The sequence below is a fragment of the Thermodesulfobacteriota bacterium genome (genome assembly GCA_034189135.1).
Classification (GTDB): domain Bacteria; phylum Desulfobacterota; class Desulfobacteria; order Desulfobacterales; family JAUWMJ01; genus JAUWMJ01.
The window spans coordinates 57,672-111,344 of record JAXHVO010000129.1 but is presented as its reverse complement, the minus strand read 5'-3'; the positions used below and the strand labels follow the sequence as shown (position 1 = coordinate 111,344).

Below are 53,673 nucleotides of genomic sequence, written 5' to 3'. Positions count from 1 at the left end.
AAATGGATTTGGTCGCAGAACAGTAATTTTAACACAATAATACCCCTTAAGGGGTTATCAGTATCGATGCCCTTATAGGGCTTTATGCAAGCCTCCGGCTGGGCCGGAGGTCATGACTTTAGCGCTAACTCGCCTTGTTCAATATCCGACGATTGAATTTGAAATGATCTGCCCGAAGGGCTTAGGTTTATTTCTTTTCGCCTTTCTCAGCGAAAAGGAATAAGATGAAACACTCTGTGATCTCTGTGTCTCGAATGAGCGGAGCGAATGGGCGGTTAAAAAGAACTATTAATTTCGTGATGATAAAAGTTAATGTATAACATGAATAAGGAACCAATAACATACTTATATGAAATAGGAATTATATCCAAAGTGGATATTCATTTTGCAAATTTCATTACCGGCCTTTGCAAAGCAAAAGATGCTGAAGTTTTGATTGGAGCGGCATTGGTGAGCAGCGCCACCGCAAAAGGTAATATATGTCTTGACCTTGGATCGGTGACTGCAGGACAGAGGGAAACATATCATAACGTCGAATGGCCTTCGGTGTTTCCCAAACTTGAGGTATGGCTGGAAAAATTGAGAAACAGCCCGGTGGTGGGAACGCCTGGAGAATTTTGTCCACTGATACTGGACAAAAATAACAGGCTGTATCTTTATCGCTACTGGGAGTATGAAAAAACACTGGCGGAATTAATCCGCAGACGCGTTAAAGAAGATATAACGGATATTGATACATCATTACTAAAGGAAAGTTTACAAAGGCTTTTCCCGGAAAAATCGGAAAAGGATATCAACTGGCAGAAGGTGTCTGCCATGACCGCGGTGATGAAAAGATTTTGTGTCATTACCGGAGGACCGGGTACAGGTAAGACCTATACGGTGGCAAAGATATTATCCATTTGGCTAGAGCAGGCCAGAGGAAAAAAACTGCGTATATTTCTTTGCGCACCCACCGGTAAGGCGGCGGCAAAGCTGGGAGAATCGATTAAAAAGGCAAAGCAGGAAATAAATTGCCGGGAGACCATTAAACAGGCAATACCGGTTCAAACCTATACCATTCACAGAATGCTACGGCCCCTACCGGGGTCACCTTATTTTGGCTATCATGCGGAAAATCCGCTTCCTGCAGATGTGGTGATTGTAGATGAAGCCTCCATGGTAGACCTTGCGCTCATGTCCAAGCTGATTTCGTCAATTCCGATGACAGCCACCTTGATTCTTATGGGAGACAGGGATCAACTGGCTTCGGTTGAAGCCGGATCGGTACTGGGCGATATATGCCACCGAAATAACATGGAAATATTTTCCCAAGAGTATGCCAAAACCATAGAGGTAATCGCCGATGAAAAGATTAATACCTCAATCCAGCTGCATGAAAAGGGGCAGGGTTTAGCAGACGGTATCGTTGTTCTAAAGAAAAGCCTGAGATTTAACCAAACCGGTAAAATTCAACAATTAAGTCATGCAGTGAACCATGGGGACAGGAAATCGTTTTTTGTTATGCTGAAAAATAATGAGGGCAGGGGGATTCAATGGGAAGAGCTTAAAGCCTCAACTGATAAACACAGCATAATCGCCGGCAAAATCGTTGAGGGTTATGCTGGGTATCTGATGGCGCACGATCCATATACAGCGCTGGAACGGTTTAACCGATTTAAATTATTGTGCGCCATGAAAGTGGGACGTTACGGCGCATTCAGCTTAAACAGACTGGCCGAAGAGGTACTCATCCAGAAAAAACTAATCACCATGGATATGGCAAATGATTACCCATGGTACCAAGGAAGGCCGGTACTGATTACCAAAAACGACTACAGCCTCGGCCTTTTTAACGGTGATATGGGAATCGCCATGAAGGATCCAACAGAAGGCAGCAGTAAACTATATGTTTTCTTTGCCGAAGCATCGGGGGAGGTAAAAAGATATTCACCATACAGAATCAAGGAGCATGAAACGGCTTATGCAATGACCGTCCACAAAAGCCAGGGGTCTGAATTTGATCATGTGTGCCTTGTTTTTCCCGACAAAGACTATCCGGTTTTAACCAGAGAACTGGTTTATACTGGAATCACCCGCGCAAGAAAAAGCGTGTTATTGTGGGGAAGTGAGTCTGTTTTTACCACTGCGATTTCCCGAAAAATACAAAGAACATCAGGGCTTAGGGATGCACTTTGGGGATGAGCGGGCGCATTAAATTTTTCCTGAAAATAAGCAATCCAGATAAAATCGGTTGATGGAATCATACCCTTTGAAGTGGTAGGTTTCGTTTTCATTCTTCATTTTAATATCATTTCTAATGCCGGATGCCATTGTTTTTCCCAATTCCACGCCAAACTGGTCAAAGGGGTTGATTCCCCATATAAATGCTTCAAACACGGTTTTTGCTTCGTAAAAGGCAAGAAGACGGCCGACATTTTCCGGGGAGAGATCATTGAGCAGAATGGTTGACGAAGGCCGGTTACCGGAAAAACATCTGGCCCTGTCGGTTGAATCTTTTCCCACAGCAAGGGCCATGGGTTGTGAAATAAGATTCGCCCACAGTTCCTGATGGTTGGTCACCCCCCTTGATTTGCTTTGGTACTTCATATATTGGGGGGTGACCACTCCGATGAAATCGATCGGAAAAGGTCGCCCCTGGTGTGCAAGCTGAAAGAATGAATGCTGTGCATTTGTACCGGGTTCACCAAAAATAATCTGGCCGGTATGGATATCAAGGGGTATACCATCCATCTGAACCGATTTGCCGTTGCTTTCCATGTTGAGCTGTTGGATATGGGGTGCAAGCTTACACAAAGGGGTGGCGTATGGAATAATCCCTTGGGCCGGGTATGCCAGAAAATTATTGTTCCATACTGAAATAAGGGCGGCAATCAGTGGAAGATTCTCTCTGTCCGGAGCATGGTTTGTATGAAGGTCCATCTCATGCGCACCTTTTAAGAAACGCTCAAAAACATCATATCCAAGATAGAGGCTGAGGGGAACTCCGCCCACTGCAGAAGTGACGCTGTACCTTCCGCCTATAAAATCAAACATGTGGAAAGAGTCAACAACCGGAGCTGCCGGGTCATCACCTGGACTTCCCTTGCTGGTCACCGTAATAAAATGTTTGGAGGGATCCAGCCCGTTTTCTTGCATGAATAGGCGAGCCTGGTTGGCATTGGCCATGGTTTCTGCTGTGGTATAGCTTTTGGAAATGACTATCCATAGCGTGGTTTCCGGGTTTATGCGGGATACGATTTGAGCGAAATTGTGGATATCCACGTTTGCCAGATAGTGTATGTTCATGTTTTCAACTGCGTATGACTCCAGGGCGCTGGAAACAAATTCGGTTCCCAGATAGGATCCCCCGATACCTATCACCACCAGATGTTCAAACGACTTACCGGTCGAACTTTTTATTTTTTCGCTAAGTACTTTTGATGAAAATGTTTTAATTTCATCTCTTACCTTTTTTATATCAGGCATCACATCCATTCCATCCACCATCACCGGTTCATTGCTAAAACTTCTGGATGCCGTGTGAAGTGCGGCCCTGCTTTCTGTGATGTTTACCTTTTGCCCGGTTACCATGGAATGAAACGTTTTGCTTATTTTTCTGGTACTTGACAGTTCAAACAAAAGGTCCATGGCGGTTTCATCCACCCGTTGGCGGGAAAAATCAAAAAAAATTCCGCCACCGGTGACAGAAAAGTTTTTTAACCGGTCTTTTTTTTGCAACAGAATTTTTAAATGATTTTTCGCATCATTTATATCGGTCGCATGCTGCTCCAATTTTTTCCACACGGGGGTTTCACTGATTTTTTCAGCGGACATTTTATATTCCTTAATTTGGGTTCAATTTTGCCAGAGACTGATATACGTCGGTAATGATCATTTCAGATATTTTGGCCATGGCTTTGCTCATTGCAGTTGCAATGGCCCGCGGGTTTTTTCGATTGCATTTTTCTTTTGCACTGTAATTTTTTTGAAAAACAATACGTTTGCTGATATCCGTTTCATTTTCTTTAATTAAAGTAATACTGACAGAAAGCACCGCCTTCCATGAGTACTTTTCGTCTTTTTCAAAAAATTCGTCCACACTGCCGGAAATCATATGTGAGGAAGAAAACCTGGAACCGGGCTCAAATATTGCTTTAAAAAGGGCCGACCTTTTTAAATCCCTTGATAGAAAAAAGGTAACCATATCTCCCGGATTGGCGCGCCATTTATGATAGTTATAGACATTTAGCTTAAAGGGCCTGGTTTCATAAATCATATTGTTCGAATTGTAGATAGGCGAAACCGAAAAGCGTTCCGTGCGCAGCACAAGGGGAAGTGGCGTTAAATCAGCAAATGGGCTCAATTCGTATTCAAGAGTATAGTAGTCTATGGTAACCGGGGGATGTTGTTGGCCGATACATCCCACCAGTATCAGTAAAATGATAAAAATCAGAAAAGTTGATATCATGTTTTTTTTCATGGAAACATCTCCAGATTAATGTTCTTGCTGTTCTGCTTCAACCTTCCTTGGCGGAAGGGGATCTCCGAAGATAAGCCGTGAAGGCTGATCGGCAATGACTTCCAAAGACTTGCTTAAACTTTCACTCGCTTTTTCGATATTTTGCAAGGTGACAATAAGATGAAGCATAAGCTTGTTGATGCTACTATCGGTATTCTTTATCAGTCCGGCGGCTTCCGCTACCATTAAGTTTGCATTTTTCATCGATTGATTGAATTCGGCAATGGCCTGAGAAAGTTCTTTTTCATTGGCTGAAATTAGATGATCGGTATTCGCCGAAAGGGCATTGAAAGATGCGGCCGCTTTATCAACGGAAATAAGCGCCCGGTCGAAGGTATCCAGGGAGGTTTTAATGGAAGAGGATAGTTCCTCCATCTTGAGATTGGCGGCTGCCAGTTTTATTTCATCAAGAGTCGATTTAATGCCGCTGGATATTCCCGGAATATCAAGAGAATTAATCTGCTTTAACACATCGGATATTCCTCCGATAAGCTGTTTTATTTCTGAAGGCTTGGTAGCGATCACGGGATATTGGAAACCAAGCTCAGGTTGCAAAGATATACTCCGATCTTCCATTTTTTTTTGATCGAGTTCCACAAACATGATTCCGGTAATACCGACAGACTTAAGTTGCGCGATCAGTTCCTCTGCAGGTCTAAATTCGGTTTCCATTTTTAAAACAACTTGAATCAATGTCGAATCCGCTGCAACAGATATGCTTTTAACCCTGCCGACGGATACGCCTCTGTATTTTACCGGTGAATCCTTGTCGAGCCCCTGCACGGATTCATCAAAAAAAGCAATGTAATACTGTCCTTTTTCAAAATAATGGGACATGCCCAGCCATACAATGGACACAAACGATATAACAAGTCCAACAATGACGAAAAGACCCACGGCGAATTTGGTTTTTTGAGAAGTCATAGTTTATTTCCTGTTATTCAAGATATAACGGCGTTAAAAAAAAGCTCAATTGGGACGGTTTGATAACCCGCCGCAGATCAAATTCCCCCGCTAAAAAACGGCAGGATAAAAATGCATGTCCCGCTGAACAGAAAGCGGGAGACCTTTTAAGAAACCGTGGTTTTTCTGTTAAAAAATTGCCTCACTATGGGGATTTGACTGTGATCCCTTAGATATGCCGGATCTCCTTCGGCAATGATTCCTTGGGAACTTTTATCAAGCATGATCACCCGTTGGGCAACCCCAAAGATACTGTCCAGTTCATGGGTGACGATCACCATGGTGGTGCCGATACTTTTATTGATATGCAAAATAAGTTCGTCTATTTCGGCTGAAGTAACCGGGTCTAGTCCGGCTGACGGTTCATCAAGGAATAAAATTTTCGGATTAAGTGCCATGGCCCTTGCAAGACCGGCTCTTTTTTTCATTCCACCACTGAGTTCAGCAGGCATATGGTTTTCATAGCCCCTTAAATTTACCATGTCCAGCTTCATGCCGACCAGGGAATGAACAGCATCAGGTGCAAGGCCCGAGTATTCTTCAATCGGGAGCCCGACATTTTCTTCAATTGTCATGGAACCGAAAAGAGCGCTGCCCTGGAAAAGAACGCCTATTTTTGTCAATGCGTGGTGTAAAGAAGCCTCGTCATCCGAGGTGATGTCTGCACCATCGATCCATACATTCCCTGAAAAAGGCTCATTGAGCCCGATCATGTGTCTCAACAGGGTGCTCTTGCCGCATCCGCTGCCGCCTAAAATGACCAGCACTTCTCCGGCAAAAACATCAAAACTGACATCGTGAAGAATCACATCCTCACCGTATCGCGCAGTCAGTTTCCTGACTTTGATAATCGCATTATTTCCCATAAAACACTATCACAGCAAACTGCGAACGACCGCAAAAAACGAATCAAAAAGAATAATTAAAAAAATACTGCTCACCACCGCAGAGGTGGCGGCATTTCCCACTGCATCGGACCCCCCTCTGGTCTGGAATCCTCTCAGGCATCCGATCCAGGCAATAAGAGCCGCAAAAATCATACTCTTGGACAGTCCCCATACGACTTCAAAAAGAGTCAGTGTTTTTAGAGTTTGGGCGATATATGAGGTTGTAGTCAGATCGAGCACGGAGATACCCACTAAAAGTCCACCTGCAATGGCGAAGATATCGGCAAAAAGAGTTAACAGCGGAACAACAATAATCAATGCCACTATTCTGGGTACAGCCAAAAAGAGCGTGGGAGAAAACCCCATGATAAACAGCGCATCGACTTCTTCGGAAATTTTCATGGTTCCGATCTCTGCGGCAAAGGCGGAACCGGATCTACCGGCAACCACAATCGCCGTCATGATCGGTCCCAGTTCTGAAACCATGGCTATAGATACCAGAGAGGCGACATAGATATTTGCACCAAACTGCTCAAGTTGAAGAGACGACATAAAGGCCATGACCGCGCCCAGCAGAAAGCTGATTAGAGCAACAATCGGAATCGCATTCACCCCTGTTTTTTCCATACAGGAAATGGTATCGTTTAAACGCAACGATTTTGGATGAAACAAGACCTGAACAAAAGAAAGAATAACAGATCCCAAAAAGGAAATCATATATCGGACATTAAATAAAGTTTGCAGGGTGATTTCGCCTGAACTGGTAACGAAATTTGATGAATCCTTGCTGGTTAAAGAAGTCTGTTTTTGCTCCGTATCGAAGTTAACAATGGAAAGAATGTTTTTGGTGTTGGGGTGGACATGAACAAGGTTGAACTCACCATTAGCGGCCAAAACGATTTTCTTTAATTCAAAAAGAATCAGCGCACCAAAATCGTCAAAATAAGAAACCTGATCCAGATCGATGGTAACAAAACGCCAGGATTTGGCTTTGACTTCGTCCGGGAGTTTTTTCAGGATGGATGGGGTGGTTTCAACATCGATTCTTCCCAGTAAGCAAATGACTATGTGATCTTTTTCTTTTATGGATATTTGGTACGAGCCGGATGATAATTGCTCTAATTTTGTCATGTATGACCTGGGAAGTTGTGGGATTCAGGTATTAAGCGTACAAAAATCATGCGGTAGCATAATGTCGTTCGCTTAAGCAAATTTTCAATACATTGGTGAATATCGAATACTGAACAAGAAATATCGAACAGTCGAACGAATGAAAAACACAGCAAAATTCAACATTCCCTGTCCGGTGTGCCGGGATTCAATAATCACTTAAGTCAATGGAATTAAGTTGCCAAGAACCAAAAAAATTGGCTGTCAAGCGGGTCATGAGCGTCTGGTACATGATATTGTGTTTAATAAATACTCATGTATTTTGTCAAGCTTATCACAATCGTCAATACAATCCGGGAAATCCTTCCTTTTTTCACATTCCTTACAGGGGCTTTTAACCAGGTAGCCGACTTCAAAATCGAATCTGAATTTAGGGGATGTATTTATTGGCAGATATTTCATAATTACATCAAGGATATCACAGCACATTGAATAAAGCAAGGTATTCAACCAAATCCAAAACCGCCAAGCCAGCACCTGAGCAGCCTTATAACCTAACGATAAAATCAAATATAAAATAAGCACTGTTTACTGCCCGGCTAAGTACAGTCTAAAAACCGCTGGTATTGGTACATTTTGGAAAATGCCTTTACCGCCCTTTCCGGTGTCTGATAGAATAGAGGTTTAAAGGGACTATCTTTTACGGCAAAAACGGTTTGATCATTCTCGTCGGTGAGCAGGCTGACTCCATATACCGGCTTTTTATGAATTTCCATCAGCTTTGCAATGTGTTCAATATATTGGTTTTCAAATTCGGCAAGGGTGGCATTTACTGAGTCAAGAAATTCGGCTGAATAAGACGGGTCTGATTTAAGCACGGAATCGGTAAAATCCTCAATGAAAATTCGCCTGCCCACTATCCCAAGATTAATCACCGCATCACAGCCATCCCATTTTAACAGTTCTTCTATTACGGTTATGGGTATGGAAGTATCATTTTCTCCCACCAGATCCACCGGGTTCGCCCTGCTCCAGTAAGTCGGAAGTATTTTGTCTATTTGCTCTATCAATTCAGGGGAAAGTGAAGGAACTTCAAGATCGAATTGAGAACAAAGATCGGCTGTTACCACTCCCCAGCCCCCGCCCAGGGTCATGATTGCCGCACGATTGCCCTTTGGTAGAGGCAGAGAAGAGAATGCAGCGGCAAGATCTAAAAGATCCATGGGTTGCTCAACTTTAACAATACCGGCCTGACGGCATACCGCATCAAATATTTTTGTATCAGTGGTTAATGCGCCGGTGTGACTCGATGCGGCCTTATTTCCTGCACGGCTCTGGCCCCCTTTTAATAAAACAACCGGTTTCTTTTTTCCCAACCGTCTTGCACTTTGAAAAAATCTGCGACCGTTCTTTACACTTTCCACATAGAGCATGATCGTATTGGTTAAGGGATCGATTTCAAAACCATCCAGAAAATCCTCTATGGTTACCATCCCTTCGTTGCCTGAACCGCAAAAACCGCGGATACCAATGCCCTGTTGATCTGCAAAGGCAAGTAGCTGTACTCCCATATTCCCTGATTGGGACACGACCGCGGTTGAGCCCGGCATGGGCTTCACCGGAGAACCGGTACAATAAAAATCTGCATGGGGATTACATATACCCATTGTATTTGGACCCAGCACCAGTATGCCGGCAGCCTCGGCTTTTTTTACCAGATCTTTTTCCAGCTTCCTTCCCTCTTGGCCGATTTCAGCAAAACCGGATGTGATCAGCAGCATATTTTTAATATTTTTATGTTTGAATTGCGGGATCAGTTCCAGCACCCCGGAGGCAGGAATGGTCACCACCGCCAGGTCGATGTCATCGGGAATTTCTGAAACCGATTTATAAACCCGATGGCCTGCAATCGTTCCTCCTTTTGGGTTTACCAGAAACAATTTTCCCTTAAAACCACCGGTGGCAGTATTTATCAACAATGTATAGCCCCATTTTCCGATTTGAGCAGATGCTCCGACAAATGCAATGGAATCAGGATAAAAGATGGATCGTATTAAGAGCGGATCGACTGCGGGCAGGTATTCTTTTTGCTTTTTATGGTTTTCCATCAGTACCAGGGCGTCAACCGCACAGACGCTGCCGTCGGCAGATATAATCAACGGGTTGATGTCGATTTCAGAAACCTCCGGATGCGCCATGCCGATTCGAGAAAGGCCCAGCAAGGTATCCACCAACCGGTCACGGTCAACGGCATTTTCACCTCTGAAATTTCCCAGCAGAGAATGGGTTTTGATTTCATTGAGCATTTGCTTTGCATCTGTTTCCGTTAGGGGTGCAATTCTAAAGGTCACATCAGACAGGGCTTCGGCAAACACGCCTCCGGTACCGAACATAACCACCGGCCCGAATTGATCATCGTGAAACAGACCGGCCACCAACTCTCGTTTCCCTTTGAGTTGTGGCTGGATCAAAAAGCCTTCCAGGCTGTTTCCTCCTTTTTCAGCAATGGAGATGACAGCATTTTCCACGGACTGAGAGTCAGTCAAATTCAGGTGGACCAGGCCCAGTTCGGTTTTGTGGAGCAGATTGGCACCGAGTCCCTTAACCACCACCGGGAAGCCGATTTTTTGCGCAGCTTTAACTGCTTCATCTTTATTTGATACAACGGTGTCTTTGATGACCGGAATGTGAAATTTTTTAAGAAATTGCTTTGATTCTGATTCAGATAATGCCTTATGGCTTGTTTTTATAGTCTTTTTTATCAGCTTAGCGATGTCCATTCATTCTCCTCTTGAAATATATTTCGCTGCAAACCCGTTTCATTCATTGAATCCACTGTTTGGCTAACTTTAACAAAACACCAATGTAAAGTAAACAGCGATATCTCCCTAAATCCCGAATTTTTAACTCTTTATGGCATAAAATACCATATTGACAATAATGTATCGATACAGTATTTCAATGCCTCTTTGTTGTAAGAGAATATAAATCATGCTGGCTCTTCATTACCACTGCATATCGGGATTCAACTCCTGGTAAAACGGACAATGCATACCAAAGCAAAACAGAGGGAAAAGCCAGTAAAAACCAAAAGGTGTATTTATTGATAGCATCAACGATATCCGGCCATCCGGCTCCAGTAATCGGTATTCCCGGATACTGGCATGAAAGTGAAGATATTCTGGGAAATCAATCCACGGCCGTGCCGGACAGCTATATTCGCGCACTGCTTAAAGTTGACGCCATACCGCTTATCCTACCGGTCATTCAGTCCCGTAAGATTCTGAAACAATTATTTCAAATGATTGACGGTTTGCTGTTGATTGGCGGACCCGACCTTGATCCCGTTCACTATCACCAGTCCGCGCATAAGGGACTGCGCAAGGTGACACCTGCCAGAGACAGCATGGAAATCCAGGTGTCTCACTGGGCGCTGGAAGCCGATCTCCCCATCATGGCCATATGCCGTGGTATCCAGGTGTTGAACGTTGTTGCAGGTGGAACACTCTGGCAGGATATTGCCTCCCAGTTACCCCATGCCGCCAAGCATGACTATTATCCCGATTATCCGAAAGATTTACTGTCTCATACCGTAAAAATGCTGCCGGGCAGCCGACTGGCTGAAATTATCGGTGAAGGCGACGCATCGGTTAACAGCCTTCACCACCAGGCCATTGACAAACTGGGTCAAGGTCTTCACGCCGTGGCGCATGCACCGGATGGGATTATTGAGGCTGTCGAGGGAATCGATGCCAGCTGGATTGTCGGTGTGCAGTGGCATCCGGAGTGGTTGATAGAAAGTGACCATCGTATGGTCACCTTGTTTAAATACTTTGGCGAGGCCTGCTCTAAAAACGACCACGCATATCGCTGACAGGATAATGGCCGTATCCATGGCGACAGAGCGACTGCCGTTAAGTGATTTTTTCACCTAAAATGGAATCGGGTCATTGAAACCGGGTATTAAGCATGATTCATTTGGCACAAGCGCTAAACTCATTTTTGCAGGATGATGCTTTGGTGGAGATGTTTGCATCAGTGCTTGATCGGTTTGTTGAGAATGATGTCACCCATTATAACCACATCAGGGAAATTGCCGGTGACCATCTGACCGAAGTGCTGTTGGAGCTTTGGGGATGGAGGCTAATCATTCCGGTACGATCTGCAAAATGCGGGGAATGGGATTCCAGAATTCTGCTTGCTGAACCGGGAGAGTCCTATGAAATGCCCAATATTTCACGGATGCTGGTAAAGAACGCACGGTTGAGTGGGGTTTGGGACTCCAGGAAGGCCATTTATGATTTGTTCAGAGTGATGGATGAAGCGCAATGGGAAAAAATCCCGGATTTGGTCCTTGCCATAAAACGCGCTTGCACCTATTATACCGTTTCCGGCGCCGGCATCGGAGGGGCATGTTCTCGTAATGGACTGAAAAACAAAACAGGCCACATGATCGCCGTGCTCAAAGGTTCCGGTATTATCAGCCCAAAGCTGATGGCTTTTGCCGAAGTTGCCCGATCCTCATCCCCGGTGTATGAATACAACCCCAGCGTTTTTGCTGAACTGGGGGCTTTTTGAGATCATGAAGCAAGAGGCGCTCCGCACCCTTTTATATCGCCAATTTCCAGAATACGACGCCCGTCTGCTGGATTATTTTTTTGACCGGCATGCGGCTGGCACCACCCTTTCATATGAAGAGATTGACCTTGCCAGAGCTGAAAAAAACGACCTTATCCTGCTGGGATATCAACAACGGCTTCTTATTCCTTTAAAAACATCGGCAGGTCCTGCATGGGAAGAGCGAAACATTGATTTTGGCGCATACAGCACCTATATGATTGCTCCGGTGGTCAGGCAAATTCCGGTGGTATTCAGTAAAAAAGGATTTATTTGTTTGGAAACGCTATTAAACCTGATTTTTGCGGATTGGGGCGCTGAAGAGGTGAAAAAGCTTTCCCATCTTCTGGATATCATCATGACTCATAGTACCGGGTTTAAGTTTGAAACGGGACTCTTGAAACTGTTTTATGACCAACTTACCCTGAAATTTGATTTGCACCATACCATCGATCTGTTTGTTATCAACGGCATCATGAGCCCCTGTCCCCGGAAGTCGATAATGACAGGGCTGTCATGGTATGAAATCAGTCCTGCTCTGTTCTGGGGATAAAAGGACAAATGCACGTATCTTTTTTCTTAACTTCCAATCGTTAACCTTTACGGGCAAAACCGTTTATGTTATAAAAAATATCAATTTTACTGATAAAACCGATTTTGGGCGAATCCATCCACTCTATTTAACAACAGGATAATATATGCGAATCGGTACAGGATATGATGTACACCGTTTAATATCCGGGAGAAAACTTATTGTGGGCGGGGTGGTGATTCCTTTCGAAAAAGGACTCCTGGGGCATTCAGATGCGGATGTGCTGGTTCATTCGATCTGTGATGCACTTTTTGGCGCGGCAGGCTTGGGGGATATCGGGTTGTATTTTCCGCCCACGGATGAAAAATTTAAAGCGATTTCAAGCATTAAGCTGCTGGAAAAAACATATAAGCAAATTACCCAAAAGGGATTTAAGCTGGTAAATCTAGATTCCACTGTGATTGCTCAAGAGCCGAAAATTTCCCCTTTCAGGGAAAAGATGCAACAAAATATTGCCTTGGCTATGAATGTGGACCAAAACTGTATCAATATTAAAGCCACCACCACCGAAGGCCTCGGAATGTTCGGCAGGGGGGAAGGGATAGGTGCGATATGTGTCGCTTTAATTGAATAAAATGTTGAATATCGAATCACGCCATAGACGTGACAGAATTACGAAGGAAAACTTCGCCATTCGATATTCCTTGTTCGATATTCTGCGGTTCAAAACACGTTTGAAAATATGTTTATTTAAAAAGCAGAAAAGTAACCAAACTTTATTTAATAAATATGCAAACATTTAAGAATTCGCCGCAGGTGTATCTCAACATATAGGAAATATTAACATGACTATACAGATTTATAATACTTTAGGTAGAAAAAAAGAAACTTTCCAACCCATAGAAAAGGGAAGGGTGCGAATGTACGTCTGCGGCCCGACTGTTTATGATTCTTGCCATATCGGTCATGCAAGATCCGTGGTGGTTTTCGATGTGATGGCACGTTATCTCAGGTCACAGGGATATGAAGTCACTTATGTGAGAAATTTTACCGATGTGGATGATAAAATAATAAATAAAGCAAAAGAGCTTGGCATAGATTCAACAGAAGTTGCGGAAAAATATATAAACGAATTTTATACGGATATGGATGGGTTAAAGGTTGAAAGGGCGACCCTTGAACCCAGAGCCACAGAGCATATCGACGATATCATCCAACTTGTTGAAAAGCTAATAAAAAAAGGCTTGGCCTACCAGATAGATAGCGATGTTTATTTTGCCGTAGAGCTTTTTCCGGACTACGGGAAGCTTTCCAGTCGAAAACTTGAAGAGATGGAGGCAGGCGCCAGGGTTGATGTAGACAAAAGGAAGCGAAATCCTTTTGATTTTGCTTTATGGAAGTCTGCAAAACCTGGAGAGCCCTCATGGGAAAGTCCTTGGGGAAAAGGGAGACCCGGCTGGCATATCGAATGCTCCGCGATGATCTATGCCTTGCTTGGAGAAACAATTGATATTCATGGAGGCGGAAGAGATCTGACTTTTCCTCATCATGAAAACGAAATTGCCCAGTCCGAAGCAGCCTTTGGAAAACAATTTGTTAAATACTGGGTGCATAATGGGTTTATAAACATCGACCAGGAAAAGATGTCCAAATCTCTGGGGAATTTTCTGATGATAAAGGATGTATTGAAATCTTATCATCCGGAAGCCATTCGCCTGTTCCTGCTTTCCAATCATTATCGCAGTCCGATCGATTTTACCGATAAAGCGATGGATGAATCAAGCACCGGGCTCGATAAGATTTACAAAGTTCTCCAACGCATGGAAAAGAGAATCGGACCACCATTAAGTGAAAAATTTGAAGGCAACCAAGCCGTATGGAAGGATTTTTCCCATGCAATGAATGATGATTTTAACACTGCCCGTGGTACGGGTGTTCTTTTTGGCGCTGTACGTATGATCAACCGGTTGCTGGATGAAAAATCGGACAATCTCTCTGGTGAAGTTGAAAAAACCGTCAAATCCGGCCGGGCAGATATCCTTAAGATAGGCAGAATTCTCGGGATATTAACAGAATCGCCCCAAACGTACTTTGATAACAAAAAATCTTTCCGGCTTGGCAATACATCGTTTGATGCCGCCCAAGTAGATAAAATGGTTCAGGAGCGTTTTGCTGCCAGAAAGGCCAAAGACTGGGAAAAGGCGGATTTTATCAGAAAACAGCTTGAGGAAATGAATATCAAACTTGAAGATGGACCGGAGGGAACTGTCTGGAAGGTAAAGTGAAATGGATGTATCCGGGTTCTGAATGCCCGGCCTTGATTAACCCTGAAATGGATTTCATCTTGAACACCGCATGTTGCGAGTTACGTGTTGCGAGTTGTTAATCGAAAATAGTCCTTTATTTGATAACCCGTAACGCGAAACGCGCAACCCGTAACCCGTAACATCACTTTTCAAAATAAAAAACAACCAGCCGGTTGTGACCAGCAATAAATGACCGATTTTTTCGTGCCAAACACATCATGTCTTTATTTAAATTAGTTTCCGATTTCACCCCCAAGGGTGATCAGCCCAACGCCATAAAAGAATTAAGTAAAAATATTTTATGCGGAAAGCCACATAATGTTTTGCTTGGCGTCACCGGTTCCGGCAAGACATTCACCATGGCCAATGTAATTGATAGGGTGGAGAAACCGACTCTGGTGATTGCCCCGAACAAAACTTTAGCCGCCCAGCTATATAACGAATTCAAAATTCTCTTTCCGGAAAATGCGGTTGAGTATTTTGTCAGTTACTACGATTACTACCAGCCCGAAGCCTACATTCCTTCCAGTGATACGTATATTCAGAAAGATTCATCCATAAACGAAATGATCGATAAATTGCGTCACAGCGCAACGCGGTCCGTGCTTTCACGAAAGGATGTGATTGTCGTTGCCAGCGTTTCATGCATATTCGGAATAGGTGCCCCGGAAGACTATCTTTCCATGCGTATCAACATTGAAAATAATGAGGAGGTCAATCGAGACAGGATGTTGTCAGGCCTGGTTTCCATGCATTATGAAAGAAATGATTTTGATTTTCACAGAGGCGTTTTTAGAGTGAGGGGCGACCGTGTCGAGATATTCCCGGCATATGAAGAAAAAATGGCCATTCGCATCGATTTTTTTGGCGACCAGATAGAAGGCATTGCCCAAATCGATTCTCTTAGAGGCACGGTTATTAAAAAGCTTCAGGATGTGACTATATTTCCCGCCAGTCATTATGTTGCTCATAAATCCAGGTTAAAACAGGCGACTGAAACGATTGTAGAAGAGTTAAAGTCACGGATCGACTATTTCAGAAAAGAAAACAAGTTGATTGAAGCCCAGCGGATCGAAGAGCGAACCGATTTCGACCTTGAAATGATATCAGAACTTGGATATTGCAACGGAATAGAAAACTATTCCAGGCATTTAACTCAAAGGGCGGCAGGAGAACCCCCGCCAACGCTGCTAGACTATTTTCCCGATGATTTTCTGGTTTTTTTTGACGAGAGTCATATTGCCATGCCTCAACTGCGTGGCATGTACAAAGGAGATAGATCCCGCAAAAAAACCTTGGTGGAATATGGGTTCAGGTTGCCTTCTGCCCTGGATAACCGTCCCCTTAAATTTGAAGAATGCAAATCCAGAATTAAACAAACTGTCTATGTATCGGCCACTCCTGCGGATTACGAACTTAAAAAGGGAAAAAACGCTGTGGTTAAACAGATAGTGAGACCCACCGGTTTGATTGATCCGGAGATTGATGTCAGGAGTGCAATAAATCAGGTGGATGATCTTTACGAAGAAATTTTACTGCGTAAAAAAAATGGCCAAAGAGTTCTGGTCACCACCCTGACCAAGAGGATGGCGGAAGATCTTACGGAGTATTATTTTGATTTGGGAGTAAAGGTACGCTATCTTCACGCCGATATAAAAACTTTACAAAGAATGGATATCATTAAAGATCTTAGAACAGGCCAATTTGATGTGTTGATTGGCATCAATCTTCTTCGGGAAGGACTGGATATACCGGAAGTCTCACTGGTGGCCATATTGGATGCGGATAAAGAAGGTTTTTTGCGTTCAACAAGATCTTTGATTCAGACATGCGGGCGCGCTTCCAGAAATATTAACGGCAAAGTAATCATGTATGCTGAACACATGACAAAATCCATGAAAGAAGCCATTGATGAGATGAACCACCGCAGGGAAATCCAGGCTAATTTTAACCGGAGGCATAAGATTACCCCTGAAAGTATTAAAAAAGATATAGCCGAGGTGTTTTCTTTTGAGGATGATTTTAGCACCCCGGAAATAAGCATGGTGTCTGAAGATGTGGTCGGATTTGAATCTTTGGATAATTTAGATGATATCATCAAATCTTTGGATAAAGAGATGAAAAAAGCAGCCAAAGCCCTTAAATTTGAAGAAGCCGCCCAAATAAGAGATCAGATCAGACACCTGAAAGAAATGATTGTATTTGACAGTGAATTTAACACCAAATAAAAATCGAAAAACATCCGGTATCAAGGACCAATTATCAAGGGTTTCATCAGGTCCGGGTGTCTATCTCATGAAAGATACGGCAGGTACCATCATTTACATCGGCAAAGCGCGAAATCTTAAAAAAAGACTGGCCTCATATTTTATTAAACCCGTTCAGCCGGATATAAAAACAAGTGTGCTGGTAAAAAAAATTGAACGTTTTGATACCATAGTGACAATCAGCGAAAAAGAAGCGTTGATTCTCGAGTCGAATTTAATCAAGCGATACAAACCACGCTACAATGTTTTTTTAAAAGATGATAAGCGTTATCCTTCCATACGATTGGATACCACTCATCCCTATCCAAACCTCACTATTGTCCGTAAAATAAAGAAAGACGGATCCATGTATTTTGGACCGTTTGTTTCTTCTGCAGCAGTTCAACAAACCCTGAAGATGATCAATAAAACCTTCAAACTTCGCAAGTGCCACACCAGCGATTTTAAAACAAGAACCCGACCATGTCTCAACAGCCAAATGCAAAGATGTCTTGCCCCCTGCTGCAATGATATTGATAGAGATGTTTACGGGGAAATTGTCAGGGAAGTTATTCTGTTTTTAAAAGGAAGTACATGCGATCTCATACAGAAAGTAAAAAAAGAGATGATATCCGCAGCAGACAATCAGGATTATGAAACTGCTACCATGTTAAGGGATAAAATGTTTGCCTTAGAAAAGACGGTTGAAAAACAGGTGGTTGTTTCAACTGATTTTATTGACCGGGATGTGATAGGGATTGCCGGGTCCCATGAATTGACTCTCATCACTGTTTTGATTGTCCGCGGGGGGGTTCTGGTGGGAACTCGAAATTTTGTTTTCTGCGAAACCCTGTCAAGCCATGCTGAAACAATCGGAATATTTATCAGGCAGTACTATGAGAAAGAGCCTTTTATTCCCCAAGAAATACTTACCCCGATGCTGGTTGAAGATTCTGCCTTAATCGAGGAATGGTTAAAGAGCATCAAAGGGAAAAAAGTAAGTATTCTCTGGCCAAGAAGAGGTGAAAAGGCAAAGCTTATGGCGATGGCGGACAGGAATGCAGATATCGGTCTGAAAGAAGAGATGGCTTCCTTATCTGCCGATAGAAAAATTCTGGCCAGACTTCAGAAAAAAATAAAAATAAACCGACTGCCAAAGCGAATTGAATGTTTTGACAACTCCAACATATCAGGAAAGGAGCCGGTGGCGGGCATGGTTGTTTTTGAAAATGGAAAATCGAAAAAGTCGGCCTATCGACGTTATGCAATCAATACGGTTTCCAAACATAACGATTATGCTTACATGAATGAAGTGTTGAGAAGACGTTACGGCAAGGGAGAAAAATCAAAGCCTTTTCCAGACCTTTTGGTGGTGGATGGGGGAAAAGGTCAACTGAATATTGCCGTTTCAGTGGTTAAAGATCTCAACCTAGAGGGTAGATTTGATATTATCGGCATCGCTAAAAAAGATGAGAAAAGAGGAGAGGTACAGGATAAAATATATAAGCCCGGCAGAGTAAACCCGGTCAATTTTGCCAAACAAGGGGATCTGTTGCTTTTCCTGCAAAGAGTGAGGGATGAAGCGCACCGGTTTGCTATTTCTTTTCATCGAAAGCGCAGAGGAAAAACATCCATGCGGTCTGTGCTTGATACCATTCCGGGGATTGGAAAAAAGAGAAAACAAATACTGCTCAGGCATTTTAAAAGTATTACAAAAATAAGGTCAGCAAGCATCGAAGAATTGAGTGCTGTACCCGGCATAAGCTACAAAACAGCAGAGTCAGTAGCAAGTAAGCTGGGAGTCCGGGAAGCGATGAACGTCGAACATCCAACATTGAACATCGAATGATGAAATCGCTTCGCTCCGCCATTTTAAAAAAAACAGGCAGAATACCTTATTCAAAATTCGATGTTGGACGTTCGATGTTGGATGTTAATTTTCTTCTGTAAGCCTTCAGCAGTCCATCCGGCTCAAAAATAACTTAGCGCTTATGTCCTCTTACATCCTAACTCCCCAGCTTACTGACTTCCTAGCTTCCTAGCTTTTTTAGTAATTCCTTGAGCTCTTGTACGGCGTCGGCCGATTTTTTGAGTGCCGCATTTTCTGCCTCAGTCAGGTCAATCTGGATAATATCCTCAACACCTGCTGCCCCAAGTTTCACCGGAACACCGATAAATAGATCATTGATGCCATACTCTCCTTCAAGATAGGCCGCGCATGGAAGGATCTTTTTCTTGTCTTTGAGGATTGATTCGGCCATTTCAACTGCTGCAGAAGCAGGCGCATAATACGCGCTCCCGGTTTTCAGCAGCCCGACGATTTCCGCACCGCCATTTGCGGTTCTTTCAACCATAGCGTCAATACGGTCTTTGGGGAGGAGCTCCGTAATAGGTATTCCTGCAACGGTGGAATACCGAGGTAAAGGTACCATTGTATCTCCATGACCGCCAAGAACAAAAGCGTGGGTATTTTCAACGGAAACGTTAAGCTCCATGGAAATAAAAGCCCTGAATCGTGCTGAATCCAATACACCGGCCATTCCGATTACTCGCTGTTTGGGAAACCCGCTTGTATCAAAGGCAACTTGGCACATGGCGTCAAGGGGATTGCTTACCACAATCAATATGGCCTCAGGGGACAGCTTGGCGATCTGTTCCGTCACGTTTTTCATTATTCCCGCGTTGGTACTGATAAGATCATCACGACTCATGCCTGGCTTTCGTGGAATGCCCGCGGTAATGATTACAATGTCTGAGTCTTTTGATTGCTCATATGTATTGGTTCCCGCAAGATGCGCATCGTGTTTTTCGATAGGTGCAGCTTCGGTAAGATCCAAAGCTTTTCCCTGGGGTACGCCTTCAATAATATCAACCAAAACGACATCACAAAGTTCTTTTTCTGCCAGCCTCTGGGCAGCTGTGGCACCCACATTACCGGCTCCGACTACGGTTACTTTTTTATCCATGGAAAATCTCCTTATATATAGTATTAAGTTACAGGGATTCGATAACATAATTATAATTATTGTCAACATATTTATATGATTTACTATATTGACATTTACCCTAAAAACGAGGTATAAAATATATTTTGTTTGACAGGACAGCACATTATGGTGCAATCAGGCACTATTCGCAGTTTTTACCTGATTGGTAAAAAAAAAGGTAGATATTGAAATAAATAATCTAAACAAGCTGTTAGAAAGTGTAATCCTATTTTAAATTGATAAACTGCTAAGCGGCGCGGTATTTTTTCTAAAGTCGTAACTTGTCGATATTATAATGCTAAGCGCACAATGAATACCATCAAATCATTATTGCAGCAGGCGGAGGTATATCGCGATCAGGGATTGTTGCAGGAAGCGATGGAAAAATATAATATCGCCTCCGAATTAATTCTGAAAAGTAATACCATTAAAAACCGGCAAAACCTTATTCACGTCATTTCGCAAAAATTGGGAGCACTTGAATCTGACTTTAGAAAAAAAAATACACCTGCGTCACCAAAGATGACAAAAAAGACGCAGGAGATTATTAAAAACAAAAAGTTCTTTTCCCGAAAAATGGGAAAGGATGAAGCCGCACTTGAAGGTGCGCTTAATCTGGCGAAATTCGGCCAATATAAAAGGGCTTTAAAAGAACTTGAAAATTTGATAAGGGTGGAATCCTTACGGGTGAATGCGGCCAAGAATATTGTCAGGTGTTATATGGCGTTATCTGCTCCGGATGACGCCATAGAGCAATATAACCAATGGATAACCAGTCGTCTGTTTAGAAACGATCAATTGGAACAAGTTCGACTTTTTCTTAAAAGCAGCCTTGAGAAAAAAGGGATAAAGAAAACCCTTAATGAAGTTAAAAAAACGACAAAAACCGAGCCTCTTGATTTGGAGGAAAATGAAGAAGAGGTTCCTGATATCAGCTCTATCGTAATCATGTCGAATAAAGGACCTCAAAAAGGCAGAGCCATTGAACTTGATGTGACTTTTCAGCAGGGAAACGTGATCAATGTCATGGTACCGACCGGGGATCAGGGGCGTATTAAAAACTTGAAGGTGGGATTTAGGATAGATGACATTCAATTTTTTTCTCCCATAGCCATATTTAACGGTTCTGGGATTGTTTCCAATATGACATATATAAAATCAGGACCCAAAAAGGGGGATTGCAGTTTGGACATCAAGGTCGTCGATGGGTAAACAAAAACGGTGATACTTTTTACTATTTAGAGTTGAATATTCACATTTGGAGCTTGATTGCATGGCTATCGTTAATTTGAAAAAACGGGAAATAGAGTGTAAAATAGTATATTACGGACCTGGCAGGTGTGGGAAAACTACAAATCTTGAGTATATTCACAAATCCTATAAAAAACAGGTAACCACCGATATGGTATCCATTAATACCGACGGTGATCGAACCCTCTTTTTTGATTTTCTCCCAATGGAACTGGGAAAAATGAAAGGCTGCGATGTGCGGGTTCATTTATATACCGTTCCGGGACAGGTGCAATATTCGTCCACCCGAAAACTTGTTTTAAGGGGAGTTGACGGTATCGTTTTTGTGGCTGATTCTCTCGAAGTCAGACGTCAAAAAAACATGCTTTCCCTCAAGGATCTGCACCAGAACTTAAAAGAGTATGGCCTTAACATTTTAAAAGTCCCTCTGGTCATGCAATACAATAAGCGGGATCTGGGTAAGGAAGGGATTCCACTGTTGCCCCTTGAACAAATGGAAAAAGACTTAAACCGGCAGCTCAAGGTCCCTTCATTTAAATCGAGTGCGGTTACCGGAGAAGGCGTGGGAAAAACTTTGCAGGCATGCTTAAAATTAACTTTACAATCCCTAAGAAAAGAACTGAACTGGGAACAGTAAAAAGCAGACCATGAACAAAAATAGCGCCTTTTCAGGAAAACTTGACTTTCTAAATCTGGGAGAGCTTTTGCAGATACTTGGTACCAACAACAGCGAAGGGATATTGCACATCACCAGCAAATACGCCGAGGAGCCCGGTTTAATATATGTGAACAACGGTAACCCAGTGGATGCTTCCAATGGCCCTTTGTCAGGTTTGGATGCACTTTATTCTCTATTTGGATGGATAGAGGGTGAGTTTGAATTCTGCATGGAAGATGTGGATAAAAAAAATGTAATAAATAAAAATCGTATGGAAATCATCTTGGATGGCACCAGGATGGTGGATGACGGCAAGATAGAAAAATTAGGACCGGTAACTTTTAAAGATAAATCCGAGACGGCAAAAGGGAAAAAGACACAGTTGCCGTTGGTCAAGGGTCCTATAGTGGATTACATGTATGTCATAGACGAAGAAGAGTTTTTCGACAGTGACGAAATTGTTTTTGAGGGAAATTACGGAAACTGGATGTGGGTCATTCTGGAAGGCATCGTTGATATCATCAAGGAAACACCCAAAGGAAAACTTAAATTGATCAGTATAAGCAATGGTTCATTTGTGGGAAGTATTGCATCATTTCTTTCTGAAGGTAATGTAAGAAGTGCCACAGTTGTAGCAAGGGGGCATGTTCAACTTGGCATGCTTGATTCTCAGCGTCTTGCCGAAGAGTTTGCCAAAATGTCGCCTGAACTCAGAGGGGTGGTAAAAAGCCTTGACAAAAGGCTTAAGCAGGTTTCCAGCAATACAATTGACCTGTATATGCAAAAATATTACTTTAATGAATATGTTAAAAATAAAAAAACGGTTATTAAGCAGGGGGAAAATGAAGAGAGAGCCTTTACCATCACCAAGGGCAATGTGGTGATTGCACGTAAAAACGATACGGGATTTGTCCCGCTTTCAACCATAGGCAAAGGTGATTACTTCGGCAATATCCCGTTCTTTAACCTGGGACATGAACCCCACAATGCATTTGTTTTTGCATCAAAGGATTTAAAGTTAAATCCGATTGATCTAAAAAAACTACAGCAAGAACATGACCGTCTTTCATCAACTTTTAAGAACATTATTGAAAATATGGCCACCTGTACATCGGTAACCACATTGTTGGCCAGTAAGTACCAGACAAAACTAGTACAGAAATAAAAAGTTTCATTCGATTACAGGAAGAGACTGTCGCACAAGGCGGATAGATAAGAACCGCCTTTAACAAAGAGACCTTTGAAAAATGGTAATTTTTGTTCGAGTTCAAGAAAGGCTATCCGCCTCAGGCGGATCAACCACAGGAATATATTGAATATTTCGAGGATTGAAATTTGAGCCTGTCGAAGCGAAGCGAAGATCCCGCTCATCGGGGACGCAGAAATCGGGCAAAAAGTGCCGTTTTGCAAAGGTCTCACAAAGCAATGTGCTACAATGGCCTCAGAATGATAGACTTAAAATAAGAGAGAAAAATCATGGAATCCAAAGACAAAAGAAAACACTTTAGAGTGAATTCACTGAATCTGTCGTATGTATTTGTTGATGGTAAAAATGATGAAGGGTCACAAACTATTGGCAGAACTTTAAATGTATCGGAATCGGGAATACTTCTGGAAACACGTATTCCGGTTCATCTAAATGATAGGTTGTTGCTTACCATTGGCTTAAAAGAAGACCTTGTCAATATTAATGGGAAAGTGGTCCATGCTGCCGAAGATGAAGATGGAAAGTATGAAGTCGGTGTCCAATTTACCGATAAGGATGATACCGCAAGCGAAATTCTGCAAAAATATATCAAAGCATTTAAAGATAAAAAGAAAAGTGACTAAAGGGCTGTTTTAGTATTGAAAGGTGAAATAAAAAATCATCAAATTTGGGCAATTTTCTTTGTCTATGCATGTAAAGGAACGATTGTATAATGAAAACAAATGTAATTAAAACAGATTTTCCCGGTTTAAAGATTTTTAAAAGGGGAAAGGTTAGAGATGTTTATGACCTGGGAGATACTTTGCTAATGGTCGCTACTGATAGAATTTCCGCCTTTGATGTGGTTATGCCGGATCCAATACCCGATAAAGGAAAAATCCTGACCCAAATTTCACTTTTCTGGTTTGATTTAATGAAGTCGCTTATAGAAAATCATATTGTTTCTACCCATACAGACGACTATCCCGAAGAATGCAAAAAGCATGCGGATGTGCTTGAAGGGAGAAGCATGCTGGTTAAAAAAACCAAACCGCTTCCTGTTGAATGTGTGGTGCGAGGATATATTTCAGGGTCAGGATGGAAATCCTACCAGGAGTCAGGCCGGGTATGCGGCATTAAATTGCCCGAAGGCCTTAGCGAATCGGAAAAGCTGCCGGAAACAATTTTTACCCCGTCCACAAAAGAAGAGGTGGGTATCCATGATGTGAATATCGATTTTGCCGAAACCGTTCAATTAATAGGAAAAGATGCCGCAGAAAAGGTTAAAGCGCTTAGTTATGAAATATATACCAAAGGAGCTGAAATTGCCGAACCAAAGGGGATAATCATTGCGGATACGAAGTTTGAATTCGGACTCTTGCAGGATGAGATTATCCTTATTGACGAAGTGTTAACCCCTGATTCTTCAAGGTTCTGGCCAAAAGAAAGCTACCGACTCGGTGGATCTCAACAAAGCTTCGACAAGCAGTATCTAAGAGATTATTTGCTTTCCATAAACTGGGACCAAAAGCCTCCTGCCCCTCCGCTTCCTGAAGAAGTGATAGAAAATACCCGCAACAAATACATTGACGCATTAAACAAACTGACCGGCAGAAATAATGAATTTTAGGGAAGATTTTGTTTGTCAATCCTTACTCAATTTGGTCTCGATAGATTTGACCTCAATAGATTTTGCGGATGATACCTTTCGTATTACCACGGCCACACGGACAGAAGACCTGATGCTTTCTATCCAACAGGTGGGGCTTTTAAACCCACCCATCTTGAGGAAAAAAAATTCCGGTTTTCAAATTATAAGTGGTTTCAGAAGGATTTCTGCCTGTCAAAATCTTGGGATGTGCCAACTGCCTGCAAGGGTGGTGGATGCTGACATGGAAAAACTTCAATGTGTGAAGTTGGCCATAGTCGAAAATTTGCTTCAACGGCCTTTAAACCTGATTGAACAGTCCAGATCATTTTATATGCTATCGGAATTTTACCAGGATAACCAAGATCTTGCCAGGGCTTCATCAGAATTAGGTTTGCCGGATAATCCGTCTATGATTAATAAGGTTATAAAGATTTGCCAATTTCCCCGGGATATTCAAAACGGTGTGCTTTCCAACACGCTTTCTCTTTCCATGGCTTTAGAACTGGAAACGCTGGAAAAGAAGGAAGGGTCAGCTTTGGCAATTTTATTTGAAAAGCTAAAAATGAGTCTTAACAAACAAAGGGAGATACTTACTCATATCAAAGAAATTGCCATTAGGGAAAATATTTCAATTATCAGCTTGCTGACCCAGAGTCTGCTGCGGGAAATAGCGGATGATAAGGATCTGGATAGAAGCCAAAAGATAAATAAAATCAGACAGTATTTACAACAGCGCCGTTTCCCTGAACTTACCAAAGCTGAAAAAGAGCGTGACATAAAAATCAACCAGCTACAAATTGGCAGTCATATGAAACTGATTCCGCCAAAAAATTTTGAGGCTTCGACCTATTGGCTAAATCTTCGGTTTTCCAGCCTGGAGCAATTGCGAGAAAACAAGGCATCCCTGAAAAAAATCATTCAAAACCCCATGCTTAAAGATATCCTGGAGTGAATTCTTTAGAACTTTAACAGCGGAGTAGCGATCAGTTCAATAAAAAAATAGGTGATTAAACCAAGCGCCGATGCAAAGGCTATCACAACGTACACTGTATTTATCTGGTGTTTTCTTCGCTCTTCTTCATTATAGAATACATACTTTCCGCACTTTATACACAGGACTTTTTTTCTATCAATAGTCATAGCATGTCCGCATTTACATACGACATCCTTGGATGGCAGTGCAGGCATAAATTTCCTCCATTAAACGATGACAGCGCAAACGTTATTGTAAATAAAACTTTCTTCGGCGTCATCGGTTTTCAATCGTCTGACGACTCCCCATTGTCGTCTGTTTGGTTATATGTTTTGAAATACTGAGAAGATTCTTTTCTGGTCATAAAATAGGTTGATATGGAAAATAAAACCACAACCAGTGCGGTGAGAAAGGCCAAATCATAATTGCTGATGTTAATATATAAAATAAAATAGAAAAGATACAGCACTATGATGGCAAAATTGAAAAATATACACAATGATCTGGCCCATTTATTGATGCTGGCCACAAAATAGCATATGGCCACACCGATACCGAGCTGGAGGTAGAGCGTTTTGACCGGAAATTCACTCATTAAAAATTTTAAAAAATAAAAATAATGCGCAATCCAACCGGCAATTAAAAACCATATGCCCATTTTAACACCGGTGGGATATTCCTTAAATTTAACACTTATATTGATCATTATTATCTTCCTTACCGGGAAAAGTTTTATTAAAAGCAGGATAAATAGTCCACCCAACCTATATCTTTTAAGTATGTCAGGATCAAATTGAGTGATCTATCGGCTGTTTTCTATCACCTTACTTCATTTTCAGCACATTCAAACCGTAAGATTATATAAACCGGGTAGCCATATAAATCATTATTGGTAAAAATAGCAAGTAGTTTATTAAAATATGGTCAGACCGGTGCGGGTTGAAACTTAGAAAAAAAATTAAAAACATATAACCAATAGATATAATAACACATAAAAAAATATTGGCATCTTCTGTTTTTGTTTAATACCGATCCGAATGAACCATTAGACCAGATTAAAAGATACAAACCTGAGCTCTTGATTAAACTTTTAAAACGAGTTGAATAAATGGAGAAAAAAACAAAAAAATAAATAGATTTATCTTGACAAATAATAACTATCAAATATATAGGTTTATAAACAATAAATATAATTCATTTTAAAAAATGGGTATAAAGGAAAGAAAGGAACGCGAAAAAGAAAGAAGGCGACAACAGATCATTGTTGCTGCCAAAAGGATCTTTTCTGCCAAAGGATTTAATAAAGCAACGATGGAGGATATTGCAGAAGAAGCCGAAATAAGTCCCGGGACAATATATATCTATTTTAAAAACAAAGACGAACTCTATGCCTCCCTATCCATAAGAATACTCCAACATCTTAATATCAGACTCGAACATGTTAAAAATCAAAAAAATGTCAATGATGAACAACGAATCGCATCATTAAAGGATGCATTATACGATATTTATGATTTTGACCCCTTAATTCTTATTAACCTGTTTCATCTTCAATCAAGCGAATCGCTAAAAAACTTATCTGACGGACTGCTGTCAGAAATTAAAAGGCTGTCGCAGAGTTCTCTCAAAATTATGTCGGATATTTTTTCCTCGGGAATAAGCACCGGTGTTTTTATTAAAACAAATCCCAATGCACTTGCCGATATTGTTTGGGCGTTGTTTTCCGGGGTGATTCTCTGGGAGGAAAGCAAAAAGATTATTGATAATAAAAAAGATTTTATTAAACCAACTTTAGATATTGCATTTGATATCTTCAGACAGGGAATAACCAAATAATGTTAAACGGCTTTTATCCACTCAAATGATGAAAAATCTGTTTATAAGATTGTCATCAATGAATGGGAAAGGAGGTTAGCGAAAAGTAATTTTTAAGAGGAAAGGAGCAAAAATTTTAATACAAATGACTAGCTTTAAGGAGTGTGATCTATGGCAGAAAAAGAAGTTGTAGAAACATCGGAAGCGCAAATTGCGGTTCACTGGGGGGAAGAAGAATACTATTATCCTTCATATGAGTTCGTCGCCCAGGCGAACATGACAGATCCGGCTGTTTATGATCGATTTGGTCTGGATAACTTCCCGAATTGCTTCAAGGAGTATGCTGATCTTCTTGATTGGTATGAATACTGGCATACAATCCTTGATACCAGCGACGCACCATGCTGGAAATGGTTTGTCGGCGGGAAAATTAATGCCAGCTATAATTGCATTGACAGACACCTGGCAAAGAACAAAAACAAAACAGCCATCCATTTTGTTCCGGAACCCCTGGAAGAAAAATATGAACACATCACCTTTCAGGAACTCTATGTGAGGGTAAATGAGTTTGCCGCACTTCTTCGTGATTTCGCCGGATTGAAAGCAGGAGACCGGGTAACGCTTCATATGCCCATGGTCGCCGAGCTTCCAATTACCATGCTTGCCTTGGCCAGACTTGGTGTGATTCATTCACAGGTTTTTGGCGGTTTCAGCGGAAGAGCTTGTGCGGACAGAATAGAAGATTCCAACAGCCGGGTTCTGATCACCATGGATGCTTATTACCGGAGCGGCACTCTTCTTGATCACAAACAAAACGCAGATATTGCCGTTGATCTGGCCGCAAAAGACGGACAGAAGGTGGACAAGGTGCTGGTGTGGCAACGTTATCCCGGAAAAGCTTCAAGTCCCACACCCATGGTTGAGGGTCGTGATTATTTTGTGAATGATTTGCTTAAAGATTATTACGGGGCACGTGTGGATCCTGTACCGATGCCTGCTGAAGCCCCTCTGTTTCTCATGTACACCAGTGGAACCACCGGAAAACCCAAAGGCTGTCAGCACAGCATCGGCGGATTCCTTTCCTATACTGCAGGCACTTCAAAGTATGTTCAGGATATTCATCCCGAAGATGTTTACTGGTGTATGGCGGATATCGGATGGATCACCGGCCACTCGTACATTGTGTATGGACCACTGGCCATATGCGCATCCACGGTGGTTTATGAAGGGGTGCCCACCTATCCGGATGCCGGCAGGGCATGGCGGATTGCACAGGATCTGGATGTGAACATCTTTCATACCGCACCCACGGCAATCCGGGCTTTAAGAAAAATCGGCCCTGATGAACCTGCCAAGTATAATTATCATTTCAAACACATGACCACAGTGGGTGAGCCCATCGAACCTGAGGTCTGGAAATGGTATCATGAAGTGGTGGGAAAGGGTGAGGCGATCATCGTGGATACCTGGTGGCAGACCGAAACAGGAGGGTTTCTCTGCAGCACATTACCCGGAATAAAACCGATGAAACCGGGGAGCGCAGGACCGGGAATGCCGGGTATTCATCCGATCATCTACGATGAAGAAGGAGAGATTCTTCCGGCAGGGGCAGGAAAAGCCGGTAATATCTGCATTCAAAATCCGTGGCCCGGAGGTTTCCAGACCATATGGGGAGACAGGGATCGATATGTGGATACCTATTATGCCCGGTATTGCAAGAATCCCGACTCAAAGGACTGGAAGGACTGGCCGTATATGACGGGAGATGCCGCGGTTGAGGCCGAGGACGGGTATTTCCGTATCCTGGGACGGATCGATGACGTCATCAATGTGTCCGGTCACCGTTTGGGAACAAAGGAAATAGAATCTGCAGCACTTGTCGTTGAAGAGGTCGCCGAAGCTGCGGTGGTTCCTGTGGCCCATGACATCAAGGGAAGGGAACCGGATCTTTATATTGCTTTAAAACCGGGTTATAAAGCCAGTGATGCGCTTGCCAAAAAGATTTCCGATGCGGTTTGTGACGAAATCGGTAAAATTGCCAAACCGAAGGGAGTATGGATCGTGAGTGATATGCCCAAAACCCGTTCCGGAAAGATCATGCGCAGGGTTCTCGGTGCAATTTCCAATAATCAGGACGTGGGAGACGTGACCACGCTGGCCAACCCTGAAATAGTGGAAGAGATCAAGAATATGGCCAGATAATAAGATTGGCATTTGCTGGAGTTGTGCCTTGTGGAATAAAGACATTTTTCAATTCCCGCATCCGTTCTTTTACAATTAAATTTTGTCAGTATCAGGATACCGGTTAAAAAACCGGTTAAAAAGGGAGAGGAAAACAATTTTTTTATCAGATCTTAAATATTTCCGAAGGGAGGTGGTTAAACATTCCTGGTGCTGTTTAAATTATTATCAGAAATTTAACTATCAAAGTTAAATTTCATTGACCTTTGCACAGGAGGGAAAAAATGAGTGGAACCACTTGGGTTTACATAATGCTTGGCATTTATATTATTTATTGTTTTTACTGGGGGTTAAAAGGTTATTTTACCGAAAAAACCTCCGCGGGATATGCCATTGCGGGCCGGTCTATCCCATTTTTCGCATTTTTGCTCGCGGCCACCGCCGCCTCCTTTTCCGGGTGGACATTTATCGGTCACCCGGGTCTGATCTGGCGTGACGGTTTGGCCTATGCCTTTGCCTCATTCTATGTGCTGACCATTCCGATTACCGGAACGTTTTTTAACAAGAGGGTGTGGCTCATGGGCAAACGATACGGATTTATTACACCCGGAGACATGTATGCCTATTATTTCAATTCAGAGTTTCTCAGATTTCTGGTTGTTTTGACCGCGGTGTTATACTCTCTGTTTTATTCCGCCGTTCAACTGATGGCCTCGGCCGCACTGTTTCATATCATTGCCGGTGTTCCAGTCGCATTTGGTGCCATTTTTATGGGATTCATCGTATGGTTCTATGTATGCACCGGCGGACTGAAAGCAAGCACCTGGGTAGGCGTGATTCAGTTTGTGCTCCTGGTGGGTGGTATCATTCTGCTTGGATTTTTCGTTGTGACCGGTCCCAAGTTCGGAGGCTGGGAAAAATTTTCCGCCGCAGTGGCTGCGCTGGATGTAAGGTTTCTGGAGGTTCCCCGTGTAATCAACTGGGGTCTTGGCGGGGCGGAAGGCGAAACAGCATGGACGGCTGTCATGGTTTTGACTTACATGTTCGCCCTGATGGGCATTCAGTCCTCTCCGGCATTTACCATGTGGACCTTTGGTATCAAATCACCCAAGCCGCTTGCCTGGCAGCAGGCGTTTATGTCCACCTTTGTGGTCGGCTTTGCCCTGTTCTTCTTCACCGCATTTCAGGGAATGGGGGCCAAAGTGCTTGAAGTGGCCGGTGATCCGAATTTTCAGAATTTAACTCAGGCCACGGTGGTACCCACCCTGATGAAGGAATTTCTGCCGCCATTCGTGCTCGGTATCGTTTTTCTCGGTGCCATCGCAGCCATCCACTCCACGGCTGCACCTTATATCGGCACCGGCGGTTCCATTTTGCTGCGGGACCTTTACTGGCGGTATATCAGAAAACAGGAAGCCGGACATGCTGAGCAGATTTGGGTAAACCGTATTTTAGCCACACTGCTTACCGCAGGTGCCCTTACCGTTGGATTGACATCAAAAGCGGCGCTGGTTATTTTGGGAGCCTTTGCAACGGCATTCGGCTTTGTCATGTATGTGCTTCTAGTGGGAGTCATCTGGGGTTTCAGGTTCCCATCCATCGGTGCGGTTTTAGGTGTTTTGGCCGGCATGATTGCTGTTTGGATTACCTATAGCATCTGGCCCAGACCACTTTCCATGCATGCAGCATTCTGGGGAACATTTTCCGGACTCGTTGTGGCCTATATTTGCCGAGGACTCGGATTTAAAGACAATGAAGAGACCATAAAGAGGCAAAATGAGGTGCGCGCCTTTCTGGATGATATTGACGCGCCCAGCGAAAGCGGGAAGGCATGGCGCAAGGTGATGCTGTTTGTGGTACCGGTATGGTACTTCTTTGCCATAGGACCCGCATGTATTCTGGGCAACAAGGCATTTTCCTTTTCCGGCTTCACCCCGCTGTGGTCATGGCAGATATTCTGGTGGATTCTCGGTATAATTATGATGTGGGCTCTGTGTTTCAAAGCTCAAATGTCGACACTGTCTGATGACCGGATTGAACGTATGGAAACCGAGACCATGACCGTGGTCAAGGAAGCGTAACCAAACATTTAATAGGAGATATTCATTATGAAACGAGAAGATATATGGATGATAATTCTTGTTGTTTTTTCCATCCTGTTCACCGCATCGTTTGGTTGGGGACTCTGGGGGTAGAATACTCATCCAATTAAAAAGAGGCAGCTATTCAGGTTTGATGGTGTTCGATTTAGCAGTAACGGCTCTTTAATACTGAACATATGATAGATAACCGTAAGCTTTGAAACCGGGAGCCGGACAACCTGAGTAGTACCAAACTAAGATACGGTAAAAAGTTCCGGCCGGAAGACTTAGTTTTTTTCCGGCCGGATCGAACAGTTTCATAAAGTTTTTTATGTTCCATTCTACACTGGTGGAATCACTATACAGTTTTCTTGCTTGGGGTTCGCGTAAAATTAAGTTCACCGTTTAGGCGCATGGATAGGTGCGGAATTCTGAGTCTACCATTACCCGTTTAATCCAAGGCTTCTAAACTATAATATTGTCCGGCTGTTTTGAGGATTTTTCGGTTAAGTATCGGATAAATCCCTGGTGAATCCGGGATGGCTATAATATGAAGTTATTTTTTCGCGAGTCCTGAGTAAGAATACGCACCTTCCGTATATTTACCATGAATAATAAATCAGCAGCATGCTGGAGGAGGAAAAAATATGACCAATCCGTATGATGAGGCTTTTGAAAAATCGATTAAAGACCCGGACAGTTTCTGGGCGGAAGCGGCTGAGGATTGCCACTGGTACAAAAAATGGGATAAGGTGCTGGACGATTCCAATAAGCCGTACTACCGATGGTTTACCGGTGGTGAAATCAACACCTGTTACAACGCGCTTGATTTTCATATTGAAAACGGCTTGGGTAATCAGGATGCCCTGATTTATGACAGCCCGGTCACCAATACGATAAAAAAATACACGTATAATGAACTGCGGGATGAGGTGGCTGTATTTGCCGGTGTGCTGGCCGCCCAGGGGGTAAAAAAGGGGGACCGGGTACTTATATATATGCCGATGATTGCCGAATCGGCCATTGCAATGCTGGCCTGCGCGCGTCTTGGCGCAGTTCATTCTGTGGTATTTGGAGGTTTTGCCGCCAAGGAGCTGGCCGTAAGAATTGATGATGCCAAGCCCAAGATCATTGTATCCGCATCCTGCGGTATTGAAGTTGCCAAAGTGATTGCTTACAAACCTCTCCTTGATGAAGCCATAAACATGGCATCGGCTAAGCCGGAAAAATGTATTATCTTGCAACGACCCATGGAAACCGCACCCCTGGTTGACGGCCGTGACCTTGATTGGAATGATGTCATGGCAGAGGCAAAGCCCCACGACTGTGTTCCGGTTGCAGCGACGGATCCGCTTTATATTTTATATACATCAGGAACCACCGGCATACCCAAAGGCGTGGTTCGGGACAACGGCGGACATGTCGTCGCCCTTAAGTGGACCATGAAAAATATATATAATGTGGACAAAGGAGATGTATACTGGGCGGCATCTGATGTGGGCTGGGTCGTCGGACACTCCTATATCGTTTACGGGCCGCTTTTTAAAGGTTGCACCACCATACTGTTTGAAGGCAAGCCTGTAGGCACACCGGATGCCGGAGTGTTCTGGAGGGTCATATCAGAGCATAAAGTAAAAACCATGTTTACCGCCCCAACCGCCTTCCGGGCGATCAAACGTGAAGATCCCAGCGCTGAATTGATGAAGAAATATGATCTGTCAAACTTTAAAGCCCTTTTTCTTGCAGGTGAACGGTTGGATCCGGATACGTTAAAATGGGCGGAATCGAATATCGGTTGTCCGGTTATCGATCACTGGTGGCAGACCGAGACAGGTTGGGCCATTTGTGCAAACTGCCTGGGTATTCATCACTTTCCGGTAAAAGAAGGTTCGCCAACCAAACCGGCGCCGGGATGGGATGTCAAAGTGGTTGATCCGGATAACAATCTGGTAAAATCAGGAGAAATAGGAGCCCTGGTGGTGAAACTCCCCCTGCCTCCGGGAACACTTCCAACCCTGTGGAACAGAGATGAGGCTTTTATTGAAGCCTACCTTAAAGAGTTTCCGGGGTATTACAAGACCGCTGATGCCGGTTTTATCGATGAGGACGGATATGTCTTTGTGATGACCCGGACGGACGACATCATTAATGTAGCCGGTCACCGTTTATCAACCGGCGGCATGGAAGAAGTCCTGTCCGACCATCCTGATGTTGCGGAATGTGCCGTTCTTGGCGTGGATGATAAGTTGAAAGGCCAAATTCCCATTGGATTTCTGGTACTCAATGCAGGCGTGACCCGTAACCAGGATGAAATCATCAAAGAAGTCGTCCAAATGGTGCGCGATCGAATAGGGCCGGTTGCTTCCTTTAAAACCGCCACAGTGGTCAAACGCCTTCCCAAGACCCGTTCAGGCAAGATCTTAAGGGGTACCATTCAGAAAATTGCAGATAACAAGGAATGGAACATGCCTGCAACCATTGACGATCCGGCAACTTTAGGTGAAATGGAAGAAGCGCTGGAAGGTATCGGCTATGCAAAGGCTAGAAAATAGCCTTGTGATTGCATATTTATATTTTTTATTAAAAACATATGTGTGGTATGTAAATGGCCGGCACATAAGGAAATTTTTGTGCCGGCTATTTTTTTGCCCTGGTCTCACTTTGACTCATTATGCCGCTTGCCATAAATATGTTCCCAAATACGGAATTGCGGTATAAGTGGTTGTAGAAAAAACCGTTTCGATAACGGAATGTTTTTTTGACAACCATTATAAAGGCCTCCTGCCATGCCGAAACAAATACTTATTGTAGATGATGAGCCTAGTATAATCGTACCGGTACAGTTTCTGATGGAACAAAACGGCTATGAAGTAATGGTCGCCTTTAGCGGTGAAGAAGCAATGGAAATCATTGCTGAAAAAAAGGTGGATCTGATTCTGCTCGATATTATGCTGCCGGTTATTGATGGTTTTGAAGTCTGCCAGCGGGTTCGTGAAAACCCCCGGTGGGATGGGATAAAAATTATTCTGTTAACTGCTCTTGGCAGCGACGCAAATGTTGAAAAGGGTTTGGCCCTTGGAGCGGATGCGTATATTACCAAACCTTTTTCGAATATTGAAATAGTTGATAAAGTTAAACAACTACTTGAAAAATAAGCATGAAGCAAAATAGTAAATTTTTGTGGTTTGCGCTAGTCTCTATAGCGTTTACCCTGGTTTTTATAGTGACGGTTGGATTTTTGTTCTGGCACCAGCTTTTACCGGGAGAGAAGTTTTTTTTGAGCGAATTTTTAAAACGGAATTTTTTATACATATTTACCGCTGTTTTTCTATTGTTGGCCGGTCTGGGGTTTGGTCTTGACTGGGTGTTTCGTTTCTATATCCTTCCCCTGGACAAACTTGCCGAAGAAAGTGTTTTGATTCATTCAACCAACCCATCCCATCGTATTCAGCTGGAAGGAAGCCGGGAGGTGGTGCGTCTTGCCAAAGTGATCAACGAATGGGCAGAACGTTTTGAAAAAGAACAAAACAACATAGATGAAAGAATCCAGCAGGCAAGGGCAGAATCCGAAGAAGAAAAAAATATTCTTGCAGCCTTAATGGCTGAATTGCCCGAAGGTGTCATCATCTGCAACCGTGAAGGGCAGATTCTTTTATACAACAAACGGGCCAAAAGATTCCTTATCGGAGATAAGGATAACGAATACCGTGAAGCCGCTGGTAGTAAAGAATCGGGTCGTTTTATCGGGCTTGGACGATCGGTTTTCAGTATCATTGACAAAAACCTCATTGTACATGCCGTAGACGAGATTGCTGACAAATTAAAACGCAAGGAAACGGATGCGGCTTCTTATTTTGTGGTGGCAGATAAGCAAGACCGTCTTCTGCGTGTTGAGGCCGCCCCTATTCTCAATAATAATAGGGAATTTAAAGGATTTATCCTCACCCTTCACGATATCACCCAGCAATTCGAATCCGACAGCCGAATAGATTTTCTGTTGCAATCTTTGCGAAGAGGAATTCGGGGATCACTGGCGAGTTTACGTGCGGCAATTGAAGCAATCCGCGAATTTCCCGATATGGAAAGATCCCAGCTTGATATTTTCAGAAAAATTATACATGAAGAATCGCTGATGATCGGTAAAATAGTTGACAAAGCCGATTCTGATTCGAATTGCCGTATCCGCACCCGCTGGCCGCTGGTTCATATAAAGGCCGACGACATGCTTGAGGCGGTCAGGCGAAAAACCAAAGATAAACTTGATGTTCAAATTAATATTAAAAAATGCAGCGAAAAAATCAATATTCAAGTCGACAGTTACTCGATCGTTTTAGCCACTCTTTTTCTGCTGGATAAGTTAAAAAATGAGACCAATACCGATGAGTTTGACTGCATTTTTGAAAAAAAAGGGCGGTTTATCAATCTCGACTGGCTGTGGCGCGGAAGTCCGGTGAAAATCGAAACACTTAAAAAATGGGATGAGCAGTTTATTTCCGTTGATAATGAAAGCATCCCGTTAACTTTAAAAGAGGTCATCAAACATCATGATGGAGAGCTCTGGTCTTATTCATGTAAAGATTCCAGGAAATCTTATATTCGCTTGCTGCTTCCGGCCACCGAAGCTTTGCAGCAGAAAAATCTGGGAAATCTGACCATACTGCCTGAAAGCAGACCGGAATTTTATGACTTCGATCTGTTTAACCAGCCCGGACAAAATACCAAGCAGGATAACCGGACTTTGGATGAACTTTCATATACTGTTTTTGATACGGAAACAACCGGCTTAAACCCTTCACAAGGGGATGAAATCATTTCGATCGGTGCCGTACGTATTATAAATTGCCATCTGCTGAATGAAGAAAATTTCGATCAGTTAATCGATCCCGGAAGACCGTTGCCTTTTGAATCGATACAGATACATGGAATTAAACCCGACATGCTTCAAAACCAGCCCACCATCGACAAGGTGCTCCCTTTATTTCACCAATTTGCCGAAGACACCATTCTGGTTGCCCACAATGCGGCTTTTGATATGCGCATGTTGCAGGTAAAAGAGGAAGCGACAGGTGTTCAATTTTTAAATCCTGTATTGGATACCCTGCTCCTTTCTTCTGTGGTTCATCCTTTTCAGGAAGATCACAATATGGAAGCCATAGCTGAAAGGTTGGGCATAAGTATTGTTGGCAGGCATACCGCTTTAGGAGATGCGATTGCAACGGGTGAAATTTTTCTTAAATTGATTCCGCTTTTGGCCAAGCAGGGAATACACACTTTGAAACAAGCCAGACTGGCCTCCAGAAAGTCTTTTTATGCCCGAAAGAAATATTGAGAGGAAAATACACCTGTCCATGGCTTCGGCGACGCTGAGACAGAGAAAGGTGCCGGGGCAGAATGACAGATGATCACTGCTAAAACGGCAAGGTAAAGGAAAAAGTGGAGCCTTTTCCGGACTTACTTTTCACCCAGATTTTTCCTTTATGGAAATCAATAATTCGCTTGGTAATTGAAAGGCCCAACCCACTTCCCGGTGGACGCCCCATGGAAGAATCCTTAACCTGCCGAAATTCTTGAAAAACAATCTTCTGGTTTTGTCGACTTATTCCGATTCCGTTGTCTTTTACGTTGATTTTCAGATGATCCGGTTTGACTATAAGGTCAATAGCGATGATTCCCCATGTGTCGGGGCAAAATTTTACCGCATTGGAAATCAGGTTGACCATCACCTGTATCAGACGATCTCGATCACCATCAATCAGATTGATGGTATCAGGCAGATTTAGATCAACTTTAATTTTTTTCTCTTCTATGAGGCTGCCGGTGGCCGAAATGGCATCTTTAATGACTTCTTTAAAGTCAACCGGGGAAATTTCCCAATATATTTTACCTGATTCAATTTTTTGAAAATCCAGAACCTGCACGATTAATCGGGTTAACCTGTCCGCCTCCTTAATAATAATCGCTGAAAAGTTTTTTTTCTGTTCATCATCGATGTTTGGATTTTCGTGGAGTATTTCGGCAATGGATCGTACTGAGGTGAGAGGCGTACGAAATTCATGGGTAACTGTTGAGATAAACTCATCTTTCAGCCGGTCTAGCTCTTTCAGACGTTTGTTGGCGGCTTGAAGATCCGCGGTTGCCCTTTCCAGTTCACGGCTGTAGGCAATAACCACACGCGTTTCATCAAGAATGTTCATTACTTCGTCTATGCCAAGAGGCTCTTCTTTTACAACAGATGATACCATGATGCGTGCGGATGCTGATCCTATGGCCCCTGCCAGCAAATTTTCCGCATAACTGACCATATCGGCATCGGCAGTGGATTTATTTTTCCATATAATATTATGCTTTTTGGCATAAAAAGATAACTCTTTATCGCTTTTATTTTTTCCTAAAAACCGTCTGAGCAAAGCTTTGAGATCCTTGACCGATGCCGTTCCTCTCCAAAAAGATGATTTTTCCGGTTTTTCAGAATACTTAAACACATCCACAAATAAAGCAGCCTGGGTATGTTCTATGGCGCTTGCACGACTAAAAAGCGATACGCCCACATAAGCGGTTGTATTAATAAGCATGCTCCAGAAAACTGCATGGGTGATGTGATCAAATCCTTGCAGGCCAAACAGCTGAAAAGGCCTCAGCAGCAAAAAACCGAAAGGTCCTTCAGTAATAAACCTTTTGGGTAAAAATCCCGCCAAAACGAGCGATGGAAAAACAAGTGTGTAAGCCCACACCAGAAAACCCAGAATCAACCCGCTGAGTGCACCGGATCGTGTCCCGCCTTTCCAGAAGATACCCCCTAAAATTGCCGGAGCAAATTGGGCTGCGGCTGTAAAGGAGATGAGCCCAATGGAAACCAAAGTATAATACTCACCGATTAATCGAAAATAGGCATAACCCAGTAAAAGTACCAGCAAGATACTGCCACGGCGAATGGTCAAAAGAAAATGGCTCAAATCGCCCTTGGTTGCAAGGTTGAAGAATTGTAAACGGAGCAGTACCGGCATCAACAGATCGTTACATATCATTGTTGAAAGAGCGATAGTGGCAACAATTACCATACCGGTTGCAGCAGACATTCCTCCGATAAAAACCAGCAGCGCGATGGCTTCCTTGTGTTCAGACATTGGAAGGGTTAACACAAAAAAATCAGCATCTACGTTTCCCTCCACAAAATGGAGCATACCGCCGAATGCAATCGGTAGAACAAAAATATTAATGGCGAATAAATATAAGGGGAAAAGCCAGATGGCCTTTTTTAAATGCTCTTCATCTACATTCTCCACCACTGCGATCTGAAATTGACGTGGAAGAAATAAAACAGCCATCATGGAAAGGAATATATATATACTCCAGTTAATATACGAGCCGCTCCATGTGCCGATGGTAAATGCTTGTTTTAACTCAGGTGTCTTGGTGGCTCTTTCAATGATATCGCCAAAACCGCTGTAAATCCCGTAGGTAACAAATATGCCCACCGCCAGGAAAGCAATCAGTTTGACAATAGACTCAAAGGCAATGGCAGCCACCAGTCCTTCATGTCGTTCGGTGGCATCAAGATGGCGCGTCCCAAAAAGAATGGTAAATATGGCCAGAAGCAGAGCGACATAAAAAGCGGTGTCTTTATGTACCGGGATTTCGGCAAAATGACCCGGCATGGTAATAATTGGATATTCTTTGATGATCAAAAAGCTGGTTGAAATAGCCTTTAGCTGGAGTGAGATATAAGGAATGACACCCAAAACCGCAATTATGGTAACCACACTTGCCAGAAATGAGCTTTTGCCGTATCGTGAAGCAATAAAATCGGCAATGGAGGTAATGCGGTGTATCTTGCTGATACGTATGAGCTTTCGCAACACAAACCATCCCAGTGCCGCCATCAGGGTCGGGCCGATATAAGTGGGTAAAAATCCTATGCCGGTGGCTGCAGCACGGCCGACGCTACCGTAAAAAGTCCAGGCAGTACAAAAAACAGCCAGAGAGAGAGTATAAATATATGGATTACTTACAATACTGCGACCAATTTTAGCATGCTTATCACCAAAGAATGCAATGGCGAATAGAAGCCCCATATATCCGAAAGAAAAGAAAAGTATGGCTTCTGCTTTTAGCATTATTTATCTCTTTTTGAGAAATGGCAGTGAGGTCTCTTTACTGAACTTGGTAATCAAATAAATCAAAACGATAAATATAAACCAGATTGAAAAGATATAAAGGTACAACAGTGGGATGCCGAATACAATCACCTTGAGGTTGAACAGAGACAGGATGGGGAAGTTGAACAGCAGACAACCGAGCAGAAAAAGACCGACCAATCTTTTGGCTTTTATGCTATCCTTGGGCATGCTCCATTTTATAGAATAAAAAAAGATAAGTGTCAATGGCACATCTCTTTGATCTTGGAAACAGAGATGATTCGTGGTATTTATAAATTAATTCATTAGAAACAAACATACGTTTTTCCAATTTAGCTCGGCTTGACCGGCAAATTGCCTATGGGCCTGTTACCATACTTAACAATCCTATCTGGAAATGGACATACGGCAGCTATCTCGCTTCAATTAGTTTTGAAACAGTGTCAGGGGCAGAATCCCACGGCGGCGTTGATCGTCTCTGCCTGTATGGGTTTAACTGAGAAGATAGAGGACGTGTAACACACTGATCTTATTTATTAAGTATTGCAACAGGCCCATAGGCAATTTCCCGGTCAAACCTTAGGTTTCATGCTTCGCTTTTTTGAGAATGACTGTCAATTTATATGACGAGTTAACCAATTATCCATTCATATCGTTTAGGAAAAATATATTAAAGTGCAGCCGTTAAAAATCTATATTGATCAACAAGTTGCAGACCTCCCCTTAACTGAAGCCATCCTGTCGAGGTTTAAATGTCCCTCTGTAATCGTTTCAAATGAAAAGCAGGTTTATCGCGCCATCCTCCAGGCGAAGGATCCGGTACAAAAGGCAAAGGAAATCCTTTTCCTGACTCAAAACAGAGGCGCTTTTGTTAAAAAATGCCCGGGCACCAGTTATTATACCTGCTGTGGTTATCAAATTCTGCATATCGGAACTTTCTGCAGCATGGACTGTTCCTACTGTATTTTGCAGTCCTATTTTCACCCCCCGGTTCTCCAATATTTTGTCAACCATCAGAACCTTTTGTTAGAATTGGACCAACTGTTTACCCAAAAAAAGATCAACAGAATAGGAACCGGAGAGTTTACCGACAGTATGATATGGGAGCCATGGACCGACCTTTCAAGCCTGCTGGTGCCTAAATTTGCCAGCCAGTCGAATACGGTGCTGGAGCTGAAAACCAAAACCACGGCTATCAATGGGCTGAAACAGCTTCGGCACAACCGAAAAACCATAGTGTCCTGGTCCCTCAACACAAATAAGGTGATTCATGGTGAAGAACGAAATACCGCATCACTTTCAGCCAGACTCAAAGCTGCGGCAAAATGTGAATCCTGGGGCTACCCGGTTTCCTTTCATTTTGATCCCATGGTTATTTATGACGGATGTGAAGAGGATTACCAGCAGGTGATTGAACAGATATTTTCCCATGTTTCTGCTGAAAATATTGTGTGGATAAGCCTCGGCACTTTTCGTTATATGCCGTCTTTAAAAACCATCATCCAGACACGTTTTCCTGATTCCAAGATAATATACGGCGAATTTATTTCTGGAATGGACGGTAAAATGAGGTATTTTAAACCGTTACGAATCAATCTTTACAGTAAAATATTAAGTTGGATAAGGGAATATTCACCGAATGTGATGGTTTATTTTTGTATGGAAGATGAAGAGGTATGGAATAAATCTTTTGGATTTATTCCATCTGATCGAGGCGGTTTGCCGAAAATGCTGGATAAAAGTGCGGTGTATCACTGTGGACTGGATGCAGACTATTTGGATGGATGATCTGCGGTGGGAAACTTAACGGATCCACCACTTAACAAGTTTGAATGTCATGAAAAAATATTTATGCTGTTTTTGGTTGATTTATATTTTTCTTTTTTTCCCCACTGCAGAACTGCTGGCAGAAAAATTATTATGGGTTAAGCGGGTAACCGATGGTGATACCGTTATCTTAAATGACAATCGTTGCCTAAGGTATATCGGTATCAATACTCCTGAAATCGAACATGGAGAGAAAAAAGCCGAACCTTTCGGACGTAAAGCCAAACGTTTTAACCAATCCCTGGTGTTTAAAAAGAAAGTTCGTGTAGAATTTGACAATGAGCGACGTGATCAATATGGAAGATGGCTTGCCTATGTATTCCTGCCGGATGGTACCTTTGTAAACAAAAAAATTCTGGAAAAGGGATATGGATTTTTTTTGCCCCGGTACCCAAACAAAAAATATCATTCAATACTGCTTAAGGCCCAGCGGAAAGCCATGTCAGGGAAAAAAGGAATCTGGCACCATTGGAAAGAAAAAGGGGAGGGATATGTGGGAAACAAAAAATCAAAACGATTTCATCTTAGGACATGTCGTTTTGGAAATGCAACACTAGATAAAGTCTATTTTTCAAGCAGATGGGATGCATTTTGGGAAGGGTACGCACCGTGTAAAAAATGCATGCGGGTATGGTGGTAGGGGATAGGAGTTACGTGTTACGAGTTGCGGGGTTAAAGGTAAAAAGTGCAAAACCCGCAACTCGTAACCCGATCATTCTTTGGCTTTGTTCACTTCCTCAATGATCTTTTCTGATATCTGGGCGGGAACTTCGTCATAATGGGAAAATTCCATGTAAAATATACCTCTTCCACCGGTCATGGATCTTAGGTCCGGCGCATAGGTTAAAAATTCAGACATGGGAACCTGTGCATTAATCACCTGATTTTTACCGGCGCTGTCCATACCCAGGACTCTTCCGCGTCTACCGTTCAAATCTCCCATGATATCCCCCATGAATTCATCAGGGGTTGTAATGGTTACCTTCATGATCGGTTCCAGCAAAACCGGTTTGGCCTCTTCAGCGGCTTTTTTAAACGCAAGGGAACCGGCAACTTTAAACGCCATTTCAGAAGAATCAACCGCATGAAAGGATCCGTCATCCAGCGTGACCTTGAAATCGACGCAGGGAAATCCAGCCAAAACCCCTTTGGGGGCAGATTCAACGATTCCTTTCTCAACAGCAGGTATATAAGTTTTTGGTATGGCACCACCCACAATGGCATCCACAAACTCAAACCCTTTGCCTCGGGGCAGGGGTTCCATTTGAATCCAGCAGTCACCATATTGCCCATGACCACCGGACTGCTTTTTGTGTTTCCCCTGAACTCTGACTTTCTTTTTGATGGTCTCTTTATAGGGAACTTTTGGAGTATTAAGTATGGCTTCAACATTAAACTTTCTTTTCAGCTTTTCTATGGTGGTCTCTATATGAATCTGGCCTGCGCCGGATAAGAGAATCTCATTTGTTTCGGAATTGCGTTCAAGTACCAATGCTGTATCTTCCTCAAGAAGTTTACTCAACGAAATGAATATTTTGTCCTCATCTCCTTTTGACTTGGATGCAAGCGCAAAAGAAATGAGGTTGGGAAGCGGTTTGGCGCATTCATATTTTATCTTGGCTGTCTCATCACAGAGTGTGTCCCCGGTGGTGGTTTCTTTGAGTTTGGCCACAGCCACAATGGCACCCGGTCCGGCTTCTGAGGCCGCTTTTTGCTCCTTGCCAGCAATGGTTAACAACTGGTTAAACCTTTCTTTGGTTTCCTTATTTACATTATAAAAGTTCCCATCGGAACCGAGTTTACCTGAAACCACTTTGAATATGGAAAGGCGTCCGGCATATGGGTCGGCCACGGTTTTAAATACAAAGGCTGAAAAAGGCGCGTCCGGATCAGGACTGCGATCAATGGGCTTTTCGTTTTGTGGATCAATCCCAGATTTTGCGCCTCCGTCCTTAGGGGAGGGCATACAATCGCTAATAAAACTCATAAGCAGATCGATGCCTATATTATTGGTGGCAGATCCACAAAGAACCGGAACAAATTCACGGGATAGGGTCCCTTTTTTCAAAGCAGCCACAATATCATCATCCGTCAGGGTTTCCCCTTCCAGGTAGCGTTCAATCAGTTCGTCATCTGCCTCCGCAACATTTTCAATAAATGCCTCCCTTTCTGTGGTAACCATATCGTGCATATCTGAAGGTATGTCGCCTTTGGTGGCTTTGCCTTCTGCGTCATAGGTATAAGCTTTCATACTGATAAGATCGACCACACCTTTAAAATCTTGTTCCGATCCGATGGGGAGTTGGGTAATAATCGGTTTCGGCTTGAAACATTCGGTGGCATCTTTAAAAGTACGTGAAAAATCCGCTCGTTCTCGGTCGAGTTTATTGATAAAAATAATACACGGCATGTTGAATTCTGTGGCAAATTCCCATGCCTGCTCGGTTTGAACTTTTACCCCATCCACTGCATCAATGAGCACGACTGCACCATCTGCAGCCTGCATGCATATTCTGGTATCGGTAAAGAAATTTTGATCTCCGGGGGTATCAATAAGGGTGATGCTATGCTTATTCCAGTCCAGTTGATGGAATGAACTACTGATACTTGAATTGCGTTTTATTTCTTCCGGTTCAAAATCCATTATTGTGTTGCCATCTTCAACGCGTCCTATCCTTTTGCTGACTCCTGCATTATAAAGCATAATTTCAGCCAGGGATGTTTTTCCGGCTCCCTGATGCGCAACGAGTGTGACGTTTCTTATTTCATCAACCATATCAGTCATTTAAGCTCCTCTCATAAATATTTGGTAGCAGTGGCTTTTATCCACTGACGACACGAGACCTTTGAAAAATGGTAATTTTTGTTCGAGTTCAAGAAAGGCGATCTGCCTCAGGCGGATCAACCACAGGAATATATTGAATATTTCGAGGGTTGAAATTTAAGACTGACGTAGAAATCGGACAAAAAGTGCAGTTTTGCAAAGGTCTCGACACGAATTAAACAATATTTCTTATCTGTTAAAATAAAAAAAATCAACCATCAAAATTCGACAAATTGGAAAAAAGTCGGATTCATGTTAGCAAATTGTCTTTAGGTGAATAAAAAACTCTCTGTTTCCTTTGGGGCCAAGTATGGGAGAGGGAATTGCCGGTTTGCATAAAAAACCTTTATCAAGGAAAAAATCGGTGAGTTCAGCTATCACTTCTTGGTGCAAATCAGGATGACGCACCACACCTCCTTTGCCAACCTTCCCTCTGCCAACTTCGAACTGGGGTTTAATTAAGGCAACGATAACTGCAGATTTTTTCATAAACTTGGTCACCGCAGGCACCACCGTTTTCAGAGAAATAAAGGAAACATCAATGGTGATAAGATCAACAGGGCGGGGCAGGGCAGTAAGCGACATGTATCGGATGTTGGTGCGTTCGATCACCACAACTCTCTGATCCTGTCTTAATTTCCAGGCCAGTTGTCCATACCCCACATCAACTGCAAAAACTCTTTTTGCACCCTGTTGCAGAAGGCAGTCGGTAAAACCGCCGGTCGATGCACCCACATCCAGGCAAAAAAAACCATCCACATTCAATTTAAAGCTTTTTAGAGCTGACTCCAGCTTAACCCCGCCTCTGCTGACATAGGCAATGTCCTTACCCTTAAGGTACAAATGATCATTTGGGGAAACCAGGGTCCCGGGCTTATCCACCGGTTGGTCGTTGACCCGGATTTTTCCCTCCATGATCAGGGCCTTTGCACGCTGCCTGCTTCGTGCAAGTCCTCTTTCCACCACAGCTAGGTCTAATCGTTGTTTATCTGCCGGCATAACACTGGGTACCGGAGGCTCATTGCCCCGCTTTTTGCAGTATTTAGGCTTCGCTTAAACTGGTTAAGTACACATTTACTTAAACCAATACTTCAAGCATCCATAAGCTCTTTGGCTGTATTTACAATAGCCTGTGCGTCAATTCGGTATTTTTTTCTGAGGAGATGCTGTGAACCGTGCTCAACAAAAGTATCGGCAACACCTATTCGTTTGAGGAAAAATGAAGTGATGTGGTGATCATTTAAACATTCGAGAATTGCGCTACCAAAACCTCCCTGGAGAACATTTTCTTCCACAGTAATGATTCGGGGGATTTTTTCTGCAAGAGAGCATATTAAATCGGTATCAAGCGGTTTGACAAAACGACAATTAACAATCGTTACGGATATATCCGCCGTTAACAATTCTGAATGTGCAGCCAGTGATTCATAGACGGAACCTCCGATACAAAAAACAAGAATGTCATCTCCTTGAGTTAAAACTTCTGCTTTTCCGATTGAAATCAAAGTATCTTTATCTTCTGTCTTTGGAATCGCTGCTTTTCCCCTGGGATATCGAATGGCAACGGGACCATTATGAGAAAGGGCAGTTTTAAGCATCCGACACAGTTCATTTTCATCACTTGGAGCCATGACAGTCATGTTGGGCAGGCTTCTAAGATATGAGAGATCAAACAGCCCGTGATGGGTGGGCCCATCCTCGCCGACAATGCCGCCCCTGTCAATGGCAAAAACAACCGGCAGGGCTTCTAAGCAGACATCGTGTATCATCTGATCATAAGCACGCTGCAAAAAGGTGGAATAGATGGCCACCACCGGTTTAAAACCTTCTGCTGCCAATCCTGCGGCAAAGGTGACCCCATGCTGTTCGGCAATACCGACATCAAAAAAACGATCCGGGTGAGCTTTGGCAAATTTAACCAGTCCCGTACCTTCAGGCATGGCCGCAGTAACCGCCACGATATTTTTATCTTTGTTTGCCAGTTCAACCATGGTATCGCCGAAAACTTCGGTGTAGGTGGGGGATGAATCAGATTTAATGATACAGTGACCGGTTTTAGCGTCAAAGCTGCCGCAACCGTGAAAATATACAGGATCTTTTTCAGCAGGTGCGTATCCTTTTCCTTTTATGGTGGTAACGTGTAAGAGAACAGGCTCTTTTAAATATTTAATATTAATCAGAATATTGATAAGATGATCCAGGTTGTGACCGTTTATCGGTCCAAAATATTCAAAGTTATAGGCCTCAAACAACATACCGGGAGTGACAAATGTTTTGAAAGAGTCTTCGGTTCGTTTGGCAATTTGATAAATATCATCTCCCACCTTTGGCAGTGATCTTAAAAAAGACCCAAAGTCCTTTCTTAATTCCTGCATTTTTTTTGAAGATAGTTTTCGACTCAGAAAAGAGGACAGCGCGCCTACATTGCGTGAAATGGACATGTCATTATCGTTTAATATGACGATAATGTCCTTGTCCTTATGGGTATCTCCTGCCTGATTAAGACCCTCGAAGGCCAATCCTGAAGTCATGGAACCATCTCCGATAACTGCAATGACCTTGGAAGATTCCTTTTTCAGATGTTTGGCACAGGCCATACCGAGCCCAGCCGAAATCGAGGTTCCGCTGTGACCGGTGGAAAATGCATCAAAATTGCTTTCACTGCTGCGGGTAAAACCGGAAATACCATCAAGTTTTCTTAAGGTATGAAACCGGCTTTTTCTTCCGGTAAGTATTTTATGTGCATAAGTCTGGTGACCGACATCCCAGATTACTTTATCAGCGGGTGTATTAAAAACATAATGAATAGCAATGGCCAGTTCAACCGCTCCCAGACTTGACGCAAGATGGCCGCCGTTTTTAGCTACAACATCCACGATGGTTTTGCGTATCTCTTTGGCCAACAGAGGTAGATCCGATCGAGGGAGTTTCCTTAAGTCGTCAGGGGAATTTATTTTTTCAATAAGACTCTTTGCCATTTAGAAACCAGTCACTTTTTTCTTGTAAATATATACGTTGCAATCGCCCTGAGGGGATCCGCCTTATTATCAAATATTTCTATCGCTTTCAAGGCATTATTAATCAGGTTGGTGGCAAATATTTTTGATTCTTTTAATCCCATTATGAGAGGGTAGGTGCTTTTGTGACGGTTTTTGTCCGTACCCACCGCTTTCCCCATAACGTCAGGATTTCCTTCAACATTTAAAATGTCGTCGGTAACCTGAAATGCCAGGCCTATTTTTTTTGCATAGATTTTTAGTTGTTTGATTTGCTCTGGGCTTCCATGTCCCAACACCGCACCAGCACAAATGGATGCTTCAATCAAAGCTCCTGTTTTTAAAGCATGCATATCTTCAAGATCATCCAAAGAAAGCAATGTTCCTTCAGACATGATATCTTTCATTTGTCCGTCGATCATACCCTTGTATCCGGATGCACCGGCAATTAAATGGATTACCTTAAGCCATACTGAGTCTTGGTCTTCTTTTATATTGACGGGTGATGAAAGGATCTGGAAGGCCAGAGTCAGCAGGGCATCGCCGGCTAATATCGCAGTTGCTTCATCATATTTAATGTGGCATGTCTGTTTTCCCCTTCTCAACTGATCATCATCCATCGCCGGCAGGTCGTCATGGATCAATGAGTAGGTATGGATCATTTCTAGGGCGCACGCGGCTGTCAGGGCGGGTTCATATGTATCGCCGATCGCCTCGCAGGCTGCCAGACATAAAATCGGCCTGAGCCTCTTGCCATCCGCCATAAGCGAATAGTTTAAGGCAGAAAGGAGTCTTGGGTGACATTGTATACCCTCAATGATTTTTACCAGCGAACCATTAATTAACTTTTGTCTTTGCGCTAAATAGCTGACCAGGTCGAACATTTTATTTTCCGGTATCTGTTATGATATGGTATGCCAACACTAAACCGGCTTTTCTTCAATATTTCCTTGATTATCCTGCATTAACAGGGTGACTTTTTTTTCTGTTTCATCCAGCTTTTCATTACACAATTTGGAAAGCTGTATTCCTTCTTCAAATTTGGTCATTGCCTTTTCAAGCGGCAGATCTCCTGATTCCAGTTCCTGTACGATCTGCTCGAGTTTATTCATGGATTGCTCAAAAGTCATTTTGGGCATTTTTTGTTTACCTCCGTGATGCGGCATTTCAATTTTCCTTTAGAAAGCAGAACCTCAACATCCTGTTGGATATTTACCTCGGTTGTATGACGTACCACTGAATGTTCAGGTAAGGTCCGTGTGATACTGTACCCACGCGATAGGATTGCCGTCGGGTTTAATGTATCGAGTTTGATCGATTTCTCCCTAAGCATTGATTTATAATTATCAATACATTTAGTTATATTATTAAATAAGTTAGTTCTTAATATATCATGTTTATTGTTAAGTTTATTTACATAAACCGAAGGATTATATGAGTATAGTTTATCTTTTCGCCAGGATAGTTTTTCCTTTTCATAAGATACATAATGATGAATGCTATTGGATAGGCGGGTGGTATAATCATCAGCTCTAAGTCTTAGGTCAATGATTTTACGTTTTGGATCAATGAGTCTTTGCTGAATTTCGTTTAGTTTTACCGATAAATGACGGATCATCCGTTTGATGTGATTTTCCAATGAGTTCTTTTTTTCATTAATAAATTGAATCAGGTCATGCTTATTGGGTACTGCAAGTTCAGCTGCTGCGGAAGGAGTGGGGGCCCTGAGATCAGATACAAAATCGACGATGGTAAAATCGGTTTCATGGCCAACCGCTGAAATAATTGGAATGTTTGAAGCAAAAACAGCCCTGGCAACCTTTTCCGAGTTAAAGGCCTGCAAATCCTCAAGTGAACCGCCCCCTCTGGCTAAAATGGCCAAATCAGCATGGCTGTGCCTATTTAACAGATCAATTCCATTGATTATTTCTTTTTCAGCATTTTCGCCCTGAACTTTGACTGGAATAATTTCAAGCCGTATTCCGGGGTGTCGTCGATTGGCGATCTCAACCATGTCATGGACAACCGCACCGGTTGGTGAAGTGATCAGCGTAATTTTTTGCGGTAAAAAGGGGAGGGGCTTCTTGTGTGCTTCGTCAAACAACCCTTCAAGATGAAGCTTTTCCTTTAGCTGTTCAAAAGCAATCTGCAGTGCGCCAATACCTTCAGGTTCGATATATTCAAAAATAATTTGGTATGTCCCCCTGGGTTCAAACAAACTGATTCTGCCCATACCGGTTATTTTTAACCCATCTTCAAGGTCGAATTTTAACTTCCGGTTTTGGCCACTAAACATCACGGAACTTATCTGTGATTGATGATCTTTAAGGGTGAAATAAAAATGGCCGGAAGCCGGCATTCTAAAGTTTGAAATTTCACCGGTAATCCAAAGGAAGGTAAATTTGTTTTCCAGCAGAGATTTAATTTCTGAATTCAGATCGGATACTGTATAGATATGTGGGGAGGGTTGTTGCATGTTTGGTTTGTTATTTAAATCGGGTCCGGTGTTTATTCCTCACGACAACGACATGGAATTCCGGCTTAATTATTATTTAAACCAATAACGTCCGATAAGATATATTATGTAAACTTAGCAATTTTATCTTTTATAAAATAGCTAAGTTTACATAATATAGGATTTATTCTAATCGTGAAAAAGGCCATGATAAATTATGTAGTAGATTGTTTGCCGCCCTCTTTTTTATTTCTTAAATTGATTTATTTAGAAATTAACTCCCGAACGGCCGGCACCACATATATATCTTCATGTGGCATTCTTTTTAAAAATGATATGAGTATGGTGTTCTTTTTATGAATTGATTTATGCTTGTCCATGATGAAAATCGGTTTTCCTTTTACCTTGCACAAACCACTTTTTACGGCCATACCTGTTTTTCTGAGATTTTGCTCGGACACGGTAATGCCCAGTTTTTCGGCAATATCTTTTAGCTCCTGGTATATTTGTTCCGGCTTCATTTTGGTCTATATCGATTAATATAATATCGTTCTTGAAATAAATCAGGTTTGTATTATATTATTAGCTACAGAAAATTATATAAATATTTTGGCAATTTCAATTAATGTATGATTTTACATTTTTCACCAGGTAAAAACATTTTAACCTATTGGAGGTAATAATGCAACCAGTGCCCATTAGTCAGACACAAGCCCAGGTACAAGTCAATTCATTTATTAGAAGTGTGTATAACTGGATGGCGGTCGGTTTAGGGATTACCGGCATCATTTCTTATTATATTATAAGCAACCAGCAACTGATATTCTATTTAAGAAAAAACTTTATGCTGGTATTAGGTCTGTTTATCGTCGAACTGATTTTGGTATTTTCAATTGCCAGAAAAATACAGCAGATTAAGGCTTCAACCGCAACCGGACTTTTTTTGCTATACTCGGCGTTAAATGGTATCACCCTTTCCGTTATCTTGTACCATTATACCTTGCAATCCGTTGCGTCCACCTTTTTTGTTTGTGCAGCCACCTTTGCGGCCTGCAGCGTTTTCGGCATGGTCACCAAACGGGATTTAACCGGTGTGGGACAGTTTATGTTTATGGGATTGATCGGAATCATTATCGCCACTGTGGTAAATATGTTTATCGGAAGCCACGGTCTGCAAATGATTATCAGCTATCTCGGCGTGTTCATTTTTGTTGGTTTGACTGCATATGACACACAAAAATTAAAAAATATGGCACTGACGCAGCCAGATGGACTGGGTGCAGCGGTGATTAGAAAAGGCGCCATTATGGGCGCCCTGACATTGTATCTTGATTTTATCAATATGTTTATTTTTCTGTTACATATTCTGGGTGTCAGCAGAGACTAATATAAATATAGCCGGTGCATTACAATTAGTGTAATGCACCAGCGATAACGCCTATCCAATTTTATTCTTAACTATATCAGCCAGTTGTTTACAATATCTTCGGGTTTCTTCTTCAGTTGGTCCTTCCACCATCACCCGGCAAACCGGCTGAGTCCCTGAATAGCGAACCAGCACCCTGCCCTGTTCTCCAAGATTTTTTTCAACTGATTCAATCGCTTCCTGGAGATCGTGCAGCGTTTTCATTTCCGGCTTGCTTTTAACCTCCACATTAATCAAAGACTGGGGAAAAACCGTCATGACTTTTTTAAGTTCGGATAAGGGTTTTGATTCAAATTTCATGGATTCAATCAATTTTAAAGCGGTAAGAATACCGTCACCGGTGGTCTGCTGATCTAAAAATATCATATGGCCGGAATCTTCACCGCCCAAAACCGCGCCTGAAGAAATCATCTGTTCCATCACATAGCGATCACCCACGTCGGTCATCATATGGTCGATATTCATATTTTTCAAAGCAACTTTAAGTCCCAAATTGCTCATAACCGTGCTGATCGCCAGATTATTTTTAAGTTTATCCCTTTGTTTCATCGTGTTTGCACAAACAGCAAGTATCTGGTCACCGCTGGTGACATCTCCTTTCTCATCCACCGCAATGAGCCGGTCACCATCGCCGTCAAATGCAAGACCAATGTCTGCCTCTGTCTTTAGCACTATTTCGCAAAGTTTTTCAGTATGTTGAGAACCACAGTTTTCATTTATATTTTTGCCGTTCGGTGAAATAAATATAGAATATACCTCAGCATCCAGCTCTTTAAATAATTTCGGTGCAACCTGATATGTGGCACCGTTGGCACAATCAATAACTATTTTCATCCCTTCCAGGATAAAATCTTCAGGCAATGCTGATTTCAGAAAACCGCTGTATTTTTCACCCGCATCTTCAACTTCTAACGCTCTGCCGGTATCACGAATGGTTTTGTGTATTAAATCAGAATGTTTGTTTAATAACATATGCTCGATTTCTTCTTCTTTGGCATCAGACAGCTTAAAACCTTCCTTATTGAAAAGCTTTATACCATTGTCATAAAAAGGATTATGCGATGCGGATATGACGATTCCGGCAGTAGCACCCAGTGACGAAGTCATGTAGGCGATGCCGGGAGTGGGCAAAACACCTGTAAGTAGTGCATCAAGTCCCATTGAACAAATACCTGAAACCAAAGCATATTCAATCATGTCACCGGATATTCGGGTATCTTTACCGATGACAATCTTTGATCTGTCTGTTCCGCTGCGAAAAAGGTAAGCAACCGCTCTTCCGATATCCATGGCCATTTCGCAGGTGATCGGATATTCATTTGCCACGCCTCTTATTCCGTCTGTTCCGAATAATTTCCCCAATATATCTCTTTCGTAATAATAACCGCAAAGTTCGCAAAGAAAACCGAAATGCTAAAAAATTAGACGATTTGTGTTCTCCGAGTTCTCAGTGCTTTAAGTTTTTATTAAATGATGGTAGTATTTTAACGGCCTGTTCAGCAATATCATCCACGATACCCTGAAGCCATTTTGTTCCCTGAGTGGCATCTTCAGCTGAAAGTCCTTTGATGACCGGAATGTACTCCCGGCCGAATTTTTTAATTCCAAGTTCTATCTTTTCCAGAAATAAGTCCCTGATACTCTGGTCGCCTGGTTTGTTTTTATGTGTTTTAAACGCGTTTTCCAGTTCAGGCCATTTATCCTGCAACTCGTTTTGCTGACGGATACCTCTCTCTGACGTATCTTTCGTCATGCCCGTATCGGGCGTCTGCAAACATAATAATTCACCCAGCCTTTTGATCCGTTCTGCTATGGCTATGTCAAGCTTTTGCTTAAGTCCATCCAAAAGCATCTGAGGAAAATCAGGAGAAATAAACATGGAACGCACATGACGATACCACTGCTTGAGTGCCATCAGGTTTGCAATGTAAATAATGTTGTTGTGTATCACCCTTTTGTCGCTGCGATACATTCCGGGTGTAAAAGGAATACTGCCTCTTTTCCTCGCCCCACCGAAAATCAGTCGTCCAGGATTGAGCTCATCTTTTCGGTTTATCGTTCCGGC

43 protein-coding genes (1 of these 43 cut by a window edge) are annotated in these 53,673 nt (G+C 42.7%); 23 read left to right on the top strand and 20 right to left on the bottom strand.

The features are described 5' to 3' along the window. Positions 1-312 precede the first annotated feature (312 nt). Positions 313-2,184 carry an exodeoxyribonuclease V subunit alpha gene (gene recD / locus SWH54_19165; GenBank protein MDY6793393.1) on the top strand — a complete coding sequence of 624 codons (1,872 nt, stop codon included), beginning with the start codon at positions 313-315 and terminating at the stop codon, positions 2,182-2,184. Positions 2,185-2,193: 9 nt separating this feature from the next. Here recD and pgi read toward each other — a convergent pair whose 3' ends face one another. The 6 genes from pgi to SWH54_19135 all read right to left on the bottom strand — a co-directional run bounded on the left by pgi (position 2,194) and on the right by SWH54_19135 (position 10,241). Further along, positions 2,194-3,816 carry a glucose-6-phosphate isomerase gene (gene pgi / locus SWH54_19160; GenBank protein MDY6793392.1) on the bottom strand — a complete coding sequence of 541 codons (1,623 nt, stop codon included), beginning with the start codon at positions 3,814-3,816 and terminating at the stop codon, positions 2,194-2,196. Between the two features lie 10 nt (positions 3,817-3,826). Then, positions 3,827-4,462 carry an ABC-type transport auxiliary lipoprotein family protein gene (locus tag SWH54_19155; GenBank protein MDY6793391.1) on the bottom strand — a complete coding sequence of 212 codons (636 nt, stop codon included), beginning with the start codon at positions 4,460-4,462 and terminating at the stop codon, positions 3,827-3,829. 15 nt (positions 4,463-4,477) lie between these two features. After that, complete coding sequence (locus SWH54_19150) at positions 4,478-5,425, bottom strand: MlaD family protein (GenBank protein MDY6793390.1); 948 nt, start codon at positions 5,423-5,425, stop codon at positions 4,478-4,480. A 146-nt stretch (positions 5,426-5,571) separates the two neighbouring features. Beyond that, positions 5,572-6,330 carry an ATP-binding cassette domain-containing protein gene (locus SWH54_19145; GenBank protein MDY6793389.1) on the bottom strand — a complete coding sequence of 253 codons (759 nt, stop codon included), beginning with the start codon at positions 6,328-6,330 and terminating at the stop codon, positions 5,572-5,574. Between the two features lie 9 nt (positions 6,331-6,339). Beyond that, a complete protein-coding gene (locus tag SWH54_19140; GenBank protein ID MDY6793388.1) occupies positions 6,340-7,482 on the bottom strand; it encodes an MlaE family lipid ABC transporter permease subunit in 1,143 nt (380 codons plus the stop codon). Positions 7,483-8,060: 578 nt separating this feature from the next. Then, on the bottom strand, positions 8,061-10,241 hold the full coding sequence (locus SWH54_19135) for an acetate--CoA ligase family protein (GenBank protein ID MDY6793387.1): 2,181 nt from the start codon (positions 10,239-10,241) through the stop codon (positions 8,061-8,063). A 323-nt stretch (positions 10,242-10,564) separates the two neighbouring features. On the opposite strand from SWH54_19135, the gene SWH54_19130 reads away from it, so the two are divergent. The 7 genes from SWH54_19130 (at position 10,565) to uvrC (ending at position 19,011) form a co-directional block, all read left to right on the top strand. Next, positions 10,565-11,335, top strand: a complete 771-nt coding sequence (locus tag SWH54_19130; protein MDY6793386.1) for a gamma-glutamyl-gamma-aminobutyrate hydrolase family protein — start codon at positions 10,565-10,567, stop codon at positions 11,333-11,335. A 95-nt stretch (positions 11,336-11,430) separates the two neighbouring features. Then, positions 11,431-12,039: a hypothetical protein gene (locus SWH54_19125; protein ID MDY6793385.1), complete on the top strand. Its 609-nt coding sequence runs from the start codon at positions 11,431-11,433 to the stop codon at positions 12,037-12,039. A 4-nt stretch (positions 12,040-12,043) separates the two neighbouring features. Then, entirely contained in the window at positions 12,044-12,631 is a 588-nt protein-coding gene (locus SWH54_19120) for a hypothetical protein (GenBank protein MDY6793384.1), read from the top strand. 145 nt (positions 12,632-12,776) lie between these two features. Beyond that, the gene (gene ispF / locus SWH54_19115; protein MDY6793383.1) at positions 12,777-13,244 is read left to right on the top strand and encodes a 2-C-methyl-D-erythritol 2,4-cyclodiphosphate synthase; all 468 of its coding nucleotides are present in this window, start codon (positions 12,777-12,779) and stop codon (positions 13,242-13,244) included. A gap of 211 nt (positions 13,245-13,455) precedes the next feature. Next, the gene (gene cysS, locus SWH54_19110) at positions 13,456-14,895 is read left to right on the top strand and encodes a cysteine--tRNA ligase (protein MDY6793382.1); all 1,440 of its coding nucleotides are present in this window, start codon (positions 13,456-13,458) and stop codon (positions 14,893-14,895) included. Between the two features lie 239 nt (positions 14,896-15,134). Beyond that, positions 15,135-17,144 carry an excinuclease ABC subunit UvrB gene (uvrB, locus tag SWH54_19105; protein MDY6793381.1) on the top strand — a complete coding sequence of 670 codons (2,010 nt, stop codon included), beginning with the start codon at positions 15,135-15,137 and terminating at the stop codon, positions 17,142-17,144. Further along, positions 17,125-19,011, top strand: coding sequence for an excinuclease ABC subunit UvrC (uvrC, locus tag SWH54_19100; GenBank protein ID MDY6793380.1), 1,887 nt, complete (start codon positions 17,125-17,127; stop codon positions 19,009-19,011). Before uvrB ends, uvrC begins: the two co-directional genes overlap by 20 nt. Positions 19,012-19,192: 181 nt before the next feature. On the opposite strand, the gene mdh is transcribed toward uvrC, so the two are convergent. Then, positions 19,193-20,128, bottom strand: coding sequence for a malate dehydrogenase (gene mdh, locus SWH54_19095; protein MDY6793379.1), 936 nt, complete (start codon positions 20,126-20,128; stop codon positions 19,193-19,195). Between the two features lie 330 nt (positions 20,129-20,458). On the opposite strand from mdh, the gene SWH54_19090 reads away from it, so the two are divergent. The 6 genes from SWH54_19090 (at position 20,459) to SWH54_19065 (ending at position 25,847) form a co-directional block, all read left to right on the top strand. Continuing rightward, the gene (locus SWH54_19090) at positions 20,459-21,361 is read left to right on the top strand and encodes a hypothetical protein (protein ID MDY6793378.1); all 903 of its coding nucleotides are present in this window, start codon (positions 20,459-20,461) and stop codon (positions 21,359-21,361) included. A gap of 61 nt (positions 21,362-21,422) precedes the next feature. Then, entirely contained in the window at positions 21,423-22,037 is a 615-nt protein-coding gene (locus SWH54_19085; GenBank protein ID MDY6793377.1) for an ADP-ribosylation factor-like protein, read from the top strand. 10 nt (positions 22,038-22,047) lie between these two features. Continuing rightward, on the top strand, positions 22,048-23,223 hold the full coding sequence (locus tag SWH54_19080) for a cyclic nucleotide-binding domain-containing protein (protein ID MDY6793376.1): 1,176 nt from the start codon (positions 22,048-22,050) through the stop codon (positions 23,221-23,223). A 311-nt stretch (positions 23,224-23,534) separates the two neighbouring features. Next, complete coding sequence (locus SWH54_19075) at positions 23,535-23,888, top strand: PilZ domain-containing protein (protein ID MDY6793375.1); 354 nt, start codon at positions 23,535-23,537, stop codon at positions 23,886-23,888. An 89-nt stretch (positions 23,889-23,977) separates the two neighbouring features. Beyond that, positions 23,978-24,874, top strand: a complete 897-nt coding sequence (locus tag SWH54_19070) for a phosphoribosylaminoimidazolesuccinocarboxamide synthase (protein ID MDY6793374.1) — start codon at positions 23,978-23,980, stop codon at positions 24,872-24,874. Further along, on the top strand, positions 24,864-25,847 hold the full coding sequence (locus SWH54_19065) for a ParB N-terminal domain-containing protein (GenBank protein ID MDY6793373.1): 984 nt from the start codon (positions 24,864-24,866) through the stop codon (positions 25,845-25,847). The genes SWH54_19070 and SWH54_19065 overlap by 11 nt, the downstream gene beginning before the upstream one ends. Positions 25,848-25,852: 5 nt before the next feature. Here SWH54_19065 and SWH54_19060 read toward each other — a convergent pair whose 3' ends face one another. Together SWH54_19060 and SWH54_19055 are read right to left on the bottom strand one after the other, a co-directional pair. After that, the gene (locus SWH54_19060) at positions 25,853-26,083 is read right to left on the bottom strand and encodes a hypothetical protein (protein MDY6793372.1); all 231 of its coding nucleotides are present in this window, start codon (positions 26,081-26,083) and stop codon (positions 25,853-25,855) included. Between the two features lie 71 nt (positions 26,084-26,154). After that, positions 26,155-26,574, bottom strand: a complete 420-nt coding sequence (locus SWH54_19055; GenBank protein MDY6793371.1) for a hypothetical protein — start codon at positions 26,572-26,574, stop codon at positions 26,155-26,157. Between the two features lie 500 nt (positions 26,575-27,074). Between SWH54_19055 and SWH54_19050 the strand changes: the two genes are divergently transcribed. The 6 genes from SWH54_19050 (at position 27,075) to SWH54_19025 (ending at position 37,274) form a co-directional block, all read left to right on the top strand. Then, positions 27,075-27,704 carry a TetR/AcrR family transcriptional regulator gene (locus SWH54_19050; protein MDY6793370.1) on the top strand — a complete coding sequence of 210 codons (630 nt, stop codon included), beginning with the start codon at positions 27,075-27,077 and terminating at the stop codon, positions 27,702-27,704. Positions 27,705-27,854: 150 nt separating this feature from the next. Further along, positions 27,855-29,885 carry an acetate--CoA ligase gene (gene acs / locus SWH54_19045; GenBank protein ID MDY6793369.1) on the top strand — a complete coding sequence of 677 codons (2,031 nt, stop codon included), beginning with the start codon at positions 27,855-27,857 and terminating at the stop codon, positions 29,883-29,885. Positions 29,886-30,148: 263 nt separating this feature from the next. Next, positions 30,149-31,945: a sodium:solute symporter family protein gene (locus tag SWH54_19040; protein MDY6793368.1), complete on the top strand. Its 1,797-nt coding sequence runs from the start codon at positions 30,149-30,151 to the stop codon at positions 31,943-31,945. A 647-nt stretch (positions 31,946-32,592) separates the two neighbouring features. Continuing rightward, positions 32,593-34,497 carry a propionyl-CoA synthetase gene (locus tag SWH54_19035; GenBank protein MDY6793367.1) on the top strand — a complete coding sequence of 635 codons (1,905 nt, stop codon included), beginning with the start codon at positions 32,593-32,595 and terminating at the stop codon, positions 34,495-34,497. A gap of 234 nt (positions 34,498-34,731) precedes the next feature. After that, the gene (locus tag SWH54_19030; protein MDY6793366.1) at positions 34,732-35,100 is read left to right on the top strand and encodes a response regulator; all 369 of its coding nucleotides are present in this window, start codon (positions 34,732-34,734) and stop codon (positions 35,098-35,100) included. Between the two features lie 122 nt (positions 35,101-35,222). Continuing rightward, positions 35,223-37,274 (top strand): exonuclease domain-containing protein, encoded by a 2,052-nt coding sequence (locus tag SWH54_19025; GenBank protein MDY6793365.1) that lies wholly within the window; start codon positions 35,223-35,225, stop codon positions 37,272-37,274. Between the two features lie 79 nt (positions 37,275-37,353). Here the strand turns inward: SWH54_19025 and SWH54_19020 are convergent, their stop codons facing one another. Both SWH54_19020 and SWH54_19015 read right to left on the bottom strand, forming a co-directional pair. Next, positions 37,354-40,059 (bottom strand): sensor histidine kinase, encoded by a 2,706-nt coding sequence (locus tag SWH54_19020; protein ID MDY6793364.1) that lies wholly within the window; start codon positions 40,057-40,059, stop codon positions 37,354-37,356. A gap of 3 nt (positions 40,060-40,062) precedes the next feature. Then, positions 40,063-40,326 carry a hypothetical protein gene (locus tag SWH54_19015; protein ID MDY6793363.1) on the bottom strand — a complete coding sequence of 88 codons (264 nt, stop codon included), beginning with the start codon at positions 40,324-40,326 and terminating at the stop codon, positions 40,063-40,065. 429 nt (positions 40,327-40,755) lie between these two features. On the opposite strand from SWH54_19015, the gene SWH54_19010 reads away from it, so the two are divergent. Together SWH54_19010 and SWH54_19005 are read left to right on the top strand one after the other, a co-directional pair. Then, complete coding sequence (locus tag SWH54_19010; protein ID MDY6793362.1) at positions 40,756-41,868, top strand: DNA photolyase; 1,113 nt, start codon at positions 40,756-40,758, stop codon at positions 41,866-41,868. Between the two features lie 49 nt (positions 41,869-41,917). Next, on the top strand, positions 41,918-42,547 hold the full coding sequence (locus SWH54_19005) for a thermonuclease family protein (GenBank protein ID MDY6793361.1): 630 nt from the start codon (positions 41,918-41,920) through the stop codon (positions 42,545-42,547). Positions 42,548-42,619: 72 nt separating this feature from the next. On the opposite strand, the gene fusA is transcribed toward SWH54_19005, so the two are convergent. The 7 genes from fusA to SWH54_18970 all read right to left on the bottom strand — a co-directional run bounded on the left by fusA (position 42,620) and on the right by SWH54_18970 (position 50,703). Beyond that, positions 42,620-44,692 carry an elongation factor G gene (fusA, locus tag SWH54_19000; GenBank protein ID MDY6793360.1) on the bottom strand — a complete coding sequence of 691 codons (2,073 nt, stop codon included), beginning with the start codon at positions 44,690-44,692 and terminating at the stop codon, positions 42,620-42,622. A gap of 294 nt (positions 44,693-44,986) precedes the next feature. After that, a complete protein-coding gene (locus SWH54_18995; GenBank protein MDY6793359.1) occupies positions 44,987-45,730 on the bottom strand; it encodes a TlyA family RNA methyltransferase in 744 nt (247 codons plus the stop codon). A gap of 92 nt (positions 45,731-45,822) precedes the next feature. Further along, a complete protein-coding gene (dxs, locus tag SWH54_18990; GenBank protein MDY6793358.1) occupies positions 45,823-47,709 on the bottom strand; it encodes a 1-deoxy-D-xylulose-5-phosphate synthase in 1,887 nt (628 codons plus the stop codon). Positions 47,710-47,720: 11 nt separating this feature from the next. Further along, positions 47,721-48,611: a farnesyl diphosphate synthase gene (locus SWH54_18985; protein MDY6793357.1), complete on the bottom strand. Its 891-nt coding sequence runs from the start codon at positions 48,609-48,611 to the stop codon at positions 47,721-47,723. 39 nt (positions 48,612-48,650) lie between these two features. Continuing rightward, positions 48,651-48,866, bottom strand: coding sequence for an exodeoxyribonuclease VII small subunit (xseB, locus tag SWH54_18980; GenBank protein MDY6793356.1), 216 nt, complete (start codon positions 48,864-48,866; stop codon positions 48,651-48,653). Beyond that, positions 48,854-50,203: an exodeoxyribonuclease VII large subunit gene (xseA, locus tag SWH54_18975; protein ID MDY6793355.1), complete on the bottom strand. Its 1,350-nt coding sequence runs from the start codon at positions 50,201-50,203 to the stop codon at positions 48,854-48,856. Before xseA ends, xseB begins: the two co-directional genes overlap by 13 nt. Before the next feature lie 242 nt (positions 50,204-50,445). Beyond that, positions 50,446-50,703 carry a hypothetical protein gene (locus SWH54_18970; GenBank protein ID MDY6793354.1) on the bottom strand — a complete coding sequence of 86 codons (258 nt, stop codon included), beginning with the start codon at positions 50,701-50,703 and terminating at the stop codon, positions 50,446-50,448. Positions 50,704-50,864: 161 nt separating this feature from the next. Here SWH54_18970 and SWH54_18965 point away from each other — a divergent pair, with 161 nt between their 5' ends. After that, on the top strand, positions 50,865-51,569 hold the full coding sequence (locus SWH54_18965) for a Bax inhibitor-1/YccA family protein (protein MDY6793353.1): 705 nt from the start codon (positions 50,865-50,867) through the stop codon (positions 51,567-51,569). Positions 51,570-51,620: 51 nt separating this feature from the next. On the opposite strand, the gene glmM is transcribed toward SWH54_18965, so the two are convergent. Together glmM and SWH54_18955 are read right to left on the bottom strand one after the other, a co-directional pair. After that, the gene (gene glmM / locus SWH54_18960; protein MDY6793352.1) at positions 51,621-52,970 is read right to left on the bottom strand and encodes a phosphoglucosamine mutase; all 1,350 of its coding nucleotides are present in this window, start codon (positions 52,968-52,970) and stop codon (positions 51,621-51,623) included. Positions 52,971-53,055: 85 nt separating this feature from the next. Continuing rightward, on the bottom strand, positions 53,056-53,673 hold the final stretch of the coding sequence (locus SWH54_18955; protein MDY6793351.1) for a hypothetical protein. 624 nt of this gene lie beyond the right edge of the window; 618 of the gene's 1,242 nt are visible here — the last part of the coding sequence; its start codon lies off the right edge, out of view; its stop codon occupies positions 53,056-53,058.

What these genes read in the sequence shown, in the direction of transcription:
- recD (MDY6793393.1), top strand. Translation starts at nt 313, where the DNA reads ATGTATAACATGAATAAGGAACCAATAACATACTTATATGAAATAGGA.
- pgi (MDY6793392.1), bottom strand. Translation starts at nt 3,816, where the DNA reads ATGTCCGCTGAAAAAATCAGTGAAACCCCCGTGTGGAAAAAATTGGAG.
- SWH54_19155 (MDY6793391.1), bottom strand. Translation starts at nt 4,462, where the DNA reads ATGAAAAAAAACATGATATCAACTTTTCTGATTTTTATCATTTTACTG.
- SWH54_19150 (MDY6793390.1), bottom strand. Translation starts at nt 5,425, where the DNA reads ATGACTTCTCAAAAAACCAAATTCGCCGTGGGTCTTTTCGTCATTGTT.
- SWH54_19145 (MDY6793389.1), bottom strand. Translation starts at nt 6,330, where the DNA reads ATGGGAAATAATGCGATTATCAAAGTCAGGAAACTGACTGCGCGATAC.
- SWH54_19140 (MDY6793388.1), bottom strand. Translation starts at nt 7,482, where the DNA reads ATGACAAAATTAGAGCAATTATCATCCGGCTCGTACCAAATATCCATA.
- SWH54_19135 (MDY6793387.1), bottom strand. Translation starts at nt 10,241, where the DNA reads ATGGACATCGCTAAGCTGATAAAAAAGACTATAAAAACAAGCCATAAG.
- SWH54_19125 (MDY6793385.1), top strand. Translation starts at nt 11,431, where the DNA reads ATGATTCATTTGGCACAAGCGCTAAACTCATTTTTGCAGGATGATGCT.
- SWH54_19120 (MDY6793384.1), top strand. Translation starts at nt 12,044, where the DNA reads ATGAAGCAAGAGGCGCTCCGCACCCTTTTATATCGCCAATTTCCAGAA.
- ispF (MDY6793383.1), top strand. Translation starts at nt 12,777, where the DNA reads ATGCGAATCGGTACAGGATATGATGTACACCGTTTAATATCCGGGAGA.
- cysS (MDY6793382.1), top strand. Translation starts at nt 13,456, where the DNA reads ATGACTATACAGATTTATAATACTTTAGGTAGAAAAAAAGAAACTTTC.
- uvrB (MDY6793381.1), top strand. Translation starts at nt 15,135, where the DNA reads ATGTCTTTATTTAAATTAGTTTCCGATTTCACCCCCAAGGGTGATCAG.
- mdh (MDY6793379.1), bottom strand. Translation starts at nt 20,128, where the DNA reads ATGGATAAAAAAGTAACCGTAGTCGGAGCCGGTAATGTGGGTGCCACA.
- SWH54_19090 (MDY6793378.1), top strand. Translation starts at nt 20,459, where the DNA reads ATGAATACCATCAAATCATTATTGCAGCAGGCGGAGGTATATCGCGAT.
- SWH54_19085 (MDY6793377.1), top strand. Translation starts at nt 21,423, where the DNA reads ATGGCTATCGTTAATTTGAAAAAACGGGAAATAGAGTGTAAAATAGTA.
- SWH54_19080 (MDY6793376.1), top strand. Translation starts at nt 22,048, where the DNA reads ATGAACAAAAATAGCGCCTTTTCAGGAAAACTTGACTTTCTAAATCTG.
- SWH54_19075 (MDY6793375.1), top strand. Translation starts at nt 23,535, where the DNA reads ATGGAATCCAAAGACAAAAGAAAACACTTTAGAGTGAATTCACTGAAT.
- SWH54_19070 (MDY6793374.1), top strand. Translation starts at nt 23,978, where the DNA reads ATGAAAACAAATGTAATTAAAACAGATTTTCCCGGTTTAAAGATTTTT.
- SWH54_19065 (MDY6793373.1), top strand. Translation starts at nt 24,864, where the DNA reads ATGAATTTTAGGGAAGATTTTGTTTGTCAATCCTTACTCAATTTGGTC.
- SWH54_19060 (MDY6793372.1), bottom strand. Translation starts at nt 26,083, where the DNA reads ATGCCTGCACTGCCATCCAAGGATGTCGTATGTAAATGCGGACATGCT.
- SWH54_19055 (MDY6793371.1), bottom strand. Translation starts at nt 26,574, where the DNA reads ATGATCAATATAAGTGTTAAATTTAAGGAATATCCCACCGGTGTTAAA.
- SWH54_19050 (MDY6793370.1), top strand. Translation starts at nt 27,075, where the DNA reads ATGGGTATAAAGGAAAGAAAGGAACGCGAAAAAGAAAGAAGGCGACAA.
- acs (MDY6793369.1), top strand. Translation starts at nt 27,855, where the DNA reads ATGGCAGAAAAAGAAGTTGTAGAAACATCGGAAGCGCAAATTGCGGTT.
- SWH54_19040 (MDY6793368.1), top strand. Translation starts at nt 30,149, where the DNA reads ATGAGTGGAACCACTTGGGTTTACATAATGCTTGGCATTTATATTATT.
- SWH54_19035 (MDY6793367.1), top strand. Translation starts at nt 32,593, where the DNA reads ATGACCAATCCGTATGATGAGGCTTTTGAAAAATCGATTAAAGACCCG.
- SWH54_19030 (MDY6793366.1), top strand. Translation starts at nt 34,732, where the DNA reads ATGCCGAAACAAATACTTATTGTAGATGATGAGCCTAGTATAATCGTA.
- SWH54_19020 (MDY6793364.1), bottom strand. Translation starts at nt 40,059, where the DNA reads ATGCTAAAAGCAGAAGCCATACTTTTCTTTTCTTTCGGATATATGGGG.
- SWH54_19005 (MDY6793361.1), top strand. Translation starts at nt 41,918, where the DNA reads ATGAAAAAATATTTATGCTGTTTTTGGTTGATTTATATTTTTCTTTTT.
- fusA (MDY6793360.1), bottom strand. Translation starts at nt 44,692, where the DNA reads ATGACTGATATGGTTGATGAAATAAGAAACGTCACACTCGTTGCGCAT.
- SWH54_18995 (MDY6793359.1), bottom strand. Translation starts at nt 45,730, where the DNA reads ATGCCGGCAGATAAACAACGATTAGACCTAGCTGTGGTGGAAAGAGGA.
- dxs (MDY6793358.1), bottom strand. Translation starts at nt 47,709, where the DNA reads ATGGCAAAGAGTCTTATTGAAAAAATAAATTCCCCTGACGACTTAAGG.
- SWH54_18985 (MDY6793357.1), bottom strand. Translation starts at nt 48,611, where the DNA reads ATGTTCGACCTGGTCAGCTATTTAGCGCAAAGACAAAAGTTAATTAAT.
- xseB (MDY6793356.1), bottom strand. Translation starts at nt 48,866, where the DNA reads ATGCCCAAAATGACTTTTGAGCAATCCATGAATAAACTCGAGCAGATC.
- xseA (MDY6793355.1), bottom strand. Translation starts at nt 50,203, where the DNA reads ATGCAACAACCCTCCCCACATATCTATACAGTATCCGATCTGAATTCA.
- SWH54_18970 (MDY6793354.1), bottom strand. Translation starts at nt 50,703, where the DNA reads ATGAAGCCGGAACAAATATACCAGGAGCTAAAAGATATTGCCGAAAAA.
- SWH54_18965 (MDY6793353.1), top strand. Translation starts at nt 50,865, where the DNA reads ATGCAACCAGTGCCCATTAGTCAGACACAAGCCCAGGTACAAGTCAAT.